Below are 41,208 nucleotides of genomic sequence, written 5' to 3' on the forward strand. Positions count from 1 at the left end.
CGAGTTGTACGGCTGTCACGTTGTGCAGGTTGAAGCGGCAGGAACGACCAGAGAGTGTGCGTCGTGCGGTGTGGAGACAGCCAAGCCCATTTGGGTTCGAGAACACTCCTGTCCAAGTTGTGGATTCGAGTGTGACCGTGACGCGAACGCAGCAATGAATGTGCTTCAACGCGGTTTTTCTGAATTAGGGCTGGAATGGCCCGAAGACACGCCTGTGGAGACTGCGCTCCCTACGGACACTCATTCGGTGTCTGCAAAGCGCGTCATCGAAACAGGAAGCCCCTGCCTCAAGGAGCCGACGAAGGCAGCGACTAGGCAGGGGTAGTTCACGTAAGCTGCGTGGTACCGTCCAGCAATGTCCTCCACCGACCGCCTGACGCCGCAGCGTCGGGACGCGCTGCGTGCCGTCATCGCGCTGGCGCTGCTCGCCGGGCCGCTGTGGATCCCCGCTCTCCACCTTGGTGACCCGACCTACCGGTACGAGCGGGCCCAGGTCACCGACGACGGCTCCGGTGTGGTCTTCGAGAACGAGTCGGCGGTTCCAGCCGGCACGATGCTGAGCGAGGAAATCGCCTGTGCAGGCACCGCCTCCCGTGCGTGTGCGTTTGAGCGCCATCTGGCACGAAACAACACCGTTCTCACGCCGATCTACTCCAGTACGGCCGGCACGAGAACGAGCTCCTTCGCCGTCGCGCCCGACAGATACGACTACGTCCAGATCAACGGCACCATCTACGAAGCCACCACCGTCGCGAACCGTTCGCGCGTGTACGTCGTCGCAAACCGCACCGTCTACGAGAAGGGGGAGGCCCCGGAAGATGCCGACACCAGCGGCGATCTGTACCGGGTGGAACTGTCACACCGACGGGTTCCACCCGCCGAGGTACTGTCCCGTGTGTCCCGTGACGTCGACGCGGTTCCGTCTCCGATCGCGCAGGCGGCACGTACCGGTACCGGGGTGGCCCACCGCGACCTCGACGGTCCGGAGACGCCGATCCGAACCGCGGACGACACCTACTACCGGGTCTTCCTCGCCAGACAGAACGAGACCGGCGGACACGCCTGGCTGGATACGACGCTGACCATCGGAACGCCGATAGCGGGCCTGATCATCCTTGTGCGCCTCCGGCGGCGCGTCGAAATCACTCACGTCGGCACCGCGGGTCCGGACGACCGGCACGATCAGGACGGCCCGTCCTGATAGCCACGATATATAAATGAATCTCGCAGTCTTGCGATTCCACGTATACGGTGATGGGCTGGCCAAGATTTGAACTTGGGGCCTGCTCCGTGTGAAGGAGCCGTCATAACCGGACTAGACCACCAGCCCGCTATCGCCCGCTAGCCGGCGTTCCGACTTAAGGATTGCCTTGTGGCGCGCCTCGTCGCTCCGAAAAACGGGTCCCGATCCCTATGCGGCGTCGCCGTCGCCGCGGGAGCCGCGAACCGTCTCCCGGAGGGACGCCGCCGCCTCGCGGGCCGTCTCCGCGGCGCGCTTGCCGGTCTCGACCAGGTCGGCTCGGATCGACTCGCGCCGTGAGGGGTCCGGCTCCTGCTCGACGCCCGCCAGCTCGCGGGCCCGTTCCGCGACCGGCTCGAGTTCCTCCTTCACGCCCGCCGTCGTGTGGTCGACCGCTCGTCCGAGGTAGTACCGTGCATCGTGGAAGTGCTTGCTCATACCTCCCAATAGGGCGCCGACAGATATAGTCCTTGCGGCGGCAACAGAATTCTGATCGCGGGAGGGCGTCCACGATCGCGAGCGGACGTCGAAGAACGAGCCGGCGTCGACACCTCGACCACCAACGGCGACGGCACCTCGACCACCACGCGTCAGTACGTCGGCGACGCCTCGGGCTCGTCCTCGCGGGCGTTCACCACGCGCGCGAGCGTGAACAGCGCGTCGGAGAGGCGGTTCAGGTACGCCAGGACGGCCTCCTCGACCGGCTCCTCGCGGGCGAGCGCGACCGTGCGCCGCTCGGCCCGCCGAACCACGGCGCGGGCGTGGTGCAACCGCGATCCCGCCTCGCCGCCGCCCGGCAGGATGAACGACTGCAAGGGGGGCAACTCCTCGGAGAGGACGTCGATCCGGTCCTCCAGCGCCGCGACGTGCTCATCGGTCACGCGCGGGTCCTCCGCGTCGGGGTCGGGGTTCGCGAGGTCGGCCTGGACGACGTGGAGGTCGTTCTGGATCCCGGCGAGCGTCTCGTCGACGTCGGGGTATCCCGTCGGGCGAATCGTCCCGATCAGCGCGTTCGCCTCGTCAACCGTGCCGTAGGCCTCGATGCGGGGATCGGTCTTGGAGACGCGCTCCATCGTGCGGAGGTCGGTTTCCCCGGCGTCCCCGCGTCCGGTGTAGATCTTCACGCGAGGGTCCGCTCCACGTACTCGAGGACGTTCGCGCTCTCGGCCATCGTTACGCCGTGCTCGTCGTCGACGAGCACCGGCACGGCCCGCTGGCCGCTCACGCGTTTCACCTCGTCGCGCGTCGAGTGGAGCCCCTCAACCCACTCGGTCCGATACTCCAGGTCCGCCGCCTGCAACGCGTCGTGGACCTTCTCACACCACGGACAGCCCTCGAGGGCGTACAGCGTCAGTGCCATACGCGCCGTTGGGCCCGCGGGCCCATCAAGCTCCCGCCGGCCGGTTCCGATCGTGCTTCCGTCGTGTCGACCGATAGCCCACCCGTCGTGTCGTTCGGATCAGGCCCCGCCGAGATAGAGCTCCATCACCTCGTCGCTCTCGAGCAGCTCCGCGCCGGTCCCCTCGAAGCGGTTCTCGCCCATGTCCAGGACGTATCCCCGGTCGGAGACGCGCAGCGCCTGCTTGGCGTTCTGTTCGACCATCAGGATCGCGGTCTCGGTCCCGTCCCGGATGTCGACCAGCCGATCGAACATGTCGTCGACCAGGTCGGGCGCCAGTCCCGCGGAGGGCTCGTCGACGACCAGGAGGTCGGGATCGACCATCAGCGCCGAGGAGAGCGCGAGCATCTGCTGTTGGCCGCCACTCATTGATTCGGCTCGCTGGTGTTTCCGCTCCTCCAGGATCGGAAACCGGTCCCACACCTCCTGAAAGTCCGCCTCGGTCACCTCGTCCTTGATGTACGCGCCCATCTCGAGGTTCTCCCGAACCGACAGCGTCGGGAAGACGTTACCCCGCTGGGGGACGTAACACATCCCGAGCTCGCTGACGGTGTCGGCCCGGCGGTCGGTGATGTCCTCGCCGTCGAACCGGACCGTCCCCTCCCAGCAGTCGATGAGCCCGTAGATCGCCTTGAGCAGCGTCGACTTGCCCGCGCCGTTGGGGCCGATGATCGTCACTATCTCCTCCTCGTTGGCGTCGAGGTCGACGCCGTGAAGGATCGTCGCGTCGCCGTATCCGGAAACCACGTCCCGGGCTTCGAGTAGTGCCATATGTGTGTCGTGTCGCGTCGTGTTGGTTACCTCTTCCCCCTGTGCGTCGGGTCGCCCCAAACGGGGCCGGCCGATCAGTCGACGCCGAGATAGGCGTCGATGACCGCCTCGTCCTCCTGGATCTCCTCGGGGTCGCCCTCGACGAGGACGTCCCCCTCGCTCATCACGACGATGGTGTCGCTCAGGTTCATGATGACCTCCATATCGTGTTCGACGATACAGAAGGTGTATCCTTCATCCCGGAGCGTCTCGATGCGATCCATCAGCTTCCGGGTGAGCGAGGGATTGACACCCGCCACCGGCTCGTCGAGCAGAATGACCTCCGGGTCGATCATCAGCACCCGGCCCAACTCGAGCAGCTTCCGCTGACCGCCCGAGAGGTTGCCCGCGCGCTCGTCGCTCACGTGGTCGAGCTCCAACAGCTCGAGCATCTCGCGGGCCTGCCCGCGGACCTCGGCCTCCTCGCTGGCCATCAGGTCCCGGCGCAGCCAGGTGTTCGCCAGGTTCTCGCCGGCCTGTCCCTGCGGGGCGAGCATCAGGTTCTCGAGGACCGTCATCTCGGTCAGCTCGCGGGTGATCTGGAAGGTCCGGACGAGCCCCTGACGGGCGAGCATGAACGGGCGGCTGTTGGTGTGTCCCTCCCGAGCCTGCCGGACCCGCTCCTGGCCGGCGTAGAACCCGGCCCCCAGGCCCGCGCCGACCGCGAGCGTCCCGAGACCACCGACGGTGCCGAGCCCGAGGCCGGCGACGCCCGCGATGCCGCCGATCGTCCCGGCGGTGATCGCCGAGGCGCCGCCCCAGATGACGCGCTCGTCGCGGCTGGGTTCCATCAGGTCCTGAAGGTCCTCGCCGCGGAACCGGACGGTGCCGCCGTCGGGCTCCTCGAAGCCGCTGATGAGGTTGAACGTCGTCGTCTTGCCCGCGCCGTTGGGGCCGATGAGGCCGGTGATCGACCCCTCCTCGATCCCGAACGTCGCGCCGTCGACGGCGGTGATGCCGCCGTACCGCTTCTGGAGGTTCTCGATCTCGAGGATCGCCGTCATGACTCACCCACCCCCGAGGAGTACTCCTCGCGACCAAGCAGCCCGTCCGGCATGTAGTACAACACGATCAGGAACAAGACCCCGACGACGACGAGCCTGAACGCGAGGACGTTCACCCGGAGGGCGGGCGGGAAGAACCCGGCCAGCTGCGTGGTGGCCTGCTGGAACGCCCAGTAGAGCACCGCCCCGAGCAGCACGCCCTTGTTGTTGCCGACGCCGCCCACGAAGACGATGAGCAGCGCGATGAAGGTCGTCTCGGGGGCGCCGGTCCGGAAGGTGAGCCCCTGGGAGTACATCGCCCACAGCCCCCCGGCGAAGCCGCCGAGCGCCGAGCCGATCACCATGCTCTGGACCTTGTAGACGAACGGGTCCTTCCCGAGCGACTTCACCACCGCCTCGTCGTTGCGGATCGCTCGCAGAACGCGTCCGAACGGCGACTGGACCGCGGCCTCCAATATCGCATACAGCGCGCCCAGCGACAGGAGGAACAACGCGAGCTGGAACCGGCTGTAATCCAGTTGGACGGTGACGTCCCCGATGACCGCGATGGAGTAGCCGATCCCGGCGCTGCTGCCGAACTGGAGGAACCAGACCGCGTTCCGGAAGAGCGTGCCGAGCACGCCGGAGACGTCCCCGGATCCGAGCGGGCCGAGGATCGGCAACAGAACGTACCAGATCCCGACGAACCAGACGGCGCCGAGCCCGATGACGGCAAGTTTGACGTCCGCGACCCACTCGTAGGACGTGATTGCGTGGTAGTAGGCGTACACGAGCGCGCCCAACAGCGCGAGCGTCCCGATGATCGAGACCGAGAGTCGATCGGTGAGCGGCAGCGGCAACAGCGCGACGAGCAGTCCCGTCCCGAACCCGACGCCGAGGGCCAGCTCGCGGCGCTCGAGACCGGCGTAGTGCTGGCCGATCGCCACGAGCACCACGATCCAGCCGTAGACCGAGACCAGGACGCCGACGACCAACACGAGGGAGGCCGCAAGCAGGAGGCCCGCCGATATCACCGCCGCGATCAGCCCCGCGACGCCGGCCACCGCGAACCGGGAGCCGAGGACGCCCGTGGCACGCGTCCCGAGGCCGAACGTCGTGACCGCGTAGATCCGGTCGAGCGGCAGCCGGGAGTCGTTCTCGCGCTGCACTGACAGCGCCGCCGTGGCGACCGCCCAGACGACGAACACCACGAGCGCGAACGCGACCGCACCCACGACGGTCCCCGGATCGATCGGGAAGAGCCCCTGGAACGGCGGGGAGTACCCCCGGAGCGCGTCCGGGCCGTTCGCCAGCCAGCTCTCCGACTGGACGACCCGCTGGAAGATGACCGAGATCCCCAACAGCGTGATGGCGAGGTAGTCCTCGCGCAACCGTATCGTCGGCAGGGCCACGAGCCCGCCGATCACCCCCGTCAGTATCGTCGCGACGATGATCCCGAACACCCAGGTTCCCACGAGGGGGACGTCTCCGAGTCCGATGACGTAGTTGGTGAAGTCGGCCGGGTCGTCCGGCGGCAACACGAACAGCGCGGAGGTGTACGCGCCGATCAGGAAGAACCCGACGTGGCCGAAGTCCAACAGCCCGGTGTGACCGAACTTGACGTTCAACCCGAGCGAGAGGATGCCGTAGATGGCCACGAGCAACGCGAACGAGACGACGACGTCGGAGACCGCCATCTCAGTTCCCCCCCACGATGCCTTCCGGTTTCACGAGCAACACCACGAGCAACACCATGAACGCGACCGGGATGCGGTAGGTCGCGCTGAGTCCGGGGATGGCGAAGATGCCGACCTCCATCGCCAGCCCGACGACGTAGCTGCCGAGAATGGCGCCGTAAACGTTGATCCCGCCGAGGATGACGCCGGCGAACATGGGCAACAGCAGGTTGAATCCGAGGTTGATGGAGAGGTTCGAGAAGAGGAACCCCAACAGCACGCCCGCGAGCGACCCGAACAGACCGGCGATGATCCAGACGGTCATCATCACGCGTCGAGTGTTGATCCCGCGCACCATCGCGAGATCGCGGTTGTCGCTGGTCGCCCGCATCGCCTTCCCCAACGTCGTGGCTCTGAGCAGGTAGTGTAGCAGCCCCATCATCGCGAGCGCGGTCAGAATGATGCCGACCCGGAGCGGGGACGCGCGAACGCGGGTGGCGTACCACGCCGTCTCGGGGATCGACCCGGGAGCGAGCGCCGTCCCGCCGACGATAACCGTCACGACGACGGCGAGCGCGGCCGCGAGCCGGCCGCCGATGACCCCCGCGGTGTCGGTCCGCCACCGGTAGGCCGCGACGGCGAGGACGGCCGCGACGGCGACGACCGCAACGACCTCGACCCACGAGTAGGAGAACGTCGCCAGCGGGATCTCGTTGCCCCCACGCGTCTCACGGATCGTGAGCGAGAACCCGTTACCGGCCACGAAGAAGTCGAAGAACTTCGCGAACGTGATGTCGAGCTGGCCGCCCGCGAAGGGAATCGTCGTGTCGACCTCGTAGGACCGGATCTCCCCGCCGAAGATCGTCTGGACGCCGAACCGGACGATGAATGCCACCGCAAGCGACACGATGAGCAACATCGCAACCGAGGCGTCCTTCGCACGGAACTTCCGGAAGACGAGCGACTCCATCAACGGGACGAGTGCGCCCACGACGACGACGGCGAACAGGAGCGCGGCGAGGAACGACGGCGTCCCGGTCACCACGAGGACACCGACGACGACCGCCGCGAGCACGTGCGTTCCGACGGCCACCAATGGCGGGGCGTCGATCCCCCACCAGCCGCCCTTCAGCGCGCGTATCCCGCCGAGGTGATACACGATGCCCAACACGCCAACGAACGAGACCACGAACAGGAACGCCAGTCCACCGATGCTGACCCCGCGCGTGTCCGTCGCGAGGGTACCGAACCCGGGAACCGTGCCGGGCCTGTTCACCAACAATGCCGTGTAGGCGCCGAGTGTCAGGAGATCGCCGTGAGCGAAGTTGGGCACGTCGCCGATGTCATACACCAACGCGAGTCCGATCGCGCCAAGCGCCACGATGCTCCCGGTCACGATCCCGTTCGATATCGCGTTCAACAACCCCGTTTCGACTGCCATGTATGTCATCTCATACCGCAGTACCTATACGATTATGGTATTTTTCAACTATTCGACATAATATCGTATCGAAGAACGTTGGGACATCTCGGCTCACGGCCCCCAAATGGTGTAACGTGGGATAACCCATCGACCGGACCATCGACGAATCGGTCACGCTCTCCCGGATATCGTTCGTATCCACACGGTTATGCGCGAAAATCCGTTGCATACGAACCCCACAACGAGCACATAGTTTAATTACACAGAAGGCCGAAACCGTTGAATGGGCTATGTCATCGTACAACAGACGAGAGACGCTCAAGCGACTCGGCGCCGCGGCCGGCACCGCCGGCGTCGTTTCGCTCGCCGGCTGTTCACAGCAGGACAGCGGCAACGGCAACGGCGGCGGTAACGGCAACGGCGGCGGTAACGGCAACGGCGGCGGTAACGGCAACGGCGGCGGTAACGGCGACGGTAACGGCGGCGGTGGCGGCGATCCCATCCAGTTCGGAACGCTGTTCCCGATCACCGGCACGAACAGCGCCTACGGCGGCGGCCATCAGCAGGCCGCGAACCTCGCGATCGAGGAGATCAACGCCGCGGGCGGCCCCCTCGACCGGCAGATCCAGGTCACCAACCGCGATACCGAGGGCGACCCCGCCCGGGCCGGCCAGAAGTTCCGGACGATGATCAACGAGCAGGGGATCGTCGGACTCATCGGGCCGTATTCGAGCGGCATCGGGACCACGCTGGCACCGATCGCCAGGGACAATCGGGTGATGGAGGTCTCGAACGGCAACACCTCGCCGGCGCTGGCGACGGCCGGAACCAACGAGAGCAACGGCGTGAAGTATTACGGCCGAACCTCGCCGAACGACACCCAGCAGGGACTGGTCGTCGCCCGGATCATGAACCAGACGCTGGAGGCCGAGACCGCCGCGTTCCTCTACGTCGATAACCCCTACGGCGAGGGGCTCGCACAGGTCGCAAGCGAGAGCTTCGACGGCGAGACGCTCAACATGGTCGGCTACGCCCAGGAGGCCAGCGACTACACCTCGACGCTCGATTCGCTCTACGAGGGCGACCCGGACGTCGTCGGCGCCGTGATGTACCCGGGGAACGGCGAGACGATCCTCAACCAGTGGAACCAGGGCGGCTACGGCGGCCAGTGGGTCGCCGCCGAGGCGATCTGGTCCCCGGACCTGCTCTCGCGGCTGTCAGACATCGTCGAGGGGATGTACATCACCTCCCCGCAGACGGCCGACAGCGACACGTTCCAGGAGAACATGGGCGGCCAGGACCAGATCACCCAGTTCGCGCCCCACGCCTACGACGCGACCTACCTCGAGGCGCTGGCGCTCCAGCGCGGCGGCGAGGCCAGCGGCACGGCGATCGCGGAGAACATCCGCGCCGTCTCGCGGCCGACGGATGGAGACACGAACGTCGGCATCGCCGGATTCGAGGCCGGCAAGGAGGCCCTCCAGAACGGCGAGGAGGTCAATTACGACGGCGCCTCCGGCAACGTCGACTTCAACGAGAACCTCGAGCCAGTCGTCCCCTACCGGATCCTGCAGGTCGAGGGTGGCGAGGCCGTGCTCCAGGAGGAGGTGCCCGTCTCCTACTTCGAGGGGAAGATCTGAGACGTCGGGGCGTATCGCCCCATATCCGGCCGATCCGGCCGGACCGATTTTAGGGCCCGACCGTGAATCGAGGGTATGGTCGAGCTGGAAACGGAGTGGCACCCGTCGACGAAGCTGAACGTCATCGCCGGCGAGTTGGATTTCACGGTCGTGGACCCGATCCCGGACGGCGTGACGCGGGACGAGATCGAGGAGCACTGTTACGCGCTGCGGACGCTGTACGGCGAGTACGTCGACGAGATCGTCGCGGGGACGACGCTGTCTCAGCGTGAGGCCCAGACCTGGGTGCTCACGCGGCTCGTCCACGAGGGCGCCGATCGGCTCTCCTACGAGGCCGTCGGGCTCTACATCTGGGCGATCGGTCGGTCGACCGACGGCGACCCGCTCTCGCGGACGATCGTCACCGACTACGCCGACCGCGCCGCCGAGAAGGTCCACCGTGCCGAGGAGACCGTCAAGCGAACCGGCCCGCCGCCATATCCCGACGACTGTTACGAGGAGCCGGCGCTCGTGTGGGTCGAGGGATCGGTCGCCGATCGGCTCCGCCGCCGGGCCGGTCCCGAGGAGACGTACGGCGACCTCCTCGAGCGACTGCTCGAGGAGACGCTCGCGTCGATCCCGATGGCCGATCTGGTCGCATCCTATCGCGAGGCCGCCGGCAGCGAGTACGTCGCCGTCGAGACCGTCTATCGGAACTGGGACGAGCACCTCCGGATCGTCGCGCACGCGCCCGAGAACGTCACGGTCGACGCGATCGCGAAGGCCGACGCAGTCACCGTCGACGGGACGCCGATCCCGTTCCGGGTCGAGGAGCGTGCCGAGCCCCGGCGCGAGCAGTCACACCTCTCCGTGTACGACGCGACCGAGGGGATCGATCCCGAAATCGGAAGCGACCGGCTCGGGGACGCCCTGGCCGCGGTCGAGGGGACTCTCCCGGAGGTGGTCGATCGCGTCCGCGATGCGGGCGGCCACGCCCTCGCGGTCGCGACCGAGCCCGCGGGCGCGGGCGCCCACCTCCATCCGATCTTCCCGGATACCGGGACTGCCGACGTCCCGAGCGCGAGAAGCGCCGGCACCGATGGCGAGGCCGACCTACCTGAGAACGGCGGACTCGCACGACTGGAGCGGATCGATCTCGACGATCGAACGCTCGCCGTCGGTCGCATCTCACCGACGACGGCCGACGAGTATCGGACGCTCGCGGCGGAGACGACGCTGCTGTGGGCGGCGCCCGACTTCGAGTCGGGACCGGTCGAGTTGCCGAACGATCCGGTTGAGCGCCGCGAACGGTTTCCCGCAACGGTGCTGCGAACCGCCTGAGCGTGGGCCGTGAGAACGGCGACGACGGAACGACGGGCCGCGAGGGCAGCGATGACGAAACTACAGGTCGTGATACTCGCGGATCGTCGACCGCCAGTCCTCGGGAAGCACCACGGGCTCGCCCGCCTCGGCGTCGTAGCTTACCTGCACCGACTCGGCCTCCGCGGCGACGCCCGAGTCGGTCTCGATCGTGTAGGTCATCGGAACGCTGGTGGTACCGATCTCGGGAACGTCGACCGTGACCGTCACGGCTTCGTCGTCGAGTCCGATCGGGGCACGGTAGTCGATCGAAAGGCTCGCGAGCACGGTCTCCACCGCCGAGAGGTCGCGGTCCAACACCCCCCGGAAGTAGGCGACCCGCGCCTGCTCGAGGTAGGTCGCGTAGACCGCGTTGTTGACGTGGCCCATCGAGTCGACGTCGCGGAACCGTACCGGAATCTCGGTCGTGAACGTGCTCATAGCGGGCACTCGACGGGAACCGATATGTAGCCATCGGCCGACCGACGACGGCGCGAAGGAACGGCTGTCTCCGGGCCAGGACGTCAGTCCTCGGACCGCGGTGCCAACACGAGCAGCGCGGTGCTGTCGGCCCTGGCGACCGGCGAGATCTCCCGATCCCCGTCGAAGCGGGCGACATCGCCGGGTTCGAGCTCGTGGATCTCGCCGTCGAGGTGCAGATCGATCGCGCCCGACAGGAGATACGCCACGATCTCCCGGTCGGGATGGCGGTGCGGATCCACGCGCTCGCCAGACTCGAGCTGCAGCCGGATCGTCTTCGGCTCGGCACTCGGGAAGGCGTTCGCGTGGGGAACGCCCTCGAGGTCTGCGAGGGACCGGACGGTGGCCATCGGTCACCGCCCCCCGTCGGCGCCGCGATCCGCCGTGTCCGCATCCTCGCTGTCGGGGTCGAACTCGCCACGTTTGAGCCCGCGCCGAACCGGCTCGTGTTCCGCGTCGGTCGGCGGCGGCGCCGTCACCAACAGCGCCTCGAGACGACCGTCCTCGTCGGCACGGATCCCGCGGTCGACGTCCGCCTCGACCGCGACGACGTCGCCGGGCTCGACGCGATGCTCGCGGTCGCCCTCCCGAACGATCCCGGTCCCCGACCGAACCCGCACCACGAGATCGCTGCTCGGCGCGTGGACGGGGATGAACTGGCCGGGCTCGAAGAAGCCGCAGACGACCTTGACACGCTCCGTCCGGAACGCACCCCGGGCGCTGAACCGCGACTCGTCGTACTCCCGTTCGGCGTCGAAGTCGATCGCCGGCATACTCACCGCCCTCCGTCCGCATTGCCGACGCTCGATACCCGATCCCGCCGATAGCCACGATCGATCGACACACATCCTGTCTGCATACGGTCGATCGAACGAACCGTGCTTGGGTGTGGGTTTACCCGAATATGTTTCGCCGTCGCCGCACGGGGCGTTTTGATATCGCGAGATACAATTTATCCTCGACGCTACGGGGAAACGAGCAACCATTAAGCGACACGAGTCACAACCGGCGCGTATGGCGCTTGAACGATCGACGACGTGTCCGCGGTGTGAGGAGGAGCAGTCGTTCTATCGAACCGCGGCGACGACGCTTCACCTCGGTGAGAAGCAGAAGTGGCGGTGTCCGGAGTGCGAGTACGGCTTCATCGCGATCAACGGGATCGACACCCTTCCCGCCTAGTCGACGCGGGATCCCGGTCGGCGATCGGCGCCCGGGACACGAACGTGACCTCGACATCCGGATCGGCGGGCCGATTCTCCTAACCGCCGATTCAGCGACCCGGATCGATCGGACGGTGATCGATGGTCCGTGCTCCGAGGATCCCCTGACCGGCTGCTGTGTCGATCTCCGAAGCGACCGGTGCTTCGATCAGGATCCCTCCCGGCGACGGATCCCGGACGATGACGTCCACGCCAACCCGACGCCGGATCCGGGACTGATTCGGTCTCCTCGCGCATACACGGGAACCACGTCACGAGTAGAGACACGGTACGAATCCCGGTACGAAGGATACCCACCGGTCGGGACCGACATCGCTGCCACCGACCGATCCCCAGCACTCCCGGCGGCGACGAGAACCGACACTCACAGTCTGGGTATCGACCGAGCCGCTCCCTGCTGAGTCGTGACGCACGATATCGGCGTTTGAACACCTTCATTTGAACCGAACGTGACCCACGCCGGCGGACCACCAGGGGAATCGGCATTCGTGGCCATATGGGGTGGGTATCTGGACACCAGTCGATGGCGGACGGATCTGGCGAGGACTCCGTTATAAATCATATATCGCGATAGTAAATCGCATCATCGTCCCCGATCGGAGCGAATCGACGCAACCGCCGATAGCGACGGTACCGGAACCGTCGGGTGTGACAAAGTCTCGATGAACGGTCCGATCCCGGCACATTCTTTAGGCAGCCCTAAAGAGACGGGGATGAATGACTCAGGACATCTGCGTCGTGGTCCCGACGATCCGGGAGTACGAGTGTATGCGGACGTACTTCGAGAACGCGCGCGACAACGGGTTCGACCTCTCGCGACTCCACGTCGTGCTCGTGACCGAGGACTTCTGTGAGACGGACGCGATGGCGTCGATGCTCGAGGACGAGGGCGTCTCCGGCGAGGTCTTCGACGGGACGCGTCGCCAGGAGTGGTACGAGGAGAACGGGATCGCCGAGTACGGCCACCTCGTGCCGGCTGCCAGCCACGCCGAGACGAGCTTCGGTCTGCTGTACATGTGGGCCCACGACCGCTTCGAGTACGGCTTCTTCATCGATGACGACACGCTGCCGGAGCCCGAAGACGACTTCTTCGGCCGCCACATGGAGAACCTCGCGTTCGAGGGCGAGGTGGAGTCGGTGTCCTCCTCGGAGGACTGGGTGAACGTGCTCCACCAGAACGCCGACGAACACGGACTCTATCCGCGCGGGTACCCCTACGCGGCGATGGACGAGACGGTCGAGACGTCGACGGAGACGGTCGACGACGTGGTCGCGTCCCAGGGGCTGTGGACCAACGTCCCCGACCTCGACGCGGTCCGGATCCTGATGGACGGCGACCTGCAAGGACAGGCGCAGACGCGAACGAGTCGGTCGGACTTCACCGGCGACTTCGTCGCGGCCGAGGGCAACTACCTCACCGTCTGTTCGATGAACCTCGCGTTCAAGCGGGAGGTCATCCCGGCGTTCTACCAGCTGCCGATGGACGACAACGAGTGGGACGTCGGTCGATTCGACGACATCTGGAGCGGCGTGTTCCTCAAGCGAGCCTGCGACGTGCTCGGAACGACGATCTACAACGGCTACCCGTTGTGTGAACACAACAAGGCGCCGCGGTCGACCTTCGACGACCTGACGAACGAGGTCGCCGGTCTCGAGCTCAACGAACACCTCTACGAGATCATCGACGACGTCGGCGGCGACGCCGATACCTACGCGGACGTCTTCGCGGCGATGGGTCGGGAACTCGCCGAGGGCGACTACGAATCGTACAACAACGGCGCGTTCTTCAACCACGTTGGCGAACATATGTGTGAGTGGCTCGACTGCCTCGAGACACTCAACGGCCTCGAGGGCGTGAGCCGGTCGCGGGACGCGCGGACGGCGGCGGGGAACTGAACCGACGGGTATATATTGTTTTAGGTAAACCTAAAAATATGGCCGACGACTCCATCGACGGACGAGACGACGATCGACGGACCGCGACGGATTCACAGCGATCGACGGATCGACGGCGGTTCCTCGCGAGCGCCGGCACGCTGGCCGCAGTCGGGATCGCCGGCTGTACGGGGAACGGCGGCGGCAACGGGAACGGAAACGGGAACGGAAACGGGAACGGCAATGGGAACGGCAACGGCGGCGGCAACGGCGACACCGATCCCGGCTCCGACGTCGGACAGATCGGATCCGGACGGGCGGGACGTGACGCACCCGGCGGCACGCCGATGGCGGAGATGCCCGATCTCGAGGGTGAACTCACCGTCTACTCCGGTCGTGGGGAGTTCCTCGTCGGGGAGATCGTGAGTTACATCGACGACCTGTACGACGACTTCGATCTGACCGTTCGGTACGGCGGATCGACCGACCTCGTCAACCAGATCGCCAACGAGGGCGCCGGGACGCCGGCCGACGTCTTCTACTCGGTCAACGCCGGGTCGCTCGGCGCGCTCGCGGACGCGGGCCACGCCGCGTCCCTCTCGAGCGATCTAACCGACCTCGTGCGCGGCGAGTTCCACACGGAGAACTGGATCGGGACGTCCGGGCGCGCCCGAACGGTCCCGTACAACACGAACGCCCTCTCGGAGGGAGACCTCCCGGACGACATCATGGCGTATCCCGAGGAGTTCGACGGGGACCTCGGCTGGGCACCGCGGTACGGTTCCTGTCAGGCGTTCGTCACCGCGATGCGGATCATCGAGGGCGAGGAGGCGACCCGCGAGTGGCTCCAGGGCGTCCTCGACGCCGGCATCCAGGAGTATCCCGACGAGTTCGCCGCCTGCCAGGCGATCGCCGACGGCGAGATCGACGCCGCGTTCACGAACCACTACTACATCCAGCGCGTCCTCGACGGGAACCCCGGGGCGCCGATCGCGACCGCCTTCACCGAGGGCGACGCGGGCGCCGTCTTCAACGTCGCCGGCGCGGCGGTCGTCGAGGCGACCGACGAGGCGACGCTGGCCGAGAACTTCATCCGCCACCTGCTGTCGGCGGAGGCACAGGACTACTTCGCACGGTCGACCTTCGAGTACCCGCTGATCCCGGACGTCGATCCGATCGGCGATCTGCCCACGATCGACGAACTCGACGTGCCGGACATCGACCTCGCCCAGCTGTCGAACCTCGAAGAAACGGTCGACCTGATGCGCGACGTGGGCGCGCTCTAAGGACGAACCGTCGCCGTGCCGGACCGGGTTCGCTCCGCGATCGGACGTGTTCGCCGCAGGGTCCAGCGGCGGCTCCGATCACGGATCCGCCGCACGCCCCCAGAAACCCTTGCGGCGCTCGGCGTCGCGGCGATCGCCGGGATCGCGGTGTTCGTCGTGGCGATGACCGTCTTCGCGTATCACTCGAGCAACCACGACGAGGGCGTCTACCTCCAACAGGCCGCGATGCTGCTCGAGGGGCAGCTCGCGCTGTATCCCGGCGAGTTGGCCGACGCGTTCCATCCATGGTTCTTCATCGAGGACGGCGACCGGCTCTACCCCAAATACACCCCGGTGCCGGCCGCGATGTACGCGGTCGCGATGGCGCTGGTCGGCGAGCCGCGGGTCACCCTCGCGGCCATCGCCGCGGCGAACGTCTTCCTCGTCTACCGACTCGGATCGATGGTCGCGGATCGCCGCGTCGGGCTCGTCGCGGCGGTCGCCTTCGCCGCGGCACCGATGGCGCTCGTGACGACTTCGGTCTTCCTCCCGTACGCGCCGACAGCGGCGTTGAACCTCCTGTTCATCGTCTCGTATCTGCGCGGCGTTCGGGACGGATCGCTCCGGTGGGCCGGCGTCGCCGGGCTCGCGATCGGGCTCGCGTTCTTCGCGCGTCCCTATACGGCGGTGTCGGTTGCCGCACCGTTCGTTCTGCACGCACTGGTGACGACCCTTCGGGCGACCGGCCGGGGGACGCTGGCGACGGCGCGGTCGAACGTCGTCGATCTTCCCGATCCGATCCGACGGAACCTGCTCACCGGCGCGCTCGGGCTCCTGTTCGTCGGCGTCACGCTCGCGTACAACCGGGTGCTGACCGGGTCGCCGCTCGTCTTCCCGTATCAGGTGTTCGCCCCGCTCGACGGTCCCGGGTTCGGACGCCGACGGATCCTCGGACACTCGATCGAGTACACGCCGGAGCTGGCGCTTGAAGCGAACCGGCACGTCGTCGAGTATCTGCTCACACGGTGGATGACCGCGGGCGGGATCGGGAGCGCGGCGGCGCTTGCGGGGGTCGCGATCGCGGCGCGCCGGTGGGTCGCTTCGACGTCCGGAGACGGAGTTCGCCGGACCGCGGGCGGCCTGCTGGCGGGCGTCCTCGTGACCGTCCCGCTCGCGAACCTCGCGTTCTGGGGGAACTACAACGTCCTCGGGGAGATGGGCGATCCGACGGAGGGACTGATCGCGGTGATCGGTCCCATCTACTACTTCGACCTCCTCGTGCCGCTGTCCGTCTTTGCGGCCCTCGCCGCCGTCGTCGGCTGGCGCCGACTGTCCGACCGGGCGGCCGCCCGAGCCGCACGGTTCGATCGTCGAGACGCGGACCGTGCAGCTCGCGCCGTCCGCGTGCTCGCGATCGGAGCGGCGGTGATCGGCCTGGTGCTTGCGGGCTCGGTCACGGCCTCGCTCGTGTCCGAACCGCTGGAGCGGAGCGCGACACAGACCGAGAAGTACGAGGCAGCCTACGAACCGATCGAGTCGACCACGTTCGAGGACGACCTCGTCTTCGTTCCGACGCCATACGGCGATTGGCAGAACCATCCCTTCCAGTATCTCCGGAACGACCCCGGCTTTGACGGGCCGGTGGTGTACGCACTCGATCGCGATCCGGTGGCGGACTTCACCGTGATCGACGCGTACCCGGACCGCGAGTACCACCGGTTCACCTACCAGGGCGAGTGGACCGCGGACCCCGATCAGCACGTGAGGCCGAAACTCGAGGCGCTCGACGTCCATCGCGGATCCACGCTCACGGCGCGGACGACCGTCGGCGTCCCCGACCGCGTCTCCCGGGCACGGGTTCGGCTCTCGAGCGAGACGGGAGAGTCGGCGTATCTCGGATACGGGATCGCCGATCCCGGGGAGTCGATGACGGTCAACTGGCGACTGACGCCTGAAGGGGTCGAACTCCCCGGTGCTGAAGCCGCCGGCGCCGAACCCACGGATTCCGGCTCGGAGATGATCCCGATCGGCGACGACGCCGAGTCGGTCGTGCTCACGATCACGCTGGTCCAACCCGACGGGGGCACACTCACGTACCGCCAGGAGGCGACGGTTCGTCCCGCCGAGGCCGGGACGGCCGGCGATGACGCCGGTGAGGAGACGACCGACGCCGCCGTCGAGGCGATCTGGCCGCCGGAACGGTCCGTCTGTACGCTCGTTCGGGAGTGCGGCACGGACGGGACGTACATCCCCGACGATCCGGACGCACACCTCGACGGTGTGAACTTCGAGACGACCGTCAGAGCCACCGAGTGACCGGCGACGCTATAGCGCGGGCACAGCCCGAAAGACGACGTAGGAGCCGATCGTCGCCGCCACGGGAACGGCGTTCTGCAGGAGAACGACGCGCGCGGTGGTCGTCGGTTTATACAGGTCGGCGATGCTGAGCGCGTCCGCCGGCGCCGCGTTCACGTCCACCGTCGAATCCTCAGTCACGTCTACGGTCGCGTCCACCGCCACCTCCTCAGTCGCGTCCGACTCCGTCTCCGGCGTCCCGGACTCCGTCGAGTGCGTGGACGGATCATCGGGACGCTCCTGGAGTCGGGTCGCCCGCCCCCACCCGAGTCCGACGATGCTCATCGTCGCAATTACGACGAAGGAGGCGGGGATCCCGAGCGCGGAGAGCCCGACGACGAGCGCCGACGTGACGAGCGACACGACGAGCGCGGCGGTCAGAGGGAGTTCCGTGAGGTCGTTCCCCATCGTCTCAAGGGTACGTCGGCCCAGCGTGAACGCGCCGGCGCCCATCGCGAGGGCGGCAAGCAACACGCCGGCGTTCATCGAGAGATCACCGCTCCCGACCAGCGGGGCAACTGCGTTTGCGACGTTGGAGGCGCCGGCCGAGAACGCATTGAGACACGCGATCGCAAGGACGACGACGGCGCCGATCAGCTCGCGTGTCGTCGCCGACGGCGCGGTTCGCACCGTCGGGACGCGCCCCGACCGATCGATCCGGGCCGGAAACCCGCCCGTGCGGTCGATCGAGAGGGTCGCTGCGAGCCGCTCGTACCAGTAGCGTCCGACGACGGCGCTGACCCAGAACCCGACGACGGGGGCGACGAGCCACCAGGCGACGATCTCGAGGGCGACCCCCTGGTTCAGCGTGCCGCGCGCGACCCCGAGTCCGGCGATCGCGCCGACCGCGGTCATCGACGTCGAGGCGGGGACGCCGAAGAGGTTCGAGACGAACAGCGCTCCGCCGACGAACAGGAGGACGACGATCGACGTCTCCAGGGTAAAGGGATTTCCGCGGAGCAGGCCGGCACCGAGGGTGTCGACGACGCGACGACCGATGGTCCAGCCGCCGCCGAGAACGAACACCGACATCAGTGCGCCCGCGCCGACCTTGGATATCAGGTCGCTGCCGACGGCCGGCCCGAACGCGACGCCGGTTCCGGAGCCGCCGATGTTGATCCCAACGAACGCGGCGACGACGATGCCGACGAGGAGGAGCAACGATTCCGACACGGACGTGACTATCGGATCACGATATATAAGTCGATCAGGTCGGCTCCAACCGGCGGAGGTCGACCGGCCGACGTCGGACCGGCCGACTTTTCCCCGATCGATGCCCACGACAGGGTATGAGCGCCGACTTCGACCCCGAGAAGTTCGAGGATAAGTACGCCAACTACTTCACCGAACTGCAGCGCGCGTACAAGAACGCGTTCAACCATATGAACGAGCGGTACGACTCACAGCTGATCCACGGGATCGACCAGACCGTGTTGAACGAGTCCGAACCGTTCTACGAGGACGGCGAGTTCGTCGTTGAACTCCCCGAGAACCCGCGTGAACGCTTCGAGGGTGCGCTCGTCGACGACGAGAAGTTCGCGGAGACCCTGGAGATCTACGTCGACCGCATCGAGTCGGAACTGTACCGCGTCTTCGGCGTCGACCGTCCCGACGACGAGGGATCAGTGGAGTGAGGTGAGGCGCTCCCGAACCCGACCCGAACCGGCTGACGGCGACGGATACCGGTCCGAACCAAAGGCATAAGCCGGTTCACCGCCAACCAGGCAGTATGAGCACGGAAGCGGCGGACACCGACGATCTTCGCGACCGGATCACGAACTTCCTGCGGCGCAACTTCCCGCAGATTCAGATGCACGGCGGCGACGCCGCGATCAGCCATCTCGACCGAGAGAACGGCGAGGTCCACATCCAGCTCGGCGGCGCGTGTTCGGGCTGCGGCATCTCCCCAATGACGATCCAGGCGATCAAGTCCCGGATGGTCAAGGAGATCCCGGAGATCGAGACGGTTCACGCCGACACCGGGATGGGCTCGGGCGCGGACGGGGACCTCGGCGGCACGAGCAGCGGCGGGATGTCCCCCTCCTTCCCGGGCGAGACGAGCGACGACGGCGAGGACGACGAAGGGCCGCAGGCCCCGTTCTGAGGTCGACGCCGACCCTCGAGGAGTGAGTCGTTTTTCCGCCATCGTGGATCGACGAAGAGCGTGAGCCACGGTCGGATGGTCGCCGATCGACGATCGATCGGACGGTTACGATCGCCGAGCCGCCGCGGAACCACCCGCCGGCGTCAGTATACGAGTTCGACGCCATCAGTACACGACCTCAACGGGCGTCAGTATACGAGTTCGACGCCATCAGTACACGACCTCAACGGGCGTCAGTACACGAGTTCGCCGGAGATAAACTGCCGGGTGCGGTCATCGTTCGGATCCTCGAAGACCCGATCGGTCGGACCGATCTCCGCGATCCCGTCGCCGAGCAGCACGGCCGCACGGTCCGCAACGCGTTCGGCCTGATGCATATCGTGAGTGGCGAGGACGACGCCGATCCCCCGGTCACGGGCCGCCGAGACCGCCTCCTCGATGAGGGCGGTGTTCCGCGGGTCGAGATCCGAGGTCGGCTCGTCGAGCAACAGGACGTCGGGGTCGTACGCCAGGGCCCGCGCGAAGGAGACGCGCTGAGCCTCACCGCCCGAGAGGGATCCGGCCGGTTGGTCGCCACGATCGGCGAGTCCCACGACCGAGAGGGCCTCCGTGACGGCGTCAGTGGGGGTAGACGGCCCGACGATCGAGGCGGCCCAGTCGCGGAGGCGGTCGCTCCAGAGCCGCCGGACGCGCAGCCCGTACTCGACGTTCCGCGCGACGGAGGCGTCGAAGAGGTTTGCCTCCTGAAAGACCATCCCGATCCGCCTGCGGAGTCGGAGCCGATCGCCGTTGTCGAGCGCCCAGGCGTCGGTGCCGTCGAGTTCGACCGTGCCATCGTCCGGGGTTTCGGCGAGCGCGAGCAGGCGCAACAAGGTCGATTTGCCGACCCCGGAGGGACCGATCACCGCGAGCACGTCGCCCGCCTCGACTCCGACCGAGAGCCCCTCGAGAACGGGTTCGTCCCCGTAGGAGACGGCGACATCGCGGGCGCGAAGCACCATCACCGGACCCCTCCGTCGCCGATCCGCACCACGATCCCGTTGACGAGTAACACGAGCACGACGAGGAGGATACCGAGCACCATCGCGGTCTCGTAGCGGCCCTGGCGGGCCTCGAGCTGGATCGCGGTCGTGAGCGTCCGCGTCTTGGAGACGCCGTCGACGCCCGCGATGTTGCCGCCGACGATGAGTACCGACCCGACCTCGCTGATCGCGCGGCCGAACCCCGCAAGCACCGCTGTGGCGATCCCGTATCGAGCCTCCCGGAGCGTAACGAGTGCCACGTCGAGTCGCGTCCCGCCGAGCGCGCGTGCGGCGTCGCGGACACCCCCGTCGACGCCGTCGATCGCGGCCAGCGAGATCGCCGTGATCGGCGGCGTCGCGAGCACGAACTGCGAGAGGATCATCGCCTCGCGGGTGAACATCAGCTCGAGCTCGCCGAGCGGCCCCTGGCTGGAGACGGCGAACAACACCACGAGCCCGACGACGACGCTCGGGAACCCCATCCCGGTGTTGATCGCCGCGGTGAGAAGTCCCTTTCCGGGGAAGTCGTTGAACCCGACGAGCAACGCGACCGGAAGACTCACGAGAGTGCTCGCGAGGACCGCACACAGGCTGACGTACAACGAGACGGCGACGATGCTGCGGACGTAGACCGTCTCGAAGGGGAACGAGACGAGCGGCACGAGCGAGCGAGCGGGCGGTGCGATCGCCGGAGAAAGACCCCCGGAGACGAGCGATGCGATCGGTTCGAGGAACACGGTTAGCTTTCGGAACCGCTCGCACTCCACCCTTCCGGAACGTACTGTTGGAAGTTCGGGTCCTCCGAGAGCGCGCGCGGGAAGAAGAGCTGCTCACCGTTCGCCTCGTAGCTGGCGATCAGATCCTGGGCTTCCGGGCTCGTGATGTAGCCGATGTAGGCCATCGCCAGGTCGTAGTTGACGTCCTCGTGGACCGCCGGGTTGACCGCCAGGATCCCGTAGGGGTTCGCGAGCAGCTCCGGGCCGCCCTCGATGGGGCCCTGCACGAGGATCGTGAGGTCGATCTCCGACTGCTGTGAGAGGTAAGTCCCCCGGTCGGAAAGCGTGTAGCCGCCCTGCTCGTTCGCGATGTTGAGCACCTCACCCATCCCCTGGCCGGTCTCCTGGTACCAGTCGCCGCCGGGCTCGGCGCCGGCGGCCTCCCAGATCGCGAGCTCCTTCGTGTGCGTCCCGGAGTTGTCCCCGCGGGAGATGAAGGGTGCGCCCGCCTCGGCGATCGCGGCGAACGCCTCGGTCGCCGAGCCCATCCCTTCGATGCCGGCCGGGTCGGCGGACGGGCCGACGATCACGAAGTCGTTGAACATCAGGTCGCGGCGGTTCACGCCGTACCCCTCGCGCATGAACTCGTCCTCGAGGGACCGCGCGTGGACCATCACCACGTCGGAGTCGCCGTTCCGGGCCGTCTCCAGGGCCGCGCCGGTCCCCTGGGCGACCGAGTCGACCGTGACGCCGTACATGTCCTCGAAGGGCGCGTTGAGTTCGCTCAGGAGGCCGGTGTCGTAGGTGCTCGTGGTCGTCGTCAGCGTCAGCGTCTCGCCGGCGACACCCGCGGTCTGCTCGTCGGCGCCGCCGAGACAGCCGGCAACACCCAGCGACAGGCCACCGGCGGTCGCAGCGAGGAAATCTCGTCGTTGCATCGTTTGTGATACAACGGCTTTCGACAACATACTTAGTTCTTTCCGAATATATGATCCCAGATATCGTTACGTGACGGGTGATACGGGATCGGGGACGATCGAATCACCGGACCGAACGGCGATCGAGGCGACTGCAGGCGAACCACGCGTGATCGAGCCGCCGGTGGCCGCCGAACCGACCCGCCGAACCGATCCACCGTGGACCGAAGGCGTGTTGGTGCTCGAGACCGAATGAGCGGGTAATGGAGCGACAGGAAGGGTACGCCTTCGACGTCGAGTCGGTTCGAGCGGACTTCCCGATCCTGGACCGGCGGGTGGGCGGCGATCCCACGACGCCCGGCGAGGGACCGGAGGACGACACGCCGCTCGTCTACCTCGACAACGCGGCGACGACGCACACGCCGGACCCGGTGGTCGACGCGATCGCCGACTACTACCGCGGCTACAACGCGAACGTGCATCGGGGCATCCATCAGCTGAGCCAGGAGGCCTCCGTCGCCTACGAGGAGGCCCACGACCGCGTCGCCGAGTTCATCGGCGCTGACGGCCGCGAGGAGATCGTGTTCACGAAGAACACGACCGAGGCGGAGAACCTCGTCGCACACGCCTGGGGACTCCGGGAGCTCGGCCCCGAGGACAGCGTCGTCCTCACCGAGATGGAACACCACTCCTCGCTCGTCACCTGGCAGCAGGTCGGCAAGCGGACCGGCGCCGACGTCCGGTTCATCGCCGTCGAGGAGGACGGAACGCTCGATATGGACCACGCCGCCGAGTGCATCGACGACTCGACGGCGATGGTCTCGGCGGTCCACGTCTCGAACGCGCTCGGGACGATCAACCCGATCCGCGAGCTGGCCGACCTCGCCCACGACCACGACGCATACCTCTTCGTCGACGGTGCCCAGTCGGTGCCGACGCGACCGGTCGACGTCGGGGATCTGGGCGCCGACTTCCTCGCGTTCTCGGCCCACAAGATGTGTGGCCCGACCGGGATCGGCGCGCTCTACGGTCGGAAGGAACTGCTCGACGCGATGGAGCCCTTCCTGTACGGCGGGGACATGATCCGCCGGGTGACCTACGAGGAGTCAACCTGGGAGGACCTCCCCTGGAAGTTCGAGGCGGGCACCCCGAGCATCGCCCAGGGGATCGCCTTCGCGGCCGCCGTCGACTACGTCGACGACATCGGGATGGAGCACGTCCGCGCCCACGAGGACCTGCTTGCGGCCTACGCTCACGAGCGTCTCAGCGAGCTCGACGACGTGACGGTTTACGGGCCGCCGGGCGACCGTCGGGGCGGGCTCGTCTCGTTCAACGTCGAGGGCGTCCACGCCCACGACCTCTCGAGCATCCTCAACGACTTCGGCGTCGCGATCCGGGCGGGCGACCACTGTACCCAGCCGCTCCACGATAAGTTGGGCGCGGCCGCAAGCGCCCGCGCGTCCTTTTACGTCTACAACACCGTCGAGGAGGTCGACGCGCTGATCGACGCCGTCGACGAGGCGCGCGAGCTGTTCGCCTGAGCGGGACGGGCCACTGGAAGCAGTCTCACGCCGATATGGCGCGGTGAACGCCCCGCTGCGGAACGCTTTTCCCGGCGAGCCGGCTACCCAGAAGCAGTATGGGACTGGGCTCGGACATGTACAGACAGCAGATCCTCGATCACTACAAGAACCCCCGTAATTACGGGGAGATGGAGGATCCGGACGTCACGCACGTCGGCGAGAACCCCTCCTGCGGGGACACCATCCGGATGGACATCCGGCTCGCCGACGACGACGAGACGATCGAGGCCGTCGCCTTCACCGGCGACGGCTGTGCCATCTCGATGGCCTCGGCCAGCATGCTCTCCGAGCGGCTCGCCGGGATGACGATCGCGGAGCTCGAGGCGCTCGGTACCGACGACATCACCGAAATGCTCGGCGTCGACATCTCGCCGATGCGCGTGAAATGCGCCGTGCTGGGCCGGCAGGTCGCCCAGGACGGGGTGAAGATCGAGCGCGGCGAGATCGACGTGGATCGGACGAAGACCGAGGATTGAGCCGGCCCCGTCCCACCGACGGGACCGAACCACCCCTTCCGCCGAGCGGTCGAGCCCGCCGAACTTTTGCGGATCGACGCCCTCTCACCAACCATGAGCGACGAGTTCGACAAGGAGGCCGAACGCGAGAAGCTTCGGGAGAAGTTCGAGCGGGACCGCGAGAAGCGCGAACACACCCAGCACATGTCGGAGCTGCTGTTGAAGGGTGCAACGATGACCAACAGCCACTGTGACGCCTGCGGGGATCCGATCTTCAGACACAACGGCCAGGAGTTCTGCCCGACGTGCTCGCGTGAAGGGACCGCGAACGCGGCCGCTGCCGACGCGACCGGCGCTGATGCGGCCGATGCTGCGGCGGGTGATGCTGATGCGGCCGATGCTGCGGCGGGTGATGCTGATGCGGCCGATGCTGCGGCGGGTGATGCTGATGCGGCCGACGCTGCGGCGATCGACCCGTCCGGCGGTCGATCACCCGACCGAACCGCTTCCGGGACGGAAACGGGGAACTCCCCGACCGAGATCGATATCGACGACGACGGAGCGACTGGAACCGCCGAACCGGCTGCCGAGAACGGAACCGCCTCGGCCGGTGGGTCTGCAACCGGCGCGGGGAGCGAGATCGACGCCGCGGCGAGTGGTTCCACTTCCGCACCGACGGACGTCACGCCGACCGCCGGCACGCCTGGGAACGTCGCGCCGAACGACTCGACACGGAACGCTGCGGCAGCGACCGCCGCGGACACGACATCGTCCACGGCGAGCGCCGACACGCCCACCGAGGACCTCCACGCGGCCCGCGAGTCGCTGGCCCGAACGGTGCGCCGGTTCGCCGAGGCCGCCGAGGGAACCGACGATCCCCGCCGTGCTCGCGAACGGCTGCAGGCGGTCCGTGAGGCCGCGGAGGCGCTCGACGCGCTGGATCGGTAGCGCCACCGACGTCGTCGGTCGGGAACAGGGCAGCATCCACGGCGAGGACGCCGCATACCTTTTAAGTCGATCCTGCGTCTCCCACGGGTATGGAGCTGAGCCGCGAGTGGGTGACCGTGCGGGCGTCGATCGTGTTGACGTTCGCGGTCGCGGTGTTGTCGATCGTCGTCGGGCTGCTCCACATCTCGGGGGTGAGCGTCGCGGGACCGCTCTCCCCGTACATCCCCGACATCGTCCGGCAAACGGTCGGGTTCACCGGGACGCTCACCGGCTTCGCGATGTTGGCGAGCGGCTACGCGCTGAAACGCGGCTACCGGGTCGGCCTCTACTCGACCGCGATCCTGCTGCCGCTCACCGGGATCCAGGGCCTACTGCAGGTCTCGGTCGTCTCGCTCCCGCTCGTGGCCCTCTCGATCGTCTCCATCCCGGCGCTCGTCGTCAATCGTGATCGGTTCACGCGGACGTACCGCCCCTCGCCGACGCAGCTGGCGGCCGGGACGGCGCTCGTGACCGCGGTCGGCTACGGGACGTTCGGGTCGTTCGCGCTGCGCGAGGAGTTCACCGGGATCAACTCGATCGTCGATGCGTTCTACTACACGGTGGTGACCGCCTCCACGGTCGGTTACGGCGACGTGGCCCCGGCGAGCGCGATCGGCCGGATGTTCGGGATCTCGGTGCTCGTGATCAACGTGGCCGCGTTCGCGGTCGCGCTCGGGGTCCTGTTGACGCCGGCGATCGAAGCGCAACTCTCGAAGGCACTCGGAAGAATGACACAACGACAGTTCGACCTCCTCGACGGCCACGTCCTCGTGTTAGGCTACGGGGACCTGACGGAACCGATCCTCGAAGAACTCATCGAGCGCGACATCGAGTACGTCGTCGTCACCGACGACGACCGCCACGCGAGCCGGCTCGCCGACCGCGACGTCGCAGTGCTCGCGGCGGATCCCAGCGACGTCGGGCCCCTCGAGACGGCCCGGATCGGGGACGCCCGCGCGGTCGTGGTGGCCACCAATGACGACGCCGAGGACGCGTTGGCAATCCTCACCGCACGCCAGCTCAATCCGGAGGTGCGGATCGTCGCCGGCGCGACCCAGCGCGAGAACGTCGACAAACTCCGGCGGGCCGGGGCCGACGACGTCATCTCGCCCGCGACGCTTGGTGGCCACCTCCTCGTCGACTCCGCGTTCGGCGCGGACTCGACGGCGGTCGCCGAGGAGATCATGGACGACGAGGGGCTCGGCGTCGAGTCCGCCGGCGGGGACGAAAGCGACGATCCGTCCGACGCCGTCGATCCGGACGAGGAACCGCCGGACGGGGAGTACCTCGACGATGAGTCACCCACCGGGAACCGGGGTGAAAATCCGGACTGAAGAGCTGTGGATATCCCGGGTGTGGACGGCAACGAGGCCGTGGATAGCCACGAAGTCGCCACCAGCGACGAGACCGTCGGCGTCGGAAGGGCTTATAAGGCCGCGACGGCCTCGAGCGTCAGCGTGATCGCCCGCTCGACGTTGTTCTTCGCCTTCGCGGGAAGCTCGTCGTCGGAGTCGGCACCCTTCTGTGTCCCCTCGACGAGGTTGCCGTCGACGGTACAGATCGCGCCGGCGCGGAGCCCCTTCCGGCGGGCGAGCGCGAACAGCGTCGCCGCCTCCATCTCGATCGCAAGCAGGTTCGCGGCCTCCCAGTCGGCGACGAAATCCTCGCTCTCGTTGTAGAAGGCGTCGTCGGAGACGATCGGCCCGACGTGGACGGCCTCGTCGTTCGCCTCGGCGGCGTCGACCAGCGCCGACAGGGCTCCGTAGTCGGGCACCGCCGGATAGACGGCCGACTCGTAGCGCTTGGAGGTTCCCTCCTCCTTGGCGGCGCCGTTGGCGACGATCATGTCGCCGATCTCGATGTCCGACTGCAGCGCGCCGCAGGTGCCACAGCGCAGGACCGTCTCGACGCCGACGTTCGCCAGCTCCTCGAGCGCGATCGCGGCTGAGGGACCGCCGATCCCGGTCGAGCAGATCGTGAGCGGAACACCCTCGTAGGTGGCGTTGACGAGCTTGTACTCGCGGTTCTCGGAGACCGTCTCGACGTCGGTACACTGGTCTGCGATGCGGTCGACGCGACCCGGGTCGCCGGGAACGATCGCGATCGACTCGACGTCGCCCTCCTCGACGAGCAGGTGCGGCTGTTTACCCATATCAACCCGTCCGCGGGACGGAAGAAAAACGGTGCGGAAGTCGGACACCCGTCGACCGGCGCGCGGGCCTACAACTCCAACAGCGTCTCGATCTCGTCGAGGTAGCTCCGGTAGACGTCGATCGCCGACTCGATCGGTCCGGAATCGGCCATATCGATCCCGGCGAGGCGGACGACCTCGAGGGGGTAGTCCGAGCCGCCGGCAGCGAGCATATCTCGGTAGTCGGCCGCGGCGGGCTCGCCCGTTTCGAGGATCCGGTCGACGATGGCGGCGGCGGCCGCGATCCCGGTCGCGTACTGGTAGACGTAGAAGTCGTAGTAGAAGTGGGGAATGCGCTCCCACTCGCGCTCGATCCCGCCCTCGAGGGTCGCCGGCGCGTAGAACTCCCGTTTGAGGTCGCCGTAGGTCGCATCGAGGACGTCCGGCGTGAGTGCCTCGTCGTCCTCGATCCGGGAGTGGATCCGGTGTTCGAAGTCCGCGAACATCGTCTGGCGGAACAGCGTGCTCCGGAAGCGCTCGAGGTACTCGTCGAGGACGTGCGTTCGCAGCTCGTCGTCCTCGAGCGTCTCGAGGAGGTGCTGGGTCAGCAGGGTCTCGTTGACCGTCGAGGCGATCTCCGCGACGAAGATGTCGTAGCTCGCGTCGTGCCACGGCTGGGCGTCGGCGGCCAGCTCGGAGTGCATCGAGTGGCCGAGCTCGTGGGCGAGGGTGAACAGCGAGGCGATGTCGTCCTGGTAGTTCATCAGGATGAACGGCTGGGTGTCGTAGGTCCCCGAGGAGAAAGCCCCCGATCGTTTCCCGTCGTTCTCGTAGACGTCGACCCAGCGGCTCTCGAGCCCCTCGGCCATTCGCTCCTGATAGGCGTCGCCGAGCGGGGCGACCGCCTCGGTCACCCATTCGACCGCCTGCTCGTACTCGACGTCGGGCCCCTCGTCGCCGGTGAGCGACATGTACAGGTCGTGGCTCCGGAGTTCGTCGACGCCCAGCGCCGATCGCTTCAGCTCGGCGTGACGGTGGAGCGCGTCGAGGTCTTCACGAACGGTATCCACGAGCGTGTCGTAAACCCCGGGCGGGACGTTCGACCCATCGAGTGCGGCCTCTCGGGCGGTGTCGTAGCCGCGGATCTCCGCGCTCGTCACGTGTTCGCGAACCGCCTTTTCGAGGGACGTACCGACCGTGTTGCGGACGTCCGCCCACTGGTCGTAGAAGGTCTCGTGAACGTCGCGTCTGAACTCGCGGTCGGGTTTGGTCTGCAGCTTCGTGAAGTTTGCTTGCGTGATCTCGACCGGCTCGCCGTCGGGGCTCTCGACGGTGCCGTACTCCATGTCGGCGTTCGTGAGCATCGAGTAGATCTCGGAGGGTGCGCCGGTAACCTCCGACAGATCCGCAAGTACCTCCTCGACCTCCGCGGACCGGGTGTGCGGTTTCATCCGGCGGACGTCCTCGAAGTAGTGTTCGTAGGCCTCCAGGGCGGGCTCGGCGTCGATGAACGCCTCGATCTCCGCGCTCGTCAGTTCCTGGAGCTCCGGTTCGAGGTAGGAGATCGCGCTCGAGGCCGTCGATCCGAGCGAGGACCCCCGGGCAGCCATCGCCTGGTAGGTCTGGTTCGTCGTGTCCTCCGCGCTGCGCAGCCGGGCATAAGTCGTCACCTTCGCGACCTCGCGCAGCACCGACTCCCGAAGCTCGAGCAGCTCGAGAAGCGTCCCAGGGTCCGCCGTGACTCGCCCCTCGTACTCGCCGAGTTCATCCACCCGGTCGGACACCGACTCGTAGGCCGTCTCCCACGCCTCGTCGTCGGCGTAGATGTCCTCCAGATCCCATCGGTACTGCGCGTCGATCTCGCTCCGGTCGGGGACCGTACTCATAGCGAACGGGAGGGCGTGATCGACCCTAAAAGTTCCCACATTCGTTCCCCCGGCCGCATCGACCCCGTCATAACCGTGTCGTAACCGCGACGCCGACGCGGTATTCACTCCCGTGTGGACGACCCGCCGTGCAGACCGGCTACGGCGGCGTCCAGTCCTCGAGGTCGAGCACCATCACGATCGCGTCCTCGCCGTCGTTGTAGTACCGCGAGACCCGGCGCATCGGCGTGAACCCGTGATCGCTGTACATCGACCGTGCTCGTCCGTTACCCGCCCGAACCTCGAGCTTGACGACGGCGACGCCACGGAACCGGAGCCGGGCGAGCGCGGACCGAAGTAGCTGGCTGCCGATCCCGTTCCCCTGCACGTCCGGGTGGACGGCGATGTCCTTGATGTGTCCGATATCGCGTCCGAAATCGGGCGTCATATCGGCGACGACGTATCCGGCGATCGGCGCCTCGAAATCGATCGCATCCCGTCGATCGGAGTCGAACGTTGACGCATCCAACTCGGCGACGAGGAACGCCGGTGCATCGAGCAGCCGCTCGAAGGCGTCGTAGGGCCACGGATCCGAAAAGACCGCCCGTTCGATCCGAACCACCGATAGCAGGTCCGCTCGGGAGACCTCCCTGATCGTCGGATCGACGGAACGGGACACGCGATATCGTTACGCCTCGGGGCCGATAAGCGCGCCGACCGACGCCGCGAGCGAGGGGGGACGACGCCGGCGGACGACGAGGACGATCTCGATCGCCGGCGTCTCGGGAGACGATCGTCAACATCTCGGAGGACGCTCGACGACGTCTCAGGTCCCGAACCGACGCTTCCGGTTCTGGTAGTCGAGTACCGCCCGGAGGTAATCGCGCTCGCGGAAATCACGCCAGTTGACGTCGGTGAAGTAGAGCTCGGAGTAGACCGACTGCCAGATGGCGAAATCCGACAGCCGCTCGGCCCCGGTCTTGATGAGCAGGTCCGGCTCGTCGGGGAACACGAGCCGCTCCGAGATCGTCGCCTCGTCGATCGCGTCGGGATCGAGATCGCCCGTCGCGACGTCGTCGGCGATCTCCCGGACGGCCTCGGCGAACTCGCGTTTGCCGCCGAGCCCGATGCTCACCTGGATCGGGGCGTCGGCCCGCTCGGTGTCTCCCGGGCCGCGAACGGCCACCGGGCGGGGTGCGTCGACGCGGCGGAGTTCACGCTCGAGGGTCTCCACGACCGCCGCATCGAGGACCGACACGAGGACCGTCACGCGGTCGGCGCCGCGGCCGAACGCCCAGCCGAAGAACCGCTCGAGGGTGTCGTAGGCGCCCTGCTCGAGCAGGTCCCGCTCGGTGATCACGACCGCGACGTGGCCGGGCGGGTCCGCCTCGTGGATCCGGTGGCGGATCGCGAGATACGTATCGTACAGTCCCACAGTGGAGAGAACGCGGTCGATCGGCAAAAACCGACCGGGACACGGAGCGAACATGCCACGTCTCGACGACACCGCATTTCGAGGACGCCGCGCCTCGACGACGCCAGGTCCCGACTGCGGCGCCGCCCCCCGATGTCGGGAGGGTTAAGTGACCGTCGAGGGTATGCGCGGACGTGCAGTCGAGGATCCGACGGGCGGGTGGGTTCGCCGCGGTGTCGCTGCTTGCGCTGGCCGCGCCGTGGACGGGCGCGGCCGTCGCAGTGCCGTTCGCCATCGTCGCTGGACTGGCGGCGTTCGTCGTCCGCGAGGGGCCCGTCTTCGAGCTGTTCGCGCGGCCGGGCGATCGCCGGGACCGCCGGTTGAACGGGCTTGCCGGATTCGCCCTCGCGGCCACGGGATTAGGCCTGTTTGCGACGCTCCCGCGTGTGACGATGCCGGTGCGTGTCTACGCGGCGGCGGTCATTCTCCTCGCGTTCGGAAACCTCGGGACGCAGGCGGTTCGATCGATTACCGATGACGAGTTCGCCCACGCGACCGCGTTCGTCATCGTCGGATCCCTCGCGGGCGTCGGCGCGCAGGTCGCCGTGGCGGTCGCCAGCACAACCCCGATCGCCCCGCCCGGATTCGTGTTCATCGCCGCCGTCGGCGCGTTGGCCGCGGCGTTGCTCCGGTCGATGCTGCTCGAGCGTGACGACCCGCTCGTGATGATCGCGGTCGCGCTGTTGTCGTGGTTGTTCGTCGAGATCACCCCCGAGATGACCGTGGAGGGGATCGTCCTCGCGTTGGGCGTCACCATTGCGCTGGGCTACGTCTCCTACGCGCTCGGGACGGCCTCCGTGCCCGGGATGGTGACCGGCGTTCTGTTGGGACTGTTGACGATCGTTCTCGGCGGCGTCGGGTGGTTCGTCGTCCTGATCGCCTTCTACGCGATCGGCGGGCTCGCCTCCAAGTTCCGGTTCGAGGAGAAGACCACTCGGGGCGTCGCCCAGGAGAACGAGGGGGCTCGCGGAAGCGGCAACGTGCTCGCGAACTCGGCGGTCGCGCTCGCGGCGGTCGTGGGATACGCCGCGACCGGACACCTCTCCCTGCCGGGCGTCGTCTTCTCGGTCGCGTTCGCCGGCGCCGTCTCGACGGCGATGGCGGACACGCTCGCCTCGGAGATCGGCGGCCTGTACGACGACCCGCGACTCATCACCACCCTGGAGCCGGTCGAGCCAGGGACCGACGGCGCGGTGACCCTTCATGGCGAACTCGCGGGCATCACGGGGGCCGGCCTCGTGGGCGTCCTCGCCGCGATCGGGATGCCGGTCGGCGACCCGGTCGCCGGCGGCGCACTCGTGCTGGCGGCGGGCGTCGTCGGGATGACCGCGGACAGTCTCCTCGGCGCGATCCTCGAGGGCGGACGGATCGGCAACCAGACGGTTAACTTCCTCGCGACCCTGACGGGCGCCCTCGCGGCCGCCGCGGGGAGCGTGTGGCTCCCGTGATGGACCACGATCATCACCGCGGCAGCCCTCCCGGCCACGCCGACCGCAGCAGCCGCGTTCGACCCGCTCGTCCCGGCGATTCGCTCCCGCTACACCGTCTACAGCGGTACCTCACCGACCCCTCGCCGGCGCTGTTGGAGTACGGGCTCACGGCGAGCGGCTCCGCCGGCGGAACCGTTCTCGTCTCGGCGGCGATCGACGAGGACGGCGCCGAGTCGGTCGTCGGGTACGCCCTCCTCATCGACGCCCCCGAGACTCGACACCTCGCCGAGCTCGTCGTCGATCCCGCCGTCCGCCGGGAGGGACGTGCCCGTGAACTCCTGGCGGCGGCCCGGTTCGGAGTCGACACGCCGGTGACGCTGCTCGTGGCCGCCGGGAACGAGGCGGCGCGATCGCTGTATACGTCCTGCGGCTTCCGGCCGGTCGAACGGCTCCCGGAGGAGTACGGAGACCGCGATGCGATCCGCTATCGCGCCGATCCGGGCCGTGACGACGCCGTCGGAGAAGGCGACTCGACCGCCAGCGACGATGGCTGAACGCGATCGATGCGGGGGGAAATCATCCCGCCTGCAGTCCCGAGTCAGGCCTCGACCGCCGCGTCCTCGACCGTGGTGACGCGGGTCCCGATGGGCTGTTTGACCACCGACCCGGTCGACCGACCGAAGACCTGGGAGACGCCCCGTTGTGCGGCGATGTCGAGCAGCCGTTGGGAGATCTCCCCGTCCAGTACCACGGCGTGTGGGGGTGGATCGGCGTCCTCGAGGGCGTCGAAGGCGGCCGCAGCGTCGACTTCGGCGAGCACCTCACCGGACTGCCCGAGCAGCCTGGCGCGGCCGGTACCGGCGGCAACCACATCCGAAACGTGGTCGCGGACCGACTTCGTGTCGCCAGGTCCGGCGGCGGCGATGGCATCGTCATCTCCCTCGGTGGACACATCGACGTCGTCCGTCGTCTCGGCGGACGTCTCCACGCTGGCGTTCTCGTCATCGGACGTCCCACTGCGGGCGTCCGCCTCGGCGGATGCATCGACGTCGGCGTCCGCCTCGGCAGGCACGTCGACGTCGGCGTCCGTATCCGCATCCTCCTCCGTCGGGGACGGGTCTTCGGTCGCTCCGCCAGGGGTCGACGACTCAGTCGTCGGCGACCCCGACGGAGGGTCGCGAGCGACCTCCCGTGCGTTCGGCTCCTCCGCGAGCGTCTCGTAGGGGACCTTCCCGCGGAGCGCATCGAGCACCGCGCTGCGGTCGAGGTCCTCGACCGACTCGCCGGCGGGGGCGAAGGCGACGTAATCGACGTCGCCGACCTGTCCGAGCTCCCGCAGGATGAGTTCGCCGCCGCGGTCGCCGTCGAGGAAGGCCGTGACGGTTCGGTCCTGGGAGAGGTCCGCGACCGCCTCGGGGACGTTCGTTCCCTCCACGGCGATGCCGTTTTTGATCCCGGCGTCGAGCAGCGTCAGGACGTCCGCGCGCCCCTCGACGACGATGATCGCGTCCGAGTCGCGGACGCGAGGGCCAGCCGGCAACCCCTCGTACTCCGCGATCCCCTCGATGCGGGCCGCGTCGCGGACCTCCTCGAGCACCTCGTCGCTCGAGAGGGCCGTTTCCTCGAACCCGCCGGCGAGCAGCTCCTTGGCCCGATCGACGACCTCGCGGCGCTTGGTGGCACGCACGTCCTCGATCTGGGTGACTTCGACGGAGGCCCGACAGGGGCCAACCCGGGTGATGGTTTCGAGGGCGGCGGCGAGGATCGCCGTCTCCACCTTGTCCAGGCTGGAGGCGACCGTCACCTCCCCGAACGACTGTCCGTTCTCCGATTCGATCGAGACGTCGATGCGACCGACCTTCGAGGACTGCTGGAGGTCCCGGAGGTCGAGTTCCTCCCCGAGCAGTCCCTCCGTCTGCCCGAAGACCGCGCCGACGACGTCGGACCGCTCGACGACGCCGTCGGCGGCGATGGTCGCGTGAATGAGGTATTTCGCTGTGTCTTCCATACGTGATCAGTGATGATGATATAAACGGCGACGCGCTGCCGCCAGTACGTTTATATAGGATCGTGTCGCGGAAATAGCTGTCGTACGGGGGACGAGCATCGAACGTCCGTGAGCGTCGGGTTCGTGAGTAGATGCGTCGTCCTTCCGAAGCTACCGCCTATCGGGGGCACGCTCATCTCGAGGGCAACGTCCATCTGGAGAGCAACAACCATATCGAGGGCAACGACTGTCGGGAGGGACACCTTTAGGCGTCCGAGGGAAAGAGCGCCGCATATGGATCGATCCAGACGAGATCTGACGTGGATATTCACGTTCGTGATCCTCGTCGCGTTCGCCGTCCCGTGGTTCCTGTGGGGAACCGGGACGGTGATCGCCGGACTGCCGGTCTGGCTGTGGTGGCATATCGGGTGGTTGGGGCTCTGCTCCGTGGTGTTTTACCTGTTCACCCGCACCGCGTGGAATCGCGGAATGGGCCTCGATCCCGGCCGTCAGGAGAACGGTGATCGGCGGTGAGCGCGACCCTCGAACTCGGGATCGTGATCGCGTATCTGGTGGTCGCGTTCGCGATCGGGGTGGTCGCCTACCGGGTGGCCGGGTCCGGTGCGGAGGACTACTACCTCGCGGGGCGCTCGATCGGCACCGTCGTGCTGTTGTTCACGACCTTCGCGACGCTGTTGTCCGCGTTCACCTTCTTCGGCGGTCCGAACCTCGCGTACGCGGCGGGGCCCGAATGGATCCTCGTGATGGGCGTGATGGACGGGATCATCTTCGCGATCCTCTGGTACGTCATCGGCTACAAACAGTGGCTCATCGGGCGAAAGCACGGCTATATGACGCTCGGTGAGATGTTCGGCGATCGGTTCGGATCGCCGGGACTGCGCGCGCTCGTTGCGGGCGTCAGCCTGCTGTGGCTGTTCCCGTACGTGATGTTACAGCAGATGGGCGCCGGCGAGGCGATCGTCGGACTCACCGGCGGAACGATCCCGTACTGGAGCGGGGCGGCGCTCATCACCGCCTTTATGATCGGCTACGTGGTCATCGCGGGAATGCGCGGCGTCGCCTGGACGGACACGGTCCAGGGGCTGTTCATGCTCTCGATCACGTGGATCGCCGTCGGCTGGGTCCTCTCGGCAATCGGTGGACTTTCGACGGCGACGACCGCTATGGTCGAGGCGAACCCCGAGTTCGCCGCGCTGGGCGGGGGCGTCTACACGCCGCAGTTCATCATCTCCTCGGCCGTGACCATCGCCTTCGGGGTGACGATGTTCCCGCAGATCAACCAGCGGTTCTTCGTCGCCGACTCCGAGCGCGTGCTCAAGCGGTCGTTCGCGCTCTGGCCCGTGCTCGTGCTCCTGTTGTTCGTTCCGGCGTTCCTGCTCGGATCGTGGGCGGCCGGCCTCCCGATCGACGTCCCGGAGGGCGCGAACGTCCTCCCGGTGTTGCTCACCGAGTACACGCCGGTCTGGTTCGCCGCGCTCGTCGTCGCCGGCGCGATGGCCGCGATGATGTCCTCCTCCGATTCGATGCTGCTGTCGGGGTCGTCGTATTTCACCCGCGATCTGTACCGCCCCTTCATCCGGCCGGACGCGACTGCGCGCCGGGAGGCGTGGGTCGCCCGCCTCGGCGTCACCGCCTTCGCGACGCTGGCGTTCCTCGCGAGTCTCACCCGTCCGGGAACTCTGATCGAGGTCGGCGACACCGCGTTCTCGGGATTCGCGTTGCTCACGCCGGTCGCGCTCGTCGCGCTCTACTGGGACGGCGCGACCCGAACCGGGATGGTCGCCTCGATCGTGATCCCGCAGGCCATCTACCTCGCACACGTCCTCCTCGAGTCCGTTCCGATCCCGTTCACGAACGCCCGGCGCACCCTGCCGCTGACCTACGCCGGCTGGGACGTCGCACTCGGGCTGATGGTCCTCGCGGGAGCCCTCGCCGTCGGCGTCTCGCTCGTCACCGACCACGTCCCCGACGAGGACGTCTCCCGATTCAGCGTGACGGCGGATTGATCGTCCACCGACGATTCACGCCACGGCGTGGTCGCGACTCCACAACACGACTGCGACTCCACAACGCACTTACCCCGCTCGCTCACACGGTTCAGTATGTATGCAGTCGTCGGCGGCGGGATCGCCGGACTCGCGGCCGCCTACCGGCTTCAGCGGCACGGCCACGACGTCCACGTCTACGAGGCGTCCGACGACGTCGGCGGGCTGGCCGGCCTGTACGGGACCGACGGCGACCCGATCGAGCGGTTCTACCACCACCTCTCCCGCTCGGAGGAGACGATCGTCGAGCTGGCAGAGGATCTGGGCGTCGCGGACCGGATCGAGTGGCGCGTGGGCAAGAACGCCTACTACGTCGACGGGACCGTCCACCCGCTCGATACGCCCTGGGAGATCCTCGCGTATCCGGAGCTGAGCCTGTACGACACGTTTCGGCTCGCGATGCTCACCCAGGAGATCGACGTCCGGGGCGGGATCCCCTCGACCGATACCTACGAGGACTTGACCGACTTCGAAGACGTGCCGGTTCGGGAGTTCCTGCTCGATCACACCACGCGGGGCGTCTACGAGGGGTTCTTCGAGCCCCTGCTGGAGGCGAAGTTCGGCGACCGGGTCGCGGACGTCTCGGCCGCGTGGCTGCTCGGCCGCATCAAGTTCCGCGGCGAGCGCGACCTCCTGCGCGGGGAGGTCCTCGGCTACTTCGACGGCTCGGTCGGCGTCCTTCTCGAGGCACTGATCGACGCGATCGACCGGGAGAACGTCACCACGAACGCCCGCGTGACGGAGGTCGGGTTCGCCGACGCGGCCGACGCGGCCGACGCGGCCGACGCGGTCGACGCGGCCGACGCCGACGCCGACGGTACCGACGATGACTCAGCACGCGGTCCCGCCCGGACGATCACCGTCGAGACGCCCGACGGACCGACGACGACCGAGGTCGACGGCATCATCGTCGCGACGATGCCGAACGTCCTCGAGGATCTCACGGGGTATCGCTGCGACATCGACTTCCAGGGGGCGGTCTGTGCGCTGCTCACGCTCGAGGAGCCGCTCACCGACACCTACTGGCTCAACATCGGCGAGGAGGCACCCTTCGGTGCGCTGATCGAGCACACCAACTTCGTCCCACCGGACCGATACGGCGGCGAGCACCTCCTGTACGTCGCCAGCTACGTCCAATCGCCCGAGGAGTCGAACTGGACCGACGACGACGAGGCGCTGACCGACCGGTGGCTCGAGGGGATCGCGGACCTCTTTCCCGACTTCTCACAGGCCACCGTTCGGGACGTCCGGATCTCCAGAAACCCCCGGGCCGCGCCGGTCTACGAGCGTGGCTACCTCGATATGGTCATCCCGTACGATCTCGCCACCGAGGGCCTTCCGGGCGTCTCCTACGCCGGGATGGCAAGCCGGGCCCAATACCCCGAGCGATCGCTCAACGGCGGGATCGTCGCCGGCTTCGAGGCCGCCGACCGGATCGCGACCGGGGCATCCCCGGAGCCATCGCCGACGGACGGCGCCTAGCGTCCGTCGCCCGACGTCGCCCGAGGCAGTTCCCCACCGCCCTAGAGTCCGGTCGGGTGTGAGACGTACGTCGTCTCCAGACCCCACTCCTCGAGCCGCTCTTGGACCGCCCGTACGCCGAACGTCTCGGTGGCGTAGTGGCCGGCCAGACAGACCGAAATCCCGGCCTCACGCGCCTCGTGATAGATCTGCTGTTTCCCTTCACCGGTGACGAGCACGTCCGCGCCACGATCGACGGCCTCATCGAGCCAGTCGGCGCCGGAACCGGTCACGATCGCGACGCGCTCGACCGCCTCGGGACCGAACGGGAGGACCTGCACGGGACGCTGACGCCCCTCGAACTCCTCGAGCCGCTCCGCTACCGTCCCGACGTCGATTGGCTCCGGAAGCTCGCCGATCGTGCCGATCGTGACGGGACCGAGCTCGCCGAAGGGCTTCCGGTCGGCGACGCCGAGCGCCTCGGCCACCCCGGCCGCGTTGCCGAGCGCCGGATGCCCGTCCAGCGGGAGGTGTGAGACGTACAGTGCGACGTCATTCTCGACGAGCGCGGCGATCCGGTCGTAGGTCCGGCCGGTCACGTGCTCGATACCGCCCCAGGAGATCCCGTGATGGGTCACGAGGACGTCGGCGCCGGCGTCGCCAGCCGTCTCGATCGTCGCGTCCGCGGCGTCGACGGCGACCGCGACGTGCTCGACGGACGACTCCTCGGGACCGACCTGGAGGCCGTTCGCGCTCGCGTCCACGTCGGCGTACGCCGCCGTCGAGAGCGTCTCGTCAAGCCTGTCGGCGAGCGTGGTGAGTTCCATATGTTCGGATCCGCAATACGGCGAATTAAAAACGGCGAAGGGAAACTCGACGCCGTCGAGGACGGCACGCCGAGGACGGAACACCGATGGTGGTCAGTCCGAGACCTCGTTGTGGACGCCGTCGGACCGCCCCTCGTGACTCCCACCTGCGTCCGGTGACTGGGTCCCGTTGCCCGTGGCGGCACCGTCTGACGGAGGCGCGTCGAACTCCGGATCGAACAGCTGCATCGCGGTCTGGATCGTCGTTAGGTCGTCCTCGCCTGCGGCCTCTCGCAACGACTTCGTCGGGGCGGCGAGCAGCTGGCCGACGAGCGCGTCCGCAAGCGCCTCGACCGTCTCGCGCTGCTCCGCGGTCAGCCCGCCCTGTGCGTCGAGCTTCGTGAGCGCCTTCTCGAGCTCGCGTGCCTTGACCCGGTCGGCGGACTCGTACATCGACGCGATCGCATCGTCGGCGCGGCGGCGCTTGAACGACTCCAGCAACCGGTCGAGTTCCTCGTCGATCATCTCCTCGACCGCGCGCGCCTCGGCCTCCCGCTGCTCGCGGGTGCGGCTGGTGACCGACTCCAGCGCGTCGATGTCGTACAGCGTGACGGCGTCGACTGACTCGACCGCCGGATCGACGTCCCGTGGGCGAGCGATGTCGACACAGACCATCTCGCCGGCGTCCGTGAGGTCCGCGGGGTCGACGAGCGGCTCCGGGCTCCCGGTGGCCGTGACGAGGAGATCGGCCCGCGGAAGCACGCGGGCGAGGTCGGCGAGCGCGATCGCGGTCGCGTCCGTGTCGACCTCCGCCGCGACGTACTCGGCGTGAGGGATCGTCCGGTTTGCAACGTGGATCTGCGAGACGCCGGTGTCGTCGAGCGCCCTGGCGGCGAGGGTGCCCATCTCGCCGGCTCCGACGACCAGCGCGGTCGCGTCCGCCAGGTCCAGCCGGCGATCGGCCAGATCGACGGCGGCCGATCCCAGCGAGACGACGCCCTCGTTGATCGCCGTCTCGGTGCGCGCGCGCTCGCCGACGTGGATCGCCTTCGTGATCGCGTCCTCGAGGACCGGGCCGATCCCCCCGGCCGCCCGCGCGGCCTCGAAGGACTCCCGAACCTGGCCGATGATCTGGTCCTCGCCGATCACGAGCGACTCGAGACCCGCCGCGACCCGCATCAGGTGGCGAAGGCTCTCCTCGTGGGCGAGTCGTTGGATCGCACCGTCACGGACGTCGGGCGCGAACGACTCGAGCGCGTCGTAGCCGTGGGCGACTCGATCGGTGACGACGTACGCCTCGGACCGGTTGCACGTCCGTATCGCGAACGCCTCATCGACGCCCGGCCGCGCGAGGAGGTCGGAGACGGTTCCGCGAGCCGACTCCGCCCCGGCGGCGTTGATCTCGTCGATGCTTGCACTCGCGTGTGAAACGCTTATTCCGGTGAGTACTCCCGTCTGGTTCATTGTCCCTCCGACGTGTCTCCGGGGTCGTCTGCGTGGTCCCGAACGCGTTCGACGATCCCGTCCGCCAGTTGTCGGGGGTTCGTCTCCCCCGTTTGTAAACCCTTCTGAACGGCCGGCGATCGGACGACCGATCGGACGGCCTCACGACGGGTCTCGGGATCGACGTCCCGGTCGATCAGATCCATGCGAACGTCCCCGACGAGCCGTGCGAGGTCGCCGATGCCGTCGAATTCGGCCTCGATGCGCTCGCGGAGGTACCGCGACACCGCGGGGCTGGTTGCCCCCGTCGTGATCGCGAACGTCACCGGCCCGTCCTCGACCGTGGCCGGGACGACGACGCTTCCCGGATCGCGGCCGCCCGACACGTCCGTGCGATTGATCAGGACTCCGCGATCGCGCGCTGCCGCCTCCGTCGCGGCATTGATCGCCGGATCGTCCGTGGCAGCGACCACGAGTGCAGGTTCGGCGCGGTCGATCAATGCCGCGACGTCGTCGGGTTCGAGGCGCTGGCGAACCAGTTCGATCCGTCCGCCATCGGTTTCGGTCGTGGTTCCGGCATCCCGCCCGTCCTCAGTAGCCCGTCCGTCCGCCGACCGGAGCCGGTCGGTGAACGTCGGGCTTACGACGATCACGGACGCTTCGGCCGCGAACCTCCGGGCCTTGCGAGTCGCGACGGCGCCGCCGCCGACGACGAGGACGGTCTCCCCGGCGAAGTCGTGAACGAGCGGGATCACGTCGACGAGCGTTGTGACGACGTGTTTCCGTCCGCACGTTCCGCGATCCGGATCCCCGTCTTCTTGAGGATACGCGTCGAGAACAGGGTGTCCCAATCGGACGGCTCGACGTCCCAGTACTCGTTCATCGTCTCGGCAACCTCGGCGATCCGGCGTTCGCTTTCCGCCTCGCTGCGCCCGTGAGTCATCGCAAAGAAGTTGTACTCCCAGACACCCTCGTGGCGCGGCCGTTCATAACAGTGCGTGACGAAGTCCATCCCGGCCACGGCCGGCCCGACCTCCGAGAGGACGTCCTCGGGAAC

The 41,208-nt window shown here is 67.6% G+C and carries 42 protein-coding genes, 1 tRNA gene and 1 pseudogene; 20 read left to right on the top strand and 24 right to left on the bottom strand.

Annotation, left to right across the window (positions count from 1 at the left end; all coding sequences use genetic code 11):
- Both BLW38_RS13185 and BLW38_RS13190 read left to right on the top strand, forming a co-directional pair.
- Nucleotides 1-325, top strand: a 325-nt coding sequence (locus BLW38_RS13185) for a zinc ribbon domain-containing protein (protein ID WP_143040896.1), incomplete at its 5' end; no start/stop codon positions are given.
- 30 nt (nt 326-355) lie between these two features.
- Nucleotides 356-1,201 carry a hypothetical protein gene (locus BLW38_RS13190; protein WP_092817681.1) on the top strand — a complete coding sequence of 282 codons (846 nt, stop codon included), beginning with the start codon at nt 356-358 and terminating at the stop codon, nt 1,199-1,201.
- A gap of 54 nt (nt 1,202-1,255) precedes the next feature.
- Here BLW38_RS13190 and BLW38_RS13195 read toward each other — a convergent pair.
- The 8 genes from BLW38_RS13195 to BLW38_RS13230 all read right to left on the bottom strand — a co-directional run bounded on the left by BLW38_RS13195 (nt 1,256) and on the right by BLW38_RS13230 (nt 7,558).
- Nucleotides 1,256-1,330: transfer RNA gene (locus BLW38_RS13195), tRNA-Val, on the bottom strand.
- Between the two features lie 81 nt (nt 1,331-1,411).
- Entirely contained in the window at nt 1,412-1,678 is a 267-nt protein-coding gene (locus tag BLW38_RS13200; protein WP_092817682.1) for a DUF7553 family protein, read from the bottom strand.
- Between the two features lie 152 nt (nt 1,679-1,830).
- Complete coding sequence (locus tag BLW38_RS13205) at nt 1,831-2,364, bottom strand: cob(I)yrinic acid a,c-diamide adenosyltransferase (RefSeq protein ID WP_092817683.1); 534 nt, start codon at nt 2,362-2,364, stop codon at nt 1,831-1,833.
- Nucleotides 2,361-2,600 carry a glutaredoxin family protein gene (locus BLW38_RS13210; protein ID WP_092817684.1) on the bottom strand — a complete coding sequence of 80 codons (240 nt, stop codon included), beginning with the start codon at nt 2,598-2,600 and terminating at the stop codon, nt 2,361-2,363. Before BLW38_RS13210 ends, BLW38_RS13205 begins: the two co-directional genes overlap by 4 nt.
- Nucleotides 2,601-2,699: 99 nt before the next feature.
- A complete protein-coding gene (locus tag BLW38_RS13215) occupies nt 2,700-3,410 on the bottom strand; it encodes an ABC transporter ATP-binding protein (RefSeq protein ID WP_092817685.1) in 711 nt (236 codons plus the stop codon).
- A 74-nt stretch (nt 3,411-3,484) separates the two neighbouring features.
- Nucleotides 3,485-4,453, bottom strand: a complete 969-nt coding sequence (locus BLW38_RS13220) for an ABC transporter ATP-binding protein (RefSeq protein ID WP_092817686.1) — start codon at nt 4,451-4,453, stop codon at nt 3,485-3,487.
- Complete coding sequence (locus BLW38_RS13225) at nt 4,450-6,129, bottom strand: branched-chain amino acid ABC transporter permease (protein WP_092817687.1); 1,680 nt, start codon at nt 6,127-6,129, stop codon at nt 4,450-4,452. Before BLW38_RS13225 ends, BLW38_RS13220 begins: the two co-directional genes overlap by 4 nt.
- 1 nt (nt 6,130) lies before the next feature.
- A complete protein-coding gene (locus tag BLW38_RS13230) occupies nt 6,131-7,558 on the bottom strand; it encodes a branched-chain amino acid ABC transporter permease (protein ID WP_218143073.1) in 1,428 nt (475 codons plus the stop codon).
- Nucleotides 7,559-7,821: 263 nt separating this feature from the next.
- Between BLW38_RS13230 and BLW38_RS13235 the strand changes: the two genes are divergently transcribed.
- Nucleotides 7,822-9,171, top strand: coding sequence for an ABC transporter substrate-binding protein (locus BLW38_RS13235; RefSeq protein ID WP_092817689.1), 1,350 nt, complete (start codon nt 7,822-7,824; stop codon nt 9,169-9,171).
- Nucleotides 9,172-9,246: 75 nt separating this feature from the next.
- Entirely contained in the window at nt 9,247-10,491 is a 1,245-nt protein-coding gene (locus tag BLW38_RS13240; protein ID WP_092817690.1) for a hypothetical protein, read from the top strand.
- 60 nt (nt 10,492-10,551) lie between these two features.
- Here the strand turns inward: BLW38_RS13240 and BLW38_RS13245 are convergent, their stop codons facing one another.
- The 3 genes from BLW38_RS13245 to BLW38_RS13255 form a co-directional block, all read right to left on the bottom strand.
- Nucleotides 10,552-10,950 carry an acyl-CoA thioesterase gene (locus tag BLW38_RS13245; protein WP_092817691.1) on the bottom strand — a complete coding sequence of 133 codons (399 nt, stop codon included), beginning with the start codon at nt 10,948-10,950 and terminating at the stop codon, nt 10,552-10,554.
- Between the two features lie 83 nt (nt 10,951-11,033).
- Nucleotides 11,034-11,339 carry a cupin domain-containing protein gene (locus BLW38_RS13250; protein ID WP_092817692.1) on the bottom strand — a complete coding sequence of 102 codons (306 nt, stop codon included), beginning with the start codon at nt 11,337-11,339 and terminating at the stop codon, nt 11,034-11,036.
- Between the two features lie 3 nt (nt 11,340-11,342).
- Nucleotides 11,343-11,762: a cupin domain-containing protein gene (locus BLW38_RS13255; protein ID WP_092817693.1), complete on the bottom strand. Its 420-nt coding sequence runs from the start codon at nt 11,760-11,762 to the stop codon at nt 11,343-11,345.
- Between the two features lie 241 nt (nt 11,763-12,003).
- Here BLW38_RS13255 and BLW38_RS16335 point away from each other — a divergent pair, with 241 nt between their 5' ends.
- The 4 genes from BLW38_RS16335 to BLW38_RS13270 all read left to right on the top strand — a co-directional run bounded on the left by BLW38_RS16335 (nt 12,004) and on the right by BLW38_RS13270 (nt 17,665).
- Nucleotides 12,004-12,168 carry a DUF7838 family putative zinc beta-ribbon protein gene (locus BLW38_RS16335; protein WP_177167508.1) on the top strand — a complete coding sequence of 55 codons (165 nt, stop codon included), beginning with the start codon at nt 12,004-12,006 and terminating at the stop codon, nt 12,166-12,168.
- Nucleotides 12,169-12,926: 758 nt separating this feature from the next.
- A complete protein-coding gene (locus BLW38_RS13260) occupies nt 12,927-14,105 on the top strand; it encodes an alpha-1 4-glucan-protein synthase (protein ID WP_092817694.1) in 1,179 nt (392 codons plus the stop codon).
- A 38-nt stretch (nt 14,106-14,143) separates the two neighbouring features.
- Nucleotides 14,144-15,370 (top strand): extracellular solute-binding protein, encoded by a 1,227-nt coding sequence (locus BLW38_RS13265; protein WP_092817695.1) that lies wholly within the window; start codon nt 14,144-14,146, stop codon nt 15,368-15,370.
- 162 nt (nt 15,371-15,532) lie between these two features.
- Nucleotides 15,533-17,665, top strand: a complete 2,133-nt coding sequence (locus BLW38_RS13270; protein WP_092817716.1) for an ArnT family glycosyltransferase — start codon at nt 15,533-15,535, stop codon at nt 17,663-17,665.
- 9 nt (nt 17,666-17,674) lie between these two features.
- On the opposite strand, the gene BLW38_RS13275 is transcribed toward BLW38_RS13270, so the two are convergent.
- A complete protein-coding gene (locus tag BLW38_RS13275) occupies nt 17,675-18,877 on the bottom strand; it encodes an inorganic phosphate transporter (RefSeq protein WP_092817696.1) in 1,203 nt (400 codons plus the stop codon).
- Between the two features lie 116 nt (nt 18,878-18,993).
- Between BLW38_RS13275 and BLW38_RS13280 the strand changes: the two genes are divergently transcribed.
- Both BLW38_RS13280 and BLW38_RS13285 read left to right on the top strand, forming a co-directional pair.
- Entirely contained in the window at nt 18,994-19,338 is a 345-nt protein-coding gene (locus BLW38_RS13280) for a DUF5783 family protein (RefSeq protein WP_092817697.1), read from the top strand.
- A 95-nt stretch (nt 19,339-19,433) separates the two neighbouring features.
- Complete coding sequence (locus BLW38_RS13285; protein WP_092817698.1) at nt 19,434-19,808, top strand: NifU family protein; 375 nt, start codon at nt 19,434-19,436, stop codon at nt 19,806-19,808.
- Nucleotides 19,809-20,041: 233 nt separating this feature from the next.
- Here the strand turns inward: BLW38_RS13285 and BLW38_RS13290 are convergent, their stop codons facing one another.
- Genes BLW38_RS13290 through BLW38_RS13300 form a run of 3 tightly spaced genes read right to left on the bottom strand, consistent with a single transcriptional unit; the run spans nt 20,042 to nt 22,484 of the window.
- Complete coding sequence (locus tag BLW38_RS13290; protein WP_092817717.1) at nt 20,042-20,806, bottom strand: amino acid ABC transporter ATP-binding protein; 765 nt, start codon at nt 20,804-20,806, stop codon at nt 20,042-20,044.
- A 2-nt stretch (nt 20,807-20,808) separates the two neighbouring features.
- Nucleotides 20,809-21,516 (bottom strand): ABC transporter permease, encoded by a 708-nt coding sequence (locus tag BLW38_RS13295; protein ID WP_092817718.1) that lies wholly within the window; start codon nt 21,514-21,516, stop codon nt 20,809-20,811.
- A gap of 53 nt (nt 21,517-21,569) precedes the next feature.
- Nucleotides 21,570-22,484: a substrate-binding domain-containing protein gene (locus BLW38_RS13300; protein WP_245710230.1), complete on the bottom strand. Its 915-nt coding sequence runs from the start codon at nt 22,482-22,484 to the stop codon at nt 21,570-21,572.
- A gap of 70 nt (nt 22,485-22,554) precedes the next feature.
- Between BLW38_RS13300 and BLW38_RS16340 the strand changes: the two genes are divergently transcribed.
- From BLW38_RS16340 to BLW38_RS13320, 5 genes are all read left to right on the top strand, one after another.
- Nucleotides 22,555-22,719, top strand: a complete 165-nt coding sequence (locus BLW38_RS16340; RefSeq protein ID WP_177167510.1) for a hypothetical protein — start codon at nt 22,555-22,557, stop codon at nt 22,717-22,719.
- A 7-nt stretch (nt 22,720-22,726) separates the two neighbouring features.
- Nucleotides 22,727-24,004, top strand: a complete 1,278-nt coding sequence (locus BLW38_RS13305) for an aminotransferase class V-fold PLP-dependent enzyme (protein ID WP_092817700.1) — start codon at nt 22,727-22,729, stop codon at nt 24,002-24,004.
- A 98-nt stretch (nt 24,005-24,102) separates the two neighbouring features.
- On the top strand, nt 24,103-24,522 hold the full coding sequence (sufU, locus tag BLW38_RS13310) for a Fe-S cluster assembly sulfur transfer protein SufU (RefSeq protein ID WP_092817701.1): 420 nt from the start codon (nt 24,103-24,105) through the stop codon (nt 24,520-24,522).
- Nucleotides 24,523-24,615: 93 nt separating this feature from the next.
- A complete protein-coding gene (locus BLW38_RS13315) occupies nt 24,616-25,449 on the top strand; it encodes an Sjogren's syndrome/scleroderma autoantigen 1 family protein (RefSeq protein WP_092817702.1) in 834 nt (277 codons plus the stop codon).
- Between the two features lie 89 nt (nt 25,450-25,538).
- Complete coding sequence (locus tag BLW38_RS13320; RefSeq protein WP_092817703.1) at nt 25,539-26,822, top strand: NAD-binding protein; 1,284 nt, start codon at nt 25,539-25,541, stop codon at nt 26,820-26,822.
- Nucleotides 26,823-26,914: 92 nt separating this feature from the next.
- Here BLW38_RS13320 and BLW38_RS13325 read toward each other — a convergent pair whose 3' ends face one another.
- The 4 genes from BLW38_RS13325 to BLW38_RS13340 all read right to left on the bottom strand — a co-directional run bounded on the left by BLW38_RS13325 (nt 26,915) and on the right by BLW38_RS13340 (nt 30,919).
- Nucleotides 26,915-27,640 carry a nucleoside phosphorylase gene (locus BLW38_RS13325; protein WP_092817704.1) on the bottom strand — a complete coding sequence of 242 codons (726 nt, stop codon included), beginning with the start codon at nt 27,638-27,640 and terminating at the stop codon, nt 26,915-26,917.
- A gap of 68 nt (nt 27,641-27,708) precedes the next feature.
- On the bottom strand, nt 27,709-29,505 hold the full coding sequence (pepF, locus tag BLW38_RS13330; protein WP_092817705.1) for an oligoendopeptidase F: 1,797 nt from the start codon (nt 29,503-29,505) through the stop codon (nt 27,709-27,711).
- Nucleotides 29,506-29,644: 139 nt separating this feature from the next.
- Nucleotides 29,645-30,163, bottom strand: coding sequence for a GNAT family N-acetyltransferase (locus BLW38_RS13335; RefSeq protein ID WP_092817706.1), 519 nt, complete (start codon nt 30,161-30,163; stop codon nt 29,645-29,647).
- A gap of 147 nt (nt 30,164-30,310) precedes the next feature.
- Nucleotides 30,311-30,919 carry an undecaprenyl diphosphate synthase family protein gene (locus tag BLW38_RS13340; protein ID WP_092817707.1) on the bottom strand — a complete coding sequence of 203 codons (609 nt, stop codon included), beginning with the start codon at nt 30,917-30,919 and terminating at the stop codon, nt 30,311-30,313.
- A 173-nt stretch (nt 30,920-31,092) separates the two neighbouring features.
- On the opposite strand from BLW38_RS13340, the gene BLW38_RS13345 reads away from it, so the two are divergent.
- Both BLW38_RS13345 and BLW38_RS13350 read left to right on the top strand, forming a co-directional pair.
- Nucleotides 31,093-32,406, top strand: a complete 1,314-nt coding sequence (locus tag BLW38_RS13345; RefSeq protein WP_092817708.1) for a DUF92 domain-containing protein — start codon at nt 31,093-31,095, stop codon at nt 32,404-32,406.
- Nucleotides 32,406-32,942 carry a GNAT family N-acetyltransferase gene (locus BLW38_RS13350; RefSeq protein WP_092817719.1) on the top strand — a complete coding sequence of 179 codons (537 nt, stop codon included), beginning with the start codon at nt 32,406-32,408 and terminating at the stop codon, nt 32,940-32,942. Before BLW38_RS13345 ends, BLW38_RS13350 begins: the two co-directional genes overlap by 1 nt.
- A 44-nt stretch (nt 32,943-32,986) precedes the next feature.
- Here the strand turns inward: BLW38_RS13350 and dnaG are convergent, their stop codons facing one another.
- The gene (dnaG, locus tag BLW38_RS13355) at nt 32,987-34,396 is read right to left on the bottom strand and encodes a DNA primase DnaG (protein WP_092817709.1); all 1,410 of its coding nucleotides are present in this window, start codon (nt 34,394-34,396) and stop codon (nt 32,987-32,989) included.
- Between the two features lie 273 nt (nt 34,397-34,669).
- Here dnaG and BLW38_RS13360 point away from each other — a divergent pair, with 273 nt between their 5' ends.
- From BLW38_RS13360 to BLW38_RS13370, 3 genes are all read left to right on the top strand, one after another.
- The gene (locus tag BLW38_RS13360; RefSeq protein ID WP_092817710.1) at nt 34,670-34,909 is read left to right on the top strand and encodes a DUF3311 domain-containing protein; all 240 of its coding nucleotides are present in this window, start codon (nt 34,670-34,672) and stop codon (nt 34,907-34,909) included.
- A complete protein-coding gene (locus tag BLW38_RS13365; RefSeq protein WP_092817711.1) occupies nt 34,906-36,402 on the top strand; it encodes a sodium:solute symporter family protein in 1,497 nt (498 codons plus the stop codon). Before BLW38_RS13360 ends, BLW38_RS13365 begins: the two co-directional genes overlap by 4 nt.
- A gap of 96 nt (nt 36,403-36,498) precedes the next feature.
- Entirely contained in the window at nt 36,499-37,923 is a 1,425-nt protein-coding gene (locus BLW38_RS13370) for an NAD(P)/FAD-dependent oxidoreductase (RefSeq protein WP_092817712.1), read from the top strand.
- 41 nt (nt 37,924-37,964) lie between these two features.
- Here BLW38_RS13370 and BLW38_RS13375 read toward each other — a convergent pair whose 3' ends face one another.
- From BLW38_RS13375 to BLW38_RS13390, 4 genes and pseudogenes are all read right to left on the bottom strand, one after another.
- On the bottom strand, nt 37,965-38,729 hold the full coding sequence (locus tag BLW38_RS13375; protein ID WP_092817713.1) for a Nif3-like dinuclear metal center hexameric protein: 765 nt from the start codon (nt 38,727-38,729) through the stop codon (nt 37,965-37,967).
- 93 nt (nt 38,730-38,822) lie between these two features.
- On the bottom strand, nt 38,823-40,172 hold the full coding sequence (gene hemA, locus BLW38_RS13380) for a glutamyl-tRNA reductase (protein WP_092817714.1): 1,350 nt from the start codon (nt 40,170-40,172) through the stop codon (nt 38,823-38,825).
- Complete coding sequence (locus BLW38_RS13385) at nt 40,169-40,906, bottom strand: precorrin-2 dehydrogenase/sirohydrochlorin ferrochelatase family protein (protein WP_092817715.1); 738 nt, start codon at nt 40,904-40,906, stop codon at nt 40,169-40,171. The genes hemA and BLW38_RS13385 overlap by 4 nt, the downstream gene beginning before the upstream one ends.
- A pseudogene (locus BLW38_RS13390) lies at nt 40,903-41,208 on the bottom strand (Lrp/AsnC family transcriptional regulator); the annotation flags it as partial. The gene BLW38_RS13385 and the pseudogene BLW38_RS13390, both read right to left, overlap by 4 nt.

The organism is Halopenitus malekzadehii (genome assembly GCF_900108505.1).
In the GTDB taxonomy this organism is placed as follows: Archaea; Halobacteriota; Halobacteria; order Halobacteriales; family Haloferacaceae; genus Halopenitus; species Halopenitus malekzadehii.

Excerpts from the sequence above, each read along its gene's own strand:
- BLW38_RS13265 (WP_092817695.1), top strand. The coding sequence starts at position 14,144 with ATGGCCGACGACTCCATCGACGGACGAGACGACGATCGACGGACCGCG.
- BLW38_RS13360 (WP_092817710.1), top strand. The coding sequence starts at position 34,670 with ATGGATCGATCCAGACGAGATCTGACGTGGATATTCACGTTCGTGATC.
- BLW38_RS13245 (WP_092817691.1), bottom strand. The coding sequence starts at position 10,950 with ATGAGCACGTTCACGACCGAGATTCCGGTACGGTTCCGCGACGTCGAC.
- BLW38_RS13280 (WP_092817697.1), top strand. The coding sequence starts at position 18,994 with ATGAGCGCCGACTTCGACCCCGAGAAGTTCGAGGATAAGTACGCCAAC.
- BLW38_RS13225 (WP_092817687.1), bottom strand. The coding sequence starts at position 6,129 with ATGGCGGTCTCCGACGTCGTCGTCTCGTTCGCGTTGCTCGTGGCCATC.
- BLW38_RS13325 (WP_092817704.1), bottom strand. The coding sequence starts at position 27,640 with ATGGGTAAACAGCCGCACCTGCTCGTCGAGGAGGGCGACGTCGAGTCG.
- sufU (WP_092817701.1), top strand. The coding sequence starts at position 24,103 with ATGGGACTGGGCTCGGACATGTACAGACAGCAGATCCTCGATCACTAC.
- BLW38_RS13260 (WP_092817694.1), top strand. The coding sequence starts at position 12,927 with ATGACTCAGGACATCTGCGTCGTGGTCCCGACGATCCGGGAGTACGAG.
- BLW38_RS13255 (WP_092817693.1), bottom strand. The coding sequence starts at position 11,762 with ATGCCGGCGATCGACTTCGACGCCGAACGGGAGTACGACGAGTCGCGG.
- BLW38_RS13315 (WP_092817702.1), top strand. The coding sequence starts at position 24,616 with ATGAGCGACGAGTTCGACAAGGAGGCCGAACGCGAGAAGCTTCGGGAG.
- hemA (WP_092817714.1), bottom strand. The coding sequence starts at position 40,172 with ATGAACCAGACGGGAGTACTCACCGGAATAAGCGTTTCACACGCGAGT.
- BLW38_RS16335 (WP_177167508.1), top strand. The coding sequence starts at position 12,004 with ATGGCGCTTGAACGATCGACGACGTGTCCGCGGTGTGAGGAGGAGCAG.
- BLW38_RS13200 (WP_092817682.1), bottom strand. The coding sequence starts at position 1,678 with ATGAGCAAGCACTTCCACGATGCACGGTACTACCTCGGACGAGCGGTC.
- BLW38_RS13370 (WP_092817712.1), top strand. The coding sequence starts at position 36,499 with ATGTATGCAGTCGTCGGCGGCGGGATCGCCGGACTCGCGGCCGCCTAC.
- BLW38_RS13235 (WP_092817689.1), top strand. The coding sequence starts at position 7,822 with ATGTCATCGTACAACAGACGAGAGACGCTCAAGCGACTCGGCGCCGCG.
- BLW38_RS13270 (WP_092817716.1), top strand. The coding sequence starts at position 15,533 with ATGACCGTCTTCGCGTATCACTCGAGCAACCACGACGAGGGCGTCTAC.
- BLW38_RS13210 (WP_092817684.1), bottom strand. The coding sequence starts at position 2,600 with ATGGCACTGACGCTGTACGCCCTCGAGGGCTGTCCGTGGTGTGAGAAG.
- pepF (WP_092817705.1), bottom strand. The coding sequence starts at position 29,505 with ATGAGTACGGTCCCCGACCGGAGCGAGATCGACGCGCAGTACCGATGG.
- BLW38_RS13250 (WP_092817692.1), bottom strand. The coding sequence starts at position 11,339 with ATGGCCACCGTCCGGTCCCTCGCAGACCTCGAGGGCGTTCCCCACGCG.
- BLW38_RS13285 (WP_092817698.1), top strand. The coding sequence starts at position 19,434 with ATGAGCACGGAAGCGGCGGACACCGACGATCTTCGCGACCGGATCACG.
- BLW38_RS13375 (WP_092817713.1), bottom strand. The coding sequence starts at position 38,729 with ATGGAACTCACCACGCTCGCCGACAGGCTTGACGAGACGCTCTCGACG.
- dnaG (WP_092817709.1), bottom strand. The coding sequence starts at position 34,396 with ATGGAAGACACAGCGAAATACCTCATTCACGCGACCATCGCCGCCGAC.
- BLW38_RS13220 (WP_092817686.1), bottom strand. The coding sequence starts at position 4,453 with ATGACGGCGATCCTCGAGATCGAGAACCTCCAGAAGCGGTACGGCGGC.
- BLW38_RS13240 (WP_092817690.1), top strand. The coding sequence starts at position 9,247 with ATGGTCGAGCTGGAAACGGAGTGGCACCCGTCGACGAAGCTGAACGTC.
- BLW38_RS13230 (WP_218143073.1), bottom strand. The coding sequence starts at position 7,558 with ATGACATACATGGCAGTCGAAACGGGGTTGTTGAACGCGATATCGAAC.
- BLW38_RS13300 (WP_245710230.1), bottom strand. The coding sequence starts at position 22,484 with ATGCAACGACGAGATTTCCTCGCTGCGACCGCCGGTGGCCTGTCGCTG.
- BLW38_RS13350 (WP_092817719.1), top strand. The coding sequence starts at position 32,406 with ATGGACCACGATCATCACCGCGGCAGCCCTCCCGGCCACGCCGACCGC.
- BLW38_RS13305 (WP_092817700.1), top strand. The coding sequence starts at position 22,727 with ATGGAGCGACAGGAAGGGTACGCCTTCGACGTCGAGTCGGTTCGAGCG.
- BLW38_RS13190 (WP_092817681.1), top strand. The coding sequence starts at position 356 with ATGTCCTCCACCGACCGCCTGACGCCGCAGCGTCGGGACGCGCTGCGT.
- BLW38_RS13320 (WP_092817703.1), top strand. The coding sequence starts at position 25,539 with ATGGAGCTGAGCCGCGAGTGGGTGACCGTGCGGGCGTCGATCGTGTTG.
- BLW38_RS13215 (WP_092817685.1), bottom strand. The coding sequence starts at position 3,410 with ATGGCACTACTCGAAGCCCGGGACGTGGTTTCCGGATACGGCGACGCG.